Origin of the sequence: Grimontia marina, from assembly GCF_900060185.1 — a bacterium.
Taxonomy (GTDB): Bacteria; Pseudomonadota; Gammaproteobacteria; order Enterobacterales; family Vibrionaceae; genus Enterovibrio; species Enterovibrio marinus.
The window spans coordinates 1-55,188 of the sequence record NZ_FIZY01000020.1 but is presented as its reverse complement, the minus strand read 5'-3'; the positions used below and the strand labels follow the sequence as shown (position 1 = coordinate 55,188).

The following is a 55,188-nucleotide window of genomic DNA, read 5'->3' as shown; positions in this document are numbered from 1 at the left end:
AACTTCATTTCTGTGCACAAACAGCAGGGCGGTCAGGCGTTTCGCGATTTAATGGCGAAACCACTAGGGAACCTGCTTACGGTTCTTGCTCTCGCGTTTTCACTGGCACTGCCAGCCACGCTGTTTATGCTGGCGAAAAACGTCGTTGCAGTGACGCAGGAGTGGCAGGCTCCCAACCAATTAACAGTCTATCTTAACCCTGTGTCGGAAAGCCGCGCTGAGGCCTTTGGCGAAGAACTTGCAGCCTGGTCTGAAGTGGCGACTGCTGAATTTATTTCGCCGGAGCAGGGATTAACTGAGCTTCGACAGATCCAAGGGTTTGAAGAAGCCGTAAGCCTTTTGGATGATAATCCGCTGCCAGCAGTGGTGGTGTTGACGCCCTCTACTGATGACGCTGCAGCGGTAACGGCCCTTGCGGCCAAACTGCGCGCGACATCTGAAGTGGAAGAAGTGCGTCTCGACAGCGATTGGCTGCAACGCCTATCTGCCATTGAATCACTGGTGCTGACATTAACCTGGGTGTTTTCCGGTCTATTGCTGATGGCAGTATTCCTGATCATCGGCAATACCCTGCGCCTGCAGGTACAAAGCCAGAAAGAAGAGATTCAGGTTATGAAGCTGGTGGGTGCGACTGACAGCTACATCCTACGTCCTTATTTATACACTGGCGTTTGGCTGGCTTTGGCGGGAGCTATTGTTGCTTGGCTGGTGACCATGGTGAATAGCCTGCTGATGGATGCAGCCGTAGCAAAATTGGCTACATTATATAACAGCGGTTTCAGGCTCTCTGCTCTGAGCTTGGAAGAAGGTTTGATTTTGCTGATGGTATCTGGGCTGATTGGACTTCTGGCTGCCAGGTTGGCTGCAGCAAAACATATGAGAGAGATAGAACCTGTCTGATATTTGAACCTATCAATTAAAAGCAGGTCACAAAATGGTGCCTACTTGCAGTTTTTTTGAACTCGAGTAGAGTATCTCATTCGCTTCGAAAGCGAAGAATGGTTCGATAAAGTCGAAAAGAGGTGAAAATGACAACAGAGATGTATGCACTGGCCCCCATCTCCCAAGATAGCCTTGATAGCTATTTACAGCAGGTAAACGGCTATCCAATGCTGTCTGCGGACGAGGAGCGTGAGCTGGCAGAACGTCTTCACTATGAGGAAGATCTGGATGCGGCGAAAGGCCTGATCCTGTCTCACCTGCGATTTGTTGTTCATATCGCCCGTGGTTATTCCGGTTATGGATTACCCGTGTCCGATTTGGTGCAGGAAGGTAACATTGGCCTGATGAAGGCAGTAAAGCGCTTTAACCCAGAAGTGGGTGTGCGTCTAGTTTCCTTCGCTGTTCACTGGATCAAAGCTGAAATTCACGAGTACGTTCTGCGTAACTGGCGTATTGTGAAAGTTGCGACCACCAAGGCGCAACGTAAGTTATTCTTCAATCTGCGAAAGTCTAAGAAGCGTCTGGGTTGGTTCAACGCCGAAGAAGTGAATATGGTCGCAGAACAACTGGGCGTTGATGCGGCAGAAGTGCGCGAGATGGAATCCCGTCTTGCCGCACAGGATGCTGGATTTGACGCTGGTGCAGATGATGATGAGCGTGAAGGCGGTGCAATTGCTCCTGTCTTCTATCTGGAAGATAAAGGCTCGGATGTCGCTACTAATCTGGAATCACAAAACTGGGAAGACCACGCGAATCGTCGTCTGGCGCAAGCTATGTCCGGACTTGACGAGCGTAGCCAGCACATTATCCGTTCACGCTGGCTGGATGATGACAACAAAGCTACCTTGCAGGAATTGGCTGATCACTATCAGGTATCTGCAGAACGTATCCGTCAGCTTGAAAAGAACGCGATGCGTAAACTGAAAGAATCGGTTGGCGACGCCTTGTGATTGCCAGAACAATAAGCTGAAGAAAACCGGCAACTTGCCGGTTTTTTTGTGCATGAAATTCCCCCCCAAATACCCTGCAAGAAATGTTTTCCACAGTTTTATTACGATCAACACTACATATAGTGGATCCGGCTTTCAGAACATACTTTATCAACGCAATCCACAGTCTTTTCCACAGGTGGCGAAAAAGCATACAAAGCCCCTGCATTCTCCATGGCATGGAGAAGAAAAAAGTCATGTACAATGCAGTTTTACGTGCCCAGAAGCTAGGCTAAGCTGGGATACGTATGTTGATCTGGTTAGACGGGAGTGGAATAACCCATGGAACAATTTGCGCATATCTCTGTAACGGACGCTTTGGCGATGCTGAAAAGTGATGATCATCACGCTGTGATGGTGGATATCCGGGATCCTCAGTCATTTCAGTTATCTCATCCACAGGGCGCATTCCACCTTACCAACGATTCTATTGTGCAGTTTATGAATGACGTGGATTACGAACAACCTGTACTGGTGATGTGTTACCACGGCGTGAGTAGTCAGGGAGCGGCGCAATATTTGATTAACCAAGGCTTTGAGCAGGTGTACAGTGTAGACGGTGGATTTGAAGCTTGGCATCGACAGTCCTTGCCGGTGGAATCGGGCATCTGATTGCAAACAACAAAGAGGCACTATGATAAGGCTGACTGCACTTTCCAACCCCCGAGCCGCGCAGGCTTTTATCGACTATATGGCATCAAGGAATATCTCAATTCAGATGATGCCGGAAGGGGAAGGGCTGTTTGCCTTGTGGCTGGTTGATAGCCAATACCAGATTGAAGCTGAAGCCGAACTCGCTACTTTCCTTCAAAACCCGGACGACGAGGAATATCAGGCTGCGTCCTGGAACATGGCCGAAAGCCGCACTGCTAAGTTTTTCTACCCACGCCAGGGTCTGCTTACTTCACTCAAACAAAATGCGGGGCCTTTCACGCTCTCCATCATGGTGGTGTGTATTGTGGTGTATGCTGGACTGACTTTGGGTTTCGGCAATGATGTGTTCTCTCTACTTCACTTCCCGGCGACGGACGATCAGCAATGGCAGCTTTGGCGATTGTTCTCCCACGCTTTGCTGCATTTCTCCGCGACTCACATTGTTTTCAATCTGCTGTGGTGGTGGGTGCTCGGCGGCAAAATCGAAAAACACAGTGGTAGCGCCAAGCTAATGCAGCTTTTTCTGCTGACAGCACTTTTCTCCGGCCTTGGTCAGTACGCCTTTGAAGGCCCCGCTTTCGGTGGAATGACCGGTGTAGTTTATGCGCTTTTGGGATACTTGTGGTTGATGGGCACATTAGCCCCAGAACGTGGGCTTTCCATTGAACCTGCCTATGTTGGCTTTATGCTGCTTTGGCTTGCCGTGGGCTTTTTCGAACCCTTTGGTATGGCCATTGCCAATATGGCACACCTTTTTGGTCTGGTGTCAGGGTGTGCGCTTGGATTCATAGACGCCAAACTGCGAAAAGCGAGGTAATGTGAGCTCTGCTCATCCTTGAACTGGCCTGATTGGCATTCCCACTGCAGCCACGTAAACTGTGGGTGGTTTTTACTTTTTCGCAGGGGATGCCGTGAAACAGACATTACGCCACCAGGAAATACTCGATCTTGTTCGAAGCAAAGGATACGTCAGCACTGACGATCTGGTGGCTCACTTTGATGTCAGCCCCCAAACCATCCGCCGTGACCTGAATGAACTTGCGGCCGAGAACAAAATTCGTCGCCAGCATGGCGGCGCAACCATCCCTTCCAGCTCTGTTAACACCGCCTATGACGCCCGCAAGGCTATGCAGCACGAAGCCAAGAATAAGTTGGCGCAGGCGCTTGTGGCGCATATTCCAGATGGTGCGACCCTGTTTATCGACATCGGTACCACGCCGGAAGCGGTCGCGCGTGCGCTGCTGAACCACGAAGATCTGCGCATTGTGACCAATAACCTCAATGCAGCCAGTATTCTGATGGCCAAAGAAGACTTTCGCATCATCATGGCGGGCGGAGAAGTGCGCAACCGTGATGGTGGCATTATGGGGGAGGCGACGCTGGACTTCATTTCCCAGTTCCGTTTGGATTTCGGTATTCTGGGGATCAGTGGTATCGACCTCGACGGCAGCCTTTTAGATTTTGATTATCACGAAGTGCGTGTGAAGCAAGCTATTATGGAGAACAGCCGCTCAGTCATGCTGGCCGTTGACCACACCAAGTTTGGCCGAAGCGCCATGGTCAACGTCGGGGACATTGCGCAAGTCGATATGCTTTTCACCAATGCGCCTTTACCGGAAACGCTGCAAGCGCGGTTGCAAGATACTGAAACTCAAATAGAAATGGTCGAGTGATTTTCTTTTTCGATGATGAAACCGCCTGATGGCGGTTTTTTTATGCCCGTAATGCGCGATTTTTCTTCATTTTGTCGTTGGGAATGGCGCTTTTTTGTACTAGAATGCTCGAAAACGAAAGTTAAAATGTTCGTATGAGCGTGAGGGTGTAATGGAACAGGCAAAAGAAAATCAAAATAACGACGTGTTGGATGTGATTGTTGTCGGTGGCGGCATTAATGGCGCAGGTATTGCTGCGGATGCTGCTGGTCGTGGCTTGAGTGTTGGCCTTTATGAAGCGGCCGACTTTGCTTCTGCGACGTCTTCAGCCAGCTCCAAACTTATTCACGGCGGCCTTCGTTACCTCGAGCATTATGAATTTCGTTTGGTCAGTGAAGCCTTGGCCGAGCGTGAAGTGCTTTTGAAAAAAGCCCCGTTCCTTGCCTGGCCGATGCGTTTTCGTTTACCGCATCGCCCACACCTGCGCCCTGCCTGGATGATCCGTATTGGTCTGTTTATGTATGACCATCTTGGAAAGCGCACCACTTTGCCAGCAAGCAAAGGACTTCGTTTTGGTGCTGATTCTGTTCTGAAGCCTGAAATGACAAAGGGTTTCGAATACTCAGATTGCTGGGTCGATGATGCGCGATTGGTGATCCTGAATGTCATGGACGCAGCCGAGCGTGGCGCGGAAGTGCGTAACCGCTGTAAGGTCGTGCGCTCAGAGAGAAACGGTGAGGTTTGGGGCGTGGATATCCTTGATACTGTGACTCAAGAAGTCTTCAGCCGCCGATGCAAAGTGTTAGTGAATGCGGCCGGCCCTTGGGTGAAATCCTTCTATGACGATAGCACCTCGCTCAAATCACCTCGCGGCATTCGCCTTATCAAAGGCAGCCACGTGGTTGTGCCACGCGTTCACAACGAAGAATCAGCGTACATCCTGCAAAACGAAGATGGCCGCATTGTATTTGTACTGCCGTATCTCGACCGCTTCTCCATCATTGGTACGACAGATGTGGAATACAAAGGCGACCCACGTGAAGTGGCGATTGAACAGAAAGAAGTCGATTATGTGCTGAATGTTTATAACCAGCACTTTAAACGTCAGTTGAGTACGGATGATGTGGTGTGGAGATACAGTGGCGTGCGCCCGCTTTGTGATGATGAATCTGACTCTCCACAAGCCATCACCCGTGACTATACCCTCGACCTGGATGAAAACGGCGGTGATGCGCCAATGCTGACGATTTTTGGTGGCAAACTGACGACCTACCGGAAACTGGCGCGTGCAGCGGTGAATAAACTGGAGCCTTTCTTCCCTGAGATGGGTAAAGACTGGACGGCAGATCAGGTATTGCCTGGCGGTGAGGATATTTCAGGCTTCGACGATGTGCAGCAGCGTTTGAAACAAGAATGCCCGTGGATGGATGATTTTACCGCTCACCGGCTGGCGACCACCTATGGTAGCCGGGTCTGGGTGTGGCTGAATGGCGTGAAGACGGCTGCTGATTTGGGTTTCGACTTCGGTGAAGGCCTGTCACAGCGCGAAGTAGAATATCTGATGGCGTCTGAATATGTGCAGGATGCTGAAGATTTGCTGTGGCGGCGGACCAAACTGGGTTTGTACCTTTCTAAGGAACAGCAACAACAGGTTGCTGATTACATTAGCCGAAGCTTATCCGCGCCATTGGTGGATGAAGCGGCGAGCGTTTGAGTTTAGAGAAAGAATTACGAGAGGGCGGCTAACAAGCCGCCTTTTTGCTGATAGCAATTACTGATATAGGTATTTAGTAAATAGCAGATCAGAAAGCATTTTTTGATTGGTTTCCGCTAGAAGTACCTCATTCACGCGCTCCATACACTCTTTGCGGATGGATTCGCGACCGGAAAGAGACTTCACTCTTACTTCATTTTCCTGACTCAGCACTTCAATAATGGTGTCGCGGATCAACGGCTGGTGATACTCCAACATCTGGAGCAGTGAAGGGTCGTCCACCATCAGGTCAACGCGGACATTGATAAATCCAAGTTTGCGTCCTTCCGTAATAAAGTTGGTAGTAATCTCTGGCTCAAGCGTAAAATAGCTGAACTGCGGGGCATTCTCTTCCTCTTTCGCCAGCGTCGGAAGGGAACACAACAGAGACACAATTAAGGCGAAAACAGCAGTGATATTTTTTTTCATGGTTTTTGCCAAACCCCGGATTTCATCAATCTCTTATGGTAGTTTAGCTGCGCGTTTCGAGGCACAGCTTGTACAATAGCGCAATATACGTAAGCCACTTAAAGTCTGAGTCTCTTAGTGGTTTACGTATATTAATACTAAACACTATTGGCCGATTCGGCGAAAGTTTTGTGGTTTTTTTGCTCTTCGGCTCAGGATAACATGTCAGAATTCAAGGAATTACACTTACAAGCTCTCATGAATGCAAGGTGGGAGGAACCAGACTGGCAAACGCTGGAAACAACCCGCGAAGGGGCGTGGCTATTGGAACGCCACTCGATGACTGAGAGGTTGAAAGCGCGCTGTCTTACGCTGGCAGTAGAGCTACTGGGCTTACACGAAATAGAACAATCAGCCCTGGCTGAAAATGAACTTAGCCTGTTAGGTGAAGAGCCTTGCATGGTGCGTGAAGTGGTGCTGTCAGGAGATGGGGATGCTTGGTTGTGTGCCCGTACTTTGGTGCCTAAATCAACCCTGACAGAAAAAGAGCAGGACATTGCAGATCTTGGCGCGGTGCCTTTAGGGCAGCGCGTGTTCAACCAGGCAAATGCCCGCCGCGATGCGATTGAAGTTGCTACCGTGGTGGTGGAAGGACGGTCCCTACTGGCGCGTCGTTCGCGTTTGTGGGTCAACGAAAAGCCGATGCTGGTTTCTGAGCTGTTTTTACCGGATGCACCGGTGTATCAGGAGGAAGGCTGAATGGATGTAGCCAAGGCGAGAGCATATTGGCAATTAACGCGAATGGACAGGCCAATTGGCAGCTTGTTGCTATTGTGGCCAACGCTGTGGGCATTGTTTCTGGCAGCAGATGGAATGCCAAACCTACATGTTCTGGTAGTCTTTGTGCTCGGCGTTATCATGATGCGCGCAGCGGGATGTGTAATTAACGACTTCGCTGACCGCAACTTTGATGGTCATGTGAAACGTACCCAAGCTCGTCCACTACCTTCAGGGTTGGTGACCGCTAAAGAGGCGCTAGCGCTGTTTGGTTTGCTGATTTTAGGGGCATTCCTGCTGGTGCTGACGCTGGATTCACTAACCATTAAGTTGTCAGTGGTCGCCGCACTTTTAGCATCTGTCTATCCTTTCATGAAACGCTATACCCACATGCCGCAGTTGGTACTTGGCATGGCGTTCAGTTGGGCAATCCCAATGGCCTACGCAGCACAGTCTGGCGAATTGCCGCCTGTGGCGTGGATGTTATTTCTTGCCAATGTGTTATGGACCGTGGCCTATGACACCCTGTATGCCATGGTTGATCGCGATGATGATCTGAAAGTTGGCATCAAATCTTCTGCCATTATCTTTGGGCGCTTCGACAAGATCGCCGTTGGTATCCTGCAACTGGTGACGATCTTGCTGTTGGTGCTAGTGGGTTTCCTCTGCGGGCTCTCACAGGTTTACTACTGGTTCTTGCTCGCCGCTTCGGCTCTGTTTGTTTATCAACAGTGGCTGGCGCGCGGCCGCGAGCGGGAGCTTTGTTTCAAGGCATTTTTAAACAATAACTATGTCGGGATGCTGGTATTTATTGGCTTAGCGCTTGCTGTGTTAATCAAGTAATACAAAGCATAGCGGAAACAAAAAACTCGCCATTTGGGCGAGCTTTTTGTTTCGGCGAACTAATTATCAGCTTTCCGATGGCTGATTCAGGATAGCCTGGATGGTCAGTTGTACTTCCGGTGAAATCAAGCCAAACACACATTCACGGAGTGCTTCTACGCGGTCTGCACGTGCGTGGTCATCGTCATTCAGATAGCCCTGCTCACGCAGAGAGTTCAGCAGGGTCGCGAAGACACCCTTGTCGAAGAACTCTGGGGCGTTGATGCCGTGTAGACGACTTAGGCGCTGTGCCATCATCTGGCTTTGTTGCTCCAGATCGGACTTCGAAGTATCCGGCTCATGGCTGAACAGGGTCAGAGTGATCGCATAGCGCTGCAGGGTCTCAGCGATGGTACGACCCAGTAACTGAAGCTGGTTGAGCTTGCAGTTGTTTCGGCTGATGGTGTTATCGTCAATGGTAATAAGCGACTGACGCTCAAGTTCTATCAGGGTTGCATCGATGTAGCTTTGTAGCGCAGCATCATCAAAGTTCATGAATAACTCAGCTTTCAGCAATGGGTACAGCTGGCGAATCGAGTCCATCAGGTTTTCACGTGAAACACTGGTCTTGAATACCAGCATCTGCGCGATCAGCGATGGTACTGCGAACAGATGAATGATGTTGTTGCGGTAGAAGGTCATCAGGATGGCCTGTTGACGGTCCAGTGAAATCACTTCACCCAACGAGTCTTTTTCAACCACGAACTTATTCAGACTCAGCGCGTGTTCAACCAGTTCCTGCGCGGAATCTGCTGGTACTGTACTGGTCGATGAATACGGTACCTGGCGAAGCAGTTCGAGATAAATGGTGATTTGTTCTTCTAGCGCTTCACGGCTTAGAGCACTCTGACGGGAAGCCAGAAGCGCCGTAGCAGACAGGGTCAGAGCGTTGGCAGCAGCTGCATCGTTGATTTTTGTCATCATACGCTCAGCGAGGCCGTTAACAGCTGGAAGCAGCCAGTCAGGGCGCTGAGGTTCAATAGGATCGATATCCTTTTGCCAATCCGGTGCTTTTTCATTCAGAAAGTGGTTCACCGAAATAGGTTCGCCGAAGTTCACGTATCCCTTACCATAGTTACGCAGCTTTCGAAGAATACCCAGTACCTGGCCGAAGCTTTCTTTCTCTTTGCGCTTACCCTGTAGCTCTTTAGCGTAAGTACTGACTTCCATCACGTGCTCGTAACCGATGTAGACTGGCACCAGTGTCACTGGGCGCTTGAGACCTCGCAGCATGGCTTGAATGGTCATTGCCAGCATGCCGGTTTTTGCCGGAAGCAAGCGACCGGTTCGCGAACGGCCACCTTCAGAGAAGTATTCTACCGAGTAACCTTTAGCGAAAAGCTCTGCCAGGTATTCTCGGAATACGGTGGAGTAAAGGCGATTGCCTTTAAAGGTACGACGTAGAAAGAACGCTCCACCACGGCGGAAAATCGGGCCTGCTGGGAAGAAGTTCAGATTAACGCCCGCAGCGATGTGCGGGGGTACCAGCCCTTCTTTGTAAAGCACGTAAGAAAGCAGCAGATAGTCCATGTGTGAGCGATGACAAGGCACGTACACAATCTCATGACCATCCTGTGCGAGCTTTCGCACACGCTCGGAGTTATTGATATTAAGGCCTTGATACAGTTTATTCCAAAGCCACGTCAGCAGGCGGTCAGCATAACGGATAAGGCTCGGCGAGAAGTCCGCTGCGATTTCTTCCATCATGTCGATGGCTTCTTTGCGCACTTTCTCAACCGGCACATCACGGCTTGCTGCCTCATCCTGTACCGCTTTATCAATGGCTTTGGATGCCAGCAAGCGCTTGAATAGCAATTGGCGGTCGGGTAGGCCAGGCCCGGATGCCGCCATTTTCTGGCGTGAGAAATGAATTTTCGCCACACGCGCCAGTTTGTTCGCGATTGTAGTGTCCGTGCCGTGCTTGTCTGCCATATAACGCAGTGAAACCGCGTTACTCAGGCGAACCATGCTGTCGCGACCCAGTGTCAAAATGGTGTAGCACTTTTGCAGGCCGTTCATCGCTTGAAGAGCAGGCGCTGCGGGGCGGGACTCATTACCCGGATCGCGGTTCCAGACCACAGACGCTGGCACCATCTGGATGTCGAGTTCAGTGTCACGCTTGTGGAGTTCGAGCCACTCGGTGAACAGTTCAATAGAATCTGCCGGGATAGGGTCGCTGTCTTTGAACATGCGCTTGCCCTGAGAGATGAATACATAACGCGGCAGGCTTTTTCCACCTAGCTCAAGCGGCTCAAGGGGATCGGGCAGACCCAGCTGCAGACAACTGCTGCGAAGTGTCAGCAGATCAGTATGAGAGCGGAATGGCAACACATAAACCATAGGACGGGACAAATCCAGGTCCAGTTGGTTTATGGGGTCAGACGGTATACTGATAGTTTTCACCAGCACCGACAGCGGTAAATTCAATAACTTCTGGTAGATTGATTGGCAAGCAGACATCTGAATCGCGGCCTCTTAAGTTTAGTGCGTGGCAAGTCTAGCAGAAAACATCTCCGAACTTGCAGGGAAATGACACCAATACGAAGGCTTATGTCATGGATGAGCCAAGTTCTGGCGACCTGGGCAGTCAGAAAAATGTGAGCCAAATAGGGCCTTTATTACAGATTGGTGCAAAATCCGCCTTTTCAAGCGGTTAAACACTGGATATACTCACAGTTAACTGTATAAAAAGACAGGTCATGATATGAAGCCGTTAACCGCAAGACAACAGCAAGTCTTTGATTTGATCAAAGCAAAGATCGAGGACACCGGCATGCCACCAACGCGTGCCGAGATCGCGAGAGAACTGGGGTTCCGCTCCGCCAATGCTGCTGAAGAACATCTGAAAGCGCTGGCGCGTAAAGGCGTGCTTGAAATCGTGCCTGGTGCATCGCGTGGCATCCGCTTACTGGTGGAAACTGAATCAGCAAACGACGACGACGGTCTTCCTTTGATTGGTCGCGTCGCTGCCGGTGAGCCTATCCTCGCGCAAGAGCATGTAGAAATGCACTACCAGGTGGACCCAAACCTGTTCAAACCAAATGCTGACTTTCTGCTACGTGTTAGTGGTATGAGTATGAAAAACATCGGTATTATGGACGGTGACCTGCTAGCAGTTCATAAAACACAGGATGTGCGAAACGGTCAGGTGGTAGTTGCCCGTGTTGAAGATGATGTGACGGTGAAGCGCCTTGAGCGCAAAGGTAATCAGGTGCTGCTTCATGCTGAGAATGAAGAGTTTGCGCCTATCGTGGTCGACCTTTCCCAACAGCATCTCACCATCGAAGGTATCGCTGTTGGTGTGATTCGCAACACAGACTGGATGTAACCCACCGACTTCGCGTTACAAGAGTTAAAGAAACAGGCAGCTTCGGATGAAAAGTCCGTGGCTGCCTTTCTTTTTACGGATCTTTCGTGCTACAAGCCGCTTCTCCTCTGCATTTTTGCACACCCGCAATTCTTTGTTCCGGGTGGTCACTTTCCACAAAACTTTTAGTAACTCTTCTTAATATAAAGATATTTCTGCCTTGAATTTCAGTAGTTTTTTAAGAAAAGCGGCACAAAATCGTTGCGGGTGAAACAGTTGTCTTTATCTCGTAAATTCGTGGCTGGCATCATGTTTCGGCGCATTTTGCTACTCAAATTTTGTTCTTTCCACGTTCCTTGCCTAACTTTATTTGTAAATATAGTGTTAATCGAACTTTTATTTTTTATCCATTTACATTTTGCACTGCGAAGTGACTTTGAGGAGGGAACCGGTGAAGACTCGCCAGCTTCTATACGCGCTCGCAATTTTTTCTTCGTTTGCCGCTAATGCTGCAAACGAAGTGTCCTCGTTTAACTTGACCCCTGGCGTCACAGAGATCAGTGAAAAGGTGTATGGCCTTCATATGACGATTCTCTGGATCTGTGTGGCTATCGGTGTGGTTGTTTTCGGGGCAATGTTTTGGGCCATTATCCATCACCGTAAATCGAAAGGTGCAGTAGCAGCGAATTTCCACGAAAGCACCAAGGTGGAAATTCTCTGGACGCTGATTCCTTTTCTGATCCTGATAGCTATGGCTGTACCTGCAACCAATGTGCTTCTGGCAATGGAAGACCCTTCTGACTCTGAGCTGACCATTCAGGTGACTGGATCTCAGTGGAAATGGCATTACCGCTATTTTGACCATGACGTGGAATTCTTCTCTTTGCTGGCGACATCGGCTGCTCAAATCGATGGTGAAGCGACTAAGCGCGAAACTTACCTGCTGGAAGTTGATAGACCCTTAGTGGTACCAACTGGTAAGAAAGTGCGTTTTCTGATCACCTCTGAAGACGTTATCCACTCTTGGTGGGTGCCAGATTTTGCGGTGAAGAAAGACGCAAACCCTGGCTTCATCAATGAGGCTTGGACGCGTATCGACAAGCCGGGCATCTACCGCGGTCAATGCGCGGAGCTTTGCGGCAAAGACCATGGCTTTATGCCAATTGTGGTTATAGCCAAGCCAGTTGAAGAGTTTGACGCTTGGGTCACGGAAACTGCAGCCGCGCAAGCCAAGGTGAAGGAAGAAGAGCAGAAACTGCTTGCGATGAACATGAACATGGACGAGCTGATGGAACTGGGTGAGGAGGTTTACAACTCACGCTGTGCTGCTTGTCATCAGGTCAATGGCCTGGGTCTCCCAGGAGTCTTCCCTGCACTTGCTCAACAAGGCATCTCGGCTGACCCTGACAAGGTGCTCGACCACCTCAATATCGTCATTCACGGCAAGTCAGGGACTGCCATGCAGGCATTTGGCGCGCAGCTTGGCCTTAAGGAGCTGGCTGCGGTCATCACCTACGAGCGAAATGCTTGGGGCAACAACACGGGTGATGCCATTCAGGCATCTCAAATCAATGCTGTGCTCAACGGTGACGATCTTTAAGGAGAAATCGCAATGACGGATATGACGCCTGATCAGGTCGGTCACGATGATCACGACCATGATCATAAGCCCCGAGGGTTAATGCGTTGGCTGTTAACGACCAACCATAAAGACATCGGCTCAATGTATCTGATTTTCAGCTTCACCATGTTTTTGCTGGGTGGGGCAATGGCATTGGTTATCCGGGCGGAATTGTTTCAGCCTGGCTTGCAACTGGTCGACCCCAACTTCTTTAACCAGATGACCACAGTTCATGGTCTTATCATGGTGTTTGGTGCAGTGATGCCAGCCTTTACCGGATTGGCGAACTGGATGGTGCCGATGATGATTGGCGCGCCGGATATGGCGCTACCCAGAATGAACAACTGGAGCTTCTGGATTTTGCCGTTCGCATTTCTAATGCTCATCATGTCACTGTTTATGGAAGGAGGCGGTCCAAACTTTGGCTGGACCTTCTATGCGCCGCTCTCTACCACATACTCACCAGACAGCACAGCATTGTTTGTGTTTGCTGTGCACATCATGGGTATCAGTTCCATTATGGGCGCGATAAACGTGATTGTGACCATCATGAACCTACGTGCCCCTGGCATGACCTACATGAAAATGCCGCTGTTCGTCTGGACTTGGTTTATCACTGCGTTTCTATTGATTGCGGTGATGCCAGTGCTTGCTGGTGCGGTCACCATGGTGCTCACTGATAAGTATTTCGGCACATCGTTCTTCGATGCCGCCGGTGGTGGCGACCCGGTCATGTTCCAACACATCTTCTGGTTCTTCGGACATCCAGAGGTGTACATCATGATCCTGCCAAGCTTCGGGATTATCTCTGCTATCGTGCCAGCGTTTGCCCGCAAACCCCTGTTTGGTTATGCCTCCATGGTATACGCGACCGCATCGATTGCAGGCCTGAGCTTCGTCGTTTGGGCTCACCACATGTTTACAACCGGAATGCCGGTGTTTGCCGAACTCTTTTTCATGTATTGCACCATGCTGATATCGGTGCCCACAGGGGTGAAAGTGTTTAACTGGGTGGCCACGATGTGGCGGGGGTCTATGACCTTTGAAACGCCCATGTTGTTCGCGCTCGCCTTTATCGTGTTGTTTACGATAGGGGGCTTCTCTGGCTTGATGCTGGCAATAACGCCGGTGGACTTCCAGTATCATGATACCTACTTTGTGGTGGCTCACTTCCACTACGTTCTGGTGTCCGGTGCCATCTTCTCCATCATGGCAGCTGCCTACTATTGGCTGCCAAAATGGACAGGGCACATGTACAACCAGACTCTGGCCAACTGGCACTTCTGGTGCTCACTGATTTCCGTGAACATCCTGTTTTTCCCAATGCACTTCCTGGGACTTGCAGGCATGCCACGCCGTATTCCGGATTATGCCCTGCAGTTTGCTGATATCAACGCGATAGTGAGTGTAGGTGCATTCCTGTTCGGATTCTCCCAGCTCATCTTCCTTGTGCTGTTGGTGAAATGTATTCGTGGCGGTGAGCCTGCACCAGCGAAGCCGTGGGATGGTGCAGAAGGATTGGAGTGGACAGTACCATCTCCAGCGCCTTATCACACCTTCTCAACGCCACCGAAAATCGATTAAGGGATAGTGTATGGCAGAGCAAGAGCAACAGACACAAAACACAGGACGCTCAGCTGCGAAGCTGGCGGGCTTGGCTGTGCTGATGTTTGGCTTTGCCTTCGCATTGGTCCCGCTCTATGACGTTTTTTGCGATATCACTGGGATTAACGGTAAGACCAGTGATGTTGCTGCGACGGAAAGCAATCAGGTGGACTTTTCCCGCACTGTGACTGTTGAGTTTGTTGCCTACATTAATCCCGGCCTTGGCTGGGATTTTGTGCCTGAGGTGAAGAAGCTCACTGTGCATCCTGGGGAAACGCGAACCATTGCTTATCGCGCGACCAACAACACGAGCATTAATTCGATAGGACAGGCAGTGCCTTCGGTCACACCAGGTCTGGCAGCCCAGTACCTAAACAAAATTGAATGTTTCTGCTTCAACCGCCAGCCCCTTGAAGCAGGAAAAGACGCAGAGCTTCCTCTGGTGTTTTATGTCGACCCGGAGCTTCCGGAAGATATCAGCACCTTGACGCTGGCATATACCCTGTTTAGCGCTAAGACTGAGCCTGTGACTCAGTAAATGCAGTGAGGTCATCATGACAACAGATACCAGTACAGATGCCCAGTACGAAAACTACTACGTACCCGCGCAGAGCAAATGGCCGATTGTCGGTGCTATTGCGCTGTTCTTTATCGCGATGGGCGCAGGTTCAACAGTCGCCGGATTATTCGGTGGTAATGGTCCATGGATGCTGCTGATAGGCACCGGCATATTAATGTTTATGCTGTTTGGCTGGTTCCGGGATGTGATTCATGAATCTATGAGCGGGATGTATTCAGCACAAATGGACAGATCCTTCCGTCAGGGCATGAGTTGGTTCATCTTCTCGGAAGTGATGTTCTTTGCCGCTTTCTTTGGTGCATTGTTTTACGCCCGAATCATTGCTGTTCCATGGCTGGGAGGGGCAAGCAACAATGCCATGACGGCGGCGGTGCTGTGGCCTGACTTCATTCCAGGCTGGCCTTTGGTGAAAACACCAGATGGTACGGAAACCACGGCCATGGGAGCTTGGGGTTTACCGCTAATTAACACCGTTATTCTACTCACTTCATCTGTCACGCTGCACTTTGCGCATGTGGCGATGGAAGAGGGTAATCGCCAACGTGTCAAACAGTTTCTTGGCGTTACAGTACTTCTGGGGTGGATATTCCTCGGGCTTCAGGTAGAGGAATATGTCCACGCATACCAAGAGCTAAACCTACGACTAGATTCGGGGATCTACGGGAACACCTTCTTCCTGCTTACTGGTTTCCATGGCATGCACGTTTTCCTTGGGTCCATCATCCTTTTCATTGTTTGGCTTAGGGTACTGAAAGGTCACATGACCCCTCAGCACCATTTCGCCTTCCAGGCAGGTGCTTGGTATTGGCACTTCGTGGACGTGGTATGGCTGTGTCTGTTCGTGTTCGTCTACATCTTGTAGCGAAACGAATTAGTATGGGCGGCTGTTGGGTTCAATCACTCCGGTCGCCAAAGCAACCAGCAAGATGACAAACGCAATCACTGAGAACAACACGCGACGCCCCAGAAAACGGGACATGGGAACGTCGGATTGACCCTTAAGCATAATCGGCAACGCTCGAAACAAGTTAAAGACGATAAAGACCAACAGGCAGACGAGGATCCCTTTGAGCAGCATATTGCCTCCTGAGAGTCAAAAAGGTGACCGGATGTCTTCTTCCAACATACGGCAAATAAGACGGATTGGTTTTCTTGTATTCACTCTGGCGATGACAGCGCTATTGGTCAAGCTGGGGATGTGGCAAATGTCCCGCGGGGCAGAAAAAGAAGCTTTGTTGTCTCAACTTGCAGAGCGCTCCCAACAAGAAGTGACCGCCTTGGCATCTTTGCCACAGGAATTGAAAGGGACACGGGTCAAACTAGCTGGTCAGTTTGATACATCGAAGAGCATGCTACTCGATAACCAAACCTTTGAAGGCCGGGTGGGATACCGCTGGTTTTTACCTTTCAGAAGTGACAATCAGTGGGTATTGGTAGAGCTGGGTTGGGTGGCTGCTCCGGCAACAAGAGAAACACTACCTGCTCTTCCGACACTGGACGGGAGCTATTCGGTCAGCGGCACTATCGACTTCCCCTCTGAAAGGGTGGTGCTGGCACACGTGGAAACAGAAGTCGGTTGGCCCCAACGGGTTCAGTCGATTGATATCAAAAGTCTGGAACAGGCTTCCAGGCTTTCCCTCAAACCCTGGCTTATCCGCGGAGATGTGATAAGCGACAGTAACGGAGAGAGCTTCAGTACAGGTGCGAAACCCATCTGGGAGCCTGTCGTGATGAAGCCGGAAAAGCACTATGCCTACGCCATGCAGTGGTTTGGATTGGCGCTGGTAGTAGTGATTGGATTTGGGCTTTGGTGGAGGAAAGGACGCATATGAATGGGAAAAAAGCGCTGATACTGGTCACCGTGATTTTTGTTCTGCCGGTTCTGGCTGCCAAATTGGTGTTGGACTTCGGTTGGTACAACAAAGGTGTGACGAACAACGGCGAGCTTATCGCCGAAGAAGTGAGGGCTGACTGGCTGTCACACAATGGGCAATGGCGTTTGGTCTACTCTTACCCCAATGCCTGTGATGAGAAGTGCGAGAGTGCGCTGTTTCAACTTAATCAAATTCCGGTCGCGGTTGGCCGAGAGCGTGAACGGGTTGCCAGCATTCTGCTGACGCCGGAAAGCTCGGCAGTGGAAGAAGGCACCAATGTCACCCGCCAAAACATCGATGCGACGCAACAACAGACCATGTTGTCGCTGCCCTTTGCTGACAACGCGATTTATCTCGTCGACCCCCTAAATAATCTTATTCTTGCCTATCCGGTGCCAGCTGAAAAATCAGCACAGGTGGCACAAAGCAAAGGACTGCTGTCCGATCTTCGAAAACTCATGAAACTCTCTAAAGTCGGGTAAGGGAAGTCGCGATGGAAAAAGATAAACGCTATCTCGGACTGATTTACGGTGCACTGGCCTTGGCTTTGGTCGTGGTTGCCCTCGGTGCATTTACCCGCTTGACAGAAGCTGGCTTAGGGTGCCCAGATTGGCCAGGGTGCTATGGCTTTCTGACCGTACCGCAATCGGCGGAGAAAATTGCCCAAGCCACAGAAGCCTTCCCTCATGCCCCTGTTGAAATTCAAAAAGCCTGGAATGAAATGATCCATCGCTATGTGGCAGGCACCCTAGGTTTAGTGATTGCTGCCATAGCCTTCCTTTCGTGGTGCCGCCCTGAACGCAACCGCTTGTTGCCGAGCTTACTGCTGGCGGTGGTAACCTTCCAGGCGGCTCTAGGCATGTGGACAGTCACCATGAACCTGATGCCGATTGTCGTGATGGGGCATTTGCTCGGTGGTTTCACAACTGTCACCTTGCTGTTCATGTTGGCGCTGCTGGAAAGACGGCGTATTAAAGAGCCAACACAGCTAGAGGTGGGCCTTCAAAAGGCCTCTGTTGGCGGAAAGCTCAAGGCGTTGTCAGTCGCGGCGCTTCTGGCAGTGGTAATGCAAATTGCGCTCGGCGGCTGGACATCAGCCAACTATGCAGCTCTCGTTTGCACCCAATTGCCCGTTTGTGAAGTCGATTGGGCAGAGAAATACGACGCCTCGGCGTTTCACCCCATCAGCCCGAAAAACGAGACTTACCAATATGGTGTGCTGAACTTCGATCAGCGCGTCACGATTCATGCTACCCACCGAATCGGAGCCATGGTGGTCACTGCGCTCATTTTACTGCTGGCGTTTGCAGTCAGAAAACCGCTTGGTGCCAGCACATCGCTGCTTCTCCTAGGCGCGCTAGGTATTCAGATAACGCTTGGTGTTACTAATGTGGTTGCCTTGCTGCCGCTGTCTGTTGCGGTGGCACACAATGTTTGCGGATTGCTTTTACTTTTAGTGACTGTCAGGACGGTGGTAGGTGTGTTCGCACCTGTTTCATTGACCGCTGCACAGTCGTCTTTGGGAGATACAGGGAGGTTAAGCCATGGCTAAATTCAACACGCCTTCGCTGGCAAACAGCGCCCCGAATACTGAAACCGCTCAATGGCGGGATTATCTGGAGCTGACCAAGCCCAAAGTGGTGGCCATGCTATTGCTGACTGCCATGGTGGGAATGTGTTTGGCGGTGCCGTCCTTGCCTCCTGCCCACGCCGTGATCCTCGGGCTGTTAGGGATTGGTATGCAGTCGGCTGCCGCTGCGGTGTTCAACCATGTGATTGATCAGCGTATTGATCGGCAGATGCAGCGCACCATCCATCGCCCCGTTGCAAAAGGCCGGGTAGGTACGTCACAGGCGCTGGCCTTTGGTGGTTTGCTGATGGTCGCGGGCTTTGCGCTCCTTTGGGTATTGAATGCGCTGGTGGCATGGCTCACCTTTGCCAGTTTGATTGGCTATGCGGTGGTCTACACAGTATGGCTGAAGCACGCGACGCCGCAGAATATCGTGATTGGCGGTTTGGCCGGCGCGATGCCTCCGCTGCTCGGTTGGGTCGCGGTGACAGGAACGCTCGACCCACATGCGCTGCTGCTGGTGATTCTTATTTTTACTTGGACGCCTCCGCATTTCTGGGCGCTTGCGATTCATCGTGAGAAAGATTACGCCAAAGCTGGCGTACCTATGCTGCCGGTGACCCATGGCGTGGAATTCACCAAGACCATGATTTTGCTCTACACCCTGCTTTTGGTGGTGGTGGGTCTGTTGCCTTGGCTAGCGGGAATGAGTGGGCTGATTTACCTCTTCGGTAGTTTGGCGCTCAATCTCGGCTTTGCCTGGTACGCGTGGCAGTTGAAATTCCATGACCGCAAAGGGTTGGCTTGGCAGACGTTTAAATACTCCATTTGGCATGTGTTTGGTTTGTTTGTGGCTTTGCTCGCTGATCATGCGTGGCGTGCGATAGGATAGTTGCGAGCCCAAAGCAAACAGTGAGCAGGGATGATGCTTTCCTATCTTCAATTCTCAACGCCGCGGCTGGATGTCGCGGCGTTATCGTCTTTTTAGTCCAGACATTCTGATACACTTCTGCCACTTACTCTCTATCTGTCGATAACCACAGAGCCAATTTATGCTGTCAGCGCTGCAACAAAAAGCCCTTCACGTGCGTGTTTTTTCGCTCGCGTTCCCCATGGTGCTCTCCAACATTACCGTGCCTTTGCTGGGACTGGTGGATGCGGCCGTGATTGGCCACCTCGACCATGCCTGGTATCTCGGTGGTGTGGCGGTCGGCAGTACCATGATTGCGGTAACTTTCTGGCTACTTGGTTTTCTTCGCATGGCTACCACAGGGCTTACCGCGCAAGCTTATGGTGCGGACGATAAAGCGGGGCTGGCGAATGTGTTTCTCCAAGGCATCTCTCTTGCCTGGCTGCTGGCGCTCGCAATTATCGCCATGCATCCGTTGATTGCGGATTGGGTGTTTTCCTATAGTGACGCGAGCGAGGAAGTGAAGCGCTATGCCGACCAGTATTTCTCTGTGCGTATCTGGAGTGCGCCTGCTGCGTTGACCAATCTTGTGATCATGGGTTGGTTATTGGGAGCCCAGAACGCGAAAAAGCCAATGATGTTACTGATTGTTATCAATGTCATCAACATCGTGCTCGATGTGCTGTTTGTCGTGGGTTTTGACTGGAAAGTGCAGGGCGCTGCAGCAGCCAGTGTGATTGCCGATTACAGCGGCATGGCTCTGGGCTTGTACTTTGTGGCGCAGCGCTGGAAGCAAGAGATGTTGTCTTCCCCATTGGCGCAGTGGAAAAAAGCCTCTGCGGGCATGGGACGGCTTTTAAAGCTGAACCGGGACATCTTCCTTCGAAGTCTTTGCCTGCAACTGGCCTTCACCTTTATGACGTTTCAGGGTGCGACACTGGGCGATAACGTGGTGGCAGCCAATGCGGTGCTGATGAATTTCCTAATGTTGGTCTCTTTCGCAATGGACGGCTTTGCCTATGCCATGGAAGCCATGGTAGGGAAGGCAATTGGTGCCCGAAATAGAAACGAGCTGATGGACTCACTGACAGCCACCACCTTCTGGAGTCTGGTGATTTCGCTACTTATCACCGCCGCTTTCCTGCTTTGGGGCGAGCAGATTGTCGGAATCATTTCTGATATCTCAGAAGTTCGTGAACAGGCCTTTGTGTATCTGCCTTGGCTCATTGCTATGCCGCTGGTGGCCATGTGGTGCTTTCTGTTAGATGGCGTGTTTATCGGTGCGACGCGCGGGCGTGAAATGCGAAACACCATGTTTGTCGCGATGGCAGGTTTCTTTGTGATTTGGTGGCTATTAAGTGGCTGGGGCAACCATGCGCTTTGGGCGGCGATGCTCGGCTTTATGGCATTGCGTGGATTAACGCTGGGGGTACTTTTCGTCCACCAGTGGCGAAGGGATACCTTCTTAGCGGCAAACTAGCGAGACAAAAAAGGCGCAATCGAGCGCCTTTCTTCTCAGATAATAGCTCTTAGTAGTAAGAGTGATCACCATGTGCGTGCTCGGTGACATCACGAACACCGTTAAGCTCGCCGCTGAACTCTTCCAGCAATTGCTTCTCGATGCCGTCTTTCAGGGTAACATCAACCATTGAACAGCCGTTACAACCACCGCCAAATTGAATCACTGCCACTTTGTCTTCAGTGATTTCAATCAGATTGATGTGACCGCCGTGACCAGCCAGCTGAGGGTTAACCTGAGTCTGGATAACGTATTCAACGCGCTCCATCAAAGGTGCATCATCAGACACTTTACGCATTTTTGCGTTTGGTGCTTTCAGCGTCAGCTGTGAGCCCATTTTGTCAGTGACAAAATCAATCTCAGCATCTTCCAGAAATGGAAGGCTCAGTTCATCTACGTAGGCAGAAAAACCTTCGAATTTGAGTTCGGTGTCAGTCGCTTCCACTGCATCCTGAGGGCAGTAAGAAACGCCGCACTCTGCGTTTTGCGTGCCAGGATTAACCACGAATACGCGGATGTTTGTCCCTTCCGGCTGCTGCTCAAGCAGTTTACCGAAATGGCTCTGTGCACTTTCTGAAATAATAATTTGTGACACGGCTTCTTACCTGATTTATCCAGTATTTGTTTACATTGTACGCTTGTTTTTGTTCTCTATCACCCCTCAAGCTTCGAGGTTACTTTTCCCTAACTTTTCATTTAAGAAGCATCAGGTGGTGTGCGGCAAAGGCAATACACATCAATACGTTCAGCACCTTGGCGCCTGAGCAGACGGCATAGTTGGGCGATCGTTGCACCCGTGGTGACCACATCATCAACCAAGGCAATGTGTGGTGGCAGTTTCCCTTCGATAGAAAATGCATGCTTTAAGTTTGAAAGACGGGATTGTCGATCTAATCCCTGCTGTTGGCGAGTGGCACGAATGCGTTTTAAGACATTGGGCTCAGATTGAACCTTAAGTTGCTGTGCGAGTTCTGCGGCTAATACGCTACTGTGATTAAATCCCCGCCAAAGTCTTCGTTTCCAATGCATGGGTACGGGAAGCAGCAGAGGCGCAGGTGATTCAATCTCTGTCGCGAGCAGTTTAGCGAGTGCAGGGGCAAGCCAGTAATGTCCTTGATACTTGAAGCGGTGAAGCAGCTTGTCATAAGGAAAGGCATAGGCACCGACACAGACCAAACTGTCCCACGGCGGCGGCTTTTTCAAACATATGCCGCAGCTTTCAATTACGTAAGGCGTGGGCAAACCGCAATGCAGGCAGCGTGGCTGACGGGGCAAGCTGGCGTGACAGGCATGACACCAAGGATAGTCATGCTGCTCCAACCTGTGGTGGCAAAGCTGACAACGTAGCGGCAAGGCACGTAAGATAGTGCTTAACATAAAGGACATGCTTGTTGATAAACGAATTTAGGCAGTGTAAATGACGACTTCTCTGTACTGGCACACGGAAGGCCAGGGTTCCGATCTGATTCTCATTCATGGCTGGGGGATGAACAGCGCCGTATGGCAAAATATCCTGCCCGCTCTCACCCCGCATTACCGTGTTCATTGTGTTGATCTGCCGGGCTACGGTTTCAGCCAACCGACAGACGCCTTTTCTTTAGAGGAAATGGCACAGTGTTTGCTTGATAATTCACCGCAGGAATCTGTTTGGGCCGGTTGGTCTTTGGGGGGAATGGTTGCCACTCAGGCTGCACTGCTCGCACCGGAACGTGTGAAAGGTTTAGTCACGATTGCCAGCTCACCAAGATTTGCTGCAGAACATGGATGGCGAGGGATAAAACCCGAGGTGTTGCAAGCCTTTACGAAGCAATTAGCCGAAGACTTTCAGACGACGGTTGAGCGTTTCATGGCGCTTCAGGCAATGGGAAGCCCAACAGCAAGGCAGGATATTAAGTGGTTGAAACAGGCGGTCCTCTCTCACCCGTCTTCTCAACCAGAGGCGCTTTGCGCTGGCCTTGGTATCCTTGCTGACGCTGATCTGAGGCCAAACTTGCATGATATTTCAATGCCTTGGCTCAGAATGTACGGTCGGCTGGACGGCCTTGTGCCTGTAAAAGTGGCGCAGGAGTTGGATGTTCTGGCACCGCGTTCACAGCGGCAAATCTTTGCCAAAGCGTCGCATGCACCGTTCATTTCTGATCCCGGCCATTTTTCGCAAGAGCTTTTAAGGTTTTGCGGAGAATGTTTGCCGTCCTGTTGATGGAAAGTAGTGAGATTAAGTGAATTGGAGCTAAATTTAATACTAAAGCTGCCGATACTTTAATCAAGTTACTTGCTATGGCATCAGGAGAGACCATAATGAATATAGGTAACGTTGGGTATTCTCAGCACGCTTATGCTAAGCCGATGCAGCCAAATCAGGCAGCAAAAGGCAATGAAGCACAGGTGGCAGAGGGTGCCAAGCAGTCTTACGAGCAGGTCGCGAAGGAAGTGTCGGACGGTAAGGCTGTAAACAAAGCAACGGAAGCCGAAGGCATGCCAACTTCGTCTAAAGTTGAATCTTTCACCTACGGGGCGCTCGGTATGGATCACCCCGAAGAAGTGAAAAGCAACGACGATGCTGCGTATTCCGCCGGTCAGGTGCTTTCTGCACTGGGTACTATTGGTGGATTGATCGCTGTTTTGGTCTAGTTTCGCTATAGAGATATAGCACGCGCATTCGCGGGGAGCACCCCGCCTATGCTCGCAGGCGACGCGCCTTCGGTCGGTGTTGGGAGACAACATTGGCATGAACATTTCGCCCGCAAACGTCAGCATTCCAGCTGTCGTACCGTCAGTAAACCCGCCAACGGAGCAAGTTGCGCGGGAAAATCGCGTGCGCGAAAAAATCGTCCCACCCAGTCAGGCAAATGCCACTGCCGAAGAAAAACCAGTACTCGCCGAAGAGAAACAACTTAAGAGCCCATCTTGGGATCCTTCTGAACACCCCGATTACGCCGATCTGGAACAAAACCCAAGGCAGTTCAAAGGTGGGGGTTTCGCTGCACATGAAACCCTAAGTCAGTTGACTAACATGCTTTCCAGCGGTTCGTATGTGCCGCAAAACGAAAACGGCTATGCCATGCGCATTAAGCTGCCGAAAGAGATCTTAGATAAAATCGACGAGCTGAAAGCTTCTCAACGCACAGGCGCGGTGGTTGCCATGCGTTATCAGCAATCGTCTGCCGCGAATATCCCGTCAGAAGTGCTGATCGTGATTTGACGATAAGTGAAGTAAGCAGATACAAAAACAGCGCCAAAGGCGCTGTTTTTGGTTTATCGGCGATCAGTTACGCTTCGCTTTAGCAAAGGCATCGGCAAAGGCGCCACCGAAACCGGATTGCTGACCGCCACGGTTATCACGGCGGTTGTTCTCATTGCGGTTATTGCCGCTAAAGCTACGTTCCTGATGGCGAGGACGTGATTCGCGGGTAGGTTTGTTATCTGAACCCGGCTCATCGCTCAGGCGCATCGATAGACCAATACGCTTACGCTGCAGATCCACTTCCATCACCTTCACTTTCACCACATCACCGGCTTTGACGACTTCACGTGGGTCGGAAATGAACTTATCTGACAACGCAGAGATATGCACCAAACCGTCCTGATGCACGCCGACATCAACAAAAGCGCCGAAGTTAGTCACGTTTGTGATCACGCCTTCCAACACCATACCCGGGATCAGATCTTTCACTTCATTGACGCCATCGGCAAAGGTGGCGGTCTTAAACTCTGGGCGTGGGTCGCGGCCAGGTTTTGCCAGTTCTGCCAGAATGTCGGTCACGGTCGGGATACCAAAGGTATCGTCAGCGTAATCTGCTGCTTTCAGCGCACGCAGGAAGTCGTGGTTGCCAATCATGGCATCAACGCCTTTACCGGATTTCTCGGCAATACGTTTCACGACAGGATAAGCCTCAGGGTGAACGGAAGAACCATCCAGCGGGTTTTTCCCCTTCATGACACGAAGGAAGCCCGCACACTGTTCAAAGGCTTTCGGGCCAAGACGCGGCACTTTCAGCAGGGTTTTGCGATCTTCAAAGCGGCCATTTTCGTCGCGGAAGGCCACAATGTTGGCTGCCATGGTGGTAGAAAGGCCAGCGACGCGGGTCAGCAGTGCTGCAGAGGCACTGTTTACGTCCACACCGACGGCGTTTACACAGTCTTCCACGACGGCGTCCAGACGCTTAGCTAGCTGGCTTTGGCTAACATCATGCTGGTATTGGCCCACACCGATAGATTTTGGATCGATTTTCACCAGTTCAGCGAGTGGGTCTTGCAGACGACGGGCGATAGAAACAGCACCACGAAGTGACACATCAAGGCCCGGGAACTCGGTCGCGGCAAGCTCAGAGGCGGAGTAAACCGACGCACCTGCTTCACTGACCATTACGGTTTGGATTTTCTCACCCGCATCTTTCAGCATGCCAGCCACAAAGGCGTCGGTTTCACGGGAAGCTGTGCCGTTACCAATCGCAATCAAATCCACATCGTGCTTTTTCACCAGTGCCATCACCACGCGTGCAGATTCTGCAATTTTGTTTTGTGGCGGTGTTGGATAGATGGTGGCGGTATCCAAAAGCTTACCGGTGTTGTCGATCACCGCGACTTTACAACCGGTGCGAAGGCCAGGGTCGATACCCAAGGTGCAACGAGGGCCAGCAGGTGCGGCCATCAGCAAGTCTTTCAGGTTATCGGCGAAGACCTTAATCGCGTCGGTTTCTGCCATTTCGCGAAGGTTACCCATCAACTCGGTTTCCATGTGCATCAAAATCTTGATACGCCATGCAAAGCTCACGACCTGCTTACGCCAGCGGTCAGCGGCTGCAGCGCCAATGGTCACGCCATAGTGGTCACTGATGATGGTTTCACAATATGAGCCAGTGGATTTTTCATCCTGACCCGGATCGGCATTCAGTGACAGTTGCAAAATCCCTTCATTGCGGCCGCGGAACATGGCGAGCGCGCGGTGCGAAGGCACCTTGCTGAGCAATTCATCATGGGCGAAGTAGTCTTTAAACTTCGCGCCTTCTTCCTCTTTACCTGCCACCACGCGGGCTTGAATTTCCGCGCTTTGGTTCAGATGACGGCGGATTTTATCCAGCAGCGCGGCATCTTCGGCAAATTGCTCCATCAAAATCGCACGGGCGCCATCGAGTACAGCTTTGTTGTCAGCAAAGCCAGCGTCAGCGTTGAGATATTTTGCTGCTTCAGTTTCTGGGTCTTGGTCTGGTTGCTCCCACAGCAGGGTTGCCAGTGGCTCGATACCGGCTTCAATTGCGATTTGACCTTTAGTACGGCGCTTGGGTTTATAAGGCAGGTACAAATCTTCCAGGCGGTTTTTGCTGTCTGCATCCAGAATGTCTTTTCTTAGTGCGTCGGACAGTTTGCCTTGCTCATCTATCGATTTCAGGATCACCTGGCGGCGCTCTTCCAGCTCGCGCAGGTAACCCAAACGGGATTCAAGGTTACGCAACTGGGTGTCGTCGAGGCCGTTGGTCACTTCTTTACGGTAACGGGCAATAAAGGGGACGGTATTGCCGTCATCCAGCAGGTTCACTGCTGCGATAACCTGTGCATCGCGTACATTCAGTTCCGTCGCGATCTGTTGATAGATTGAAGTTGTCATGGTGTTCCTTTGATTCATTGTCACGCCGCTGCGTAACCTTACTGTTCGTCTTACTGGTAGCGGATGCTGTTGACGTACCAGACTTTCGGCCCTTCCGGCGTGGTCACGATGGCTTCATCATCCACTTCTTTTTTGATCAATGCGCGAGCCATGGGGCTGTCGATAGAAATGTAGTCCTTGCGGCCGTAAATTTCGTCGGGACCGACTATACGGAAGGAGAGGGTGTCGCCATTTTCGTTCTCTATATCGACCCAGGCACCAAAAAATACCTTGCCGTCCTGTTGGGGGCTATAATCGACCACACGCAGGATTTCGAGGCGTTTTCTGAGGTAACGGACACGACGATCTATTTCTCGCAGCATACGCTTGTTGTATGTGTAGTCTGCATTCTCAGAGCGGTCGCCAAGGCTGGCGGCCCAAGAGACAATCTTGGTGATTTCCGGGCGGCGCTCTTTCCAGAGATAATCTAGCTCTTGCTTGAGTTTGTTGTAGCCTTCCCGGGTGACCAAATCGGTTTTTTTCATTCTGTTTTCCGAGCGATTGTTTCGTTTCACGGCAAGAGTTATAACCGCTTTGAAGCCATGATTAAAGCGACGCAGTGCGGCAACGTTAAGCTGAGGCACGAATTTCGCGCTGAATTTTCTGGGACAGGGTTACAACTGGTAACAGTTTTTCTTCCCGTTGAGCCCTGCTCTGATGTTTTATAACCGTGTCAGACTTTATTATTGGTGGTATTTCCACCGTCCGGAGAGAAAGGTAAGTCATGCAAGATAATCATAAGATCCTGGTTGTTGACGATGATATGCGTCTACGCTCGTTGCTTGAGCGCTATTTGTCTGAGCAAGGTTTTCAGGTACGCAGCGTGGCGAATGCTGAGCAAATGGACCGTTTGCTTTCGCGTGAGAATTTCCACCTGATGGTGCTGGATTTGATGCTGCCGGGTGAAGATGGTCTGTCTATTTGTCGGCGCCTGCGCCAAGCAAATAATCAATTGCCAATTCTGATGTTGACGGCAAAAGGCGATGAAATTGACCGCATCGTGGGTTTAGAGGTAGGAGCGGATGATTACTTGCCCAAGCCTTTTAACCCGCGTGAATTGCTGGCCCGTATTCGTGCTGTGCTTCGTCGTCAAACGGTTGAAGCACCGGGCGCGCCATCAAGTGAAGAGAAAGTGGTAGAATTTGGCCAATTCCGCCTAAACCTCGGTACACGTGAAATGTTCCGTAATGATGAGCCATTAACACTCACATCAGGCGAATTTGCAGTACTGAAGGCGCTGGTGACTAATGCTCGCGAGCCGATGTCCCGTGACAAGCTGATGAACATGGCGCGCGGTCGAGAGTATTCTGCGATGGAGCGTTCTATTGATGTTCAAATCTCGCGACTTCGCCGCATGATTGAAGAAGATCCAAGCAAGCCACGTTATATCCAGACTGTTTGGGGTTTGGGATATGTGTTCGTACCGGACGGAGAAGCCTAATTAATGCGCTTCTCTCCACGCAGTAACTTTGCTCGTACGCTCGTGGTGCTGGCTGGCCTTCTTATTGCCAGCCAGATCTTCTCTTACCTCACTGTCCTCAATTACGCCCTGCTACCGAGCATCAAACAGTTCAACAAAATCCTCGCCCATGAGATTGAAGTCATGTTGGATGACGATTTGTTGTTGTCGAACGGTAAGGTTTATCACATGGATGAGCTGTTGCGCCGTCAGCTGCTTGAGAAGCTCGGTGTCACCATGCACGAAGCAGACGAGCAGACGATGATGGAGGAGTTCGACAATGCTGCTTCTGTGGATTACCTCAGTGTAGATATGTCGGAAAAGCTTGGCGCCCCAACAGAAGCGCGTATCAGCCTGGAGTCTAAGAACTATGTGCTCTGGCTGGAAAGCGAGGCTTTCCCTGGCTATGTGATGCGTATACCGCTGTCAGAGCTGCATCAGGATGATTTCCAACCTCTATTCTTCTACTCCATGTTTATCGCTTTACTCGTAATTAGTGGAGGGTGGTTATTTATCAAGGTGCAAAACCGGCCACTGGCGACGTTAGAGAAAGCGGCTCTCGAAGTCGGGCATGGAAAATTTCCTGAGCCCTTGCCTGAGCGTGGTGCGTCTGATATCCGCGCCGTGACCAAAGCATTCAATCAGATGAGCGAAGGCATTCGTAAACTGGAAGAAGACAGGGCGTTGCTGATGGCGGGTGTCAGTCATGATCTCCGTACACCGCTGACCCGAATTCGTCTGGCCACTGAAATGATGTCGCCCAAAGACAGCTATCTCGCCGAGAGCATGATTAAGGACACTGAAGAGTGCAATGAAATCATCAATCAGTTTATGGACTACTTGCGCTCCGTGCAGTTGCAGGACATGACGGAGGTTGATCTCAATATTGTGGCGGAAGATGTGTCTGTAGCTGATGGCGCGACGGGGCATGAGCTTGAAGTGTCTAAAGGTGAACTGGTCGGTAAGCTTGATGCCAATGAAGTGGCTATTCGCAGGGCGGTGACCAATCTTGTGGTTAATGCGGTGCGCTACGGTGGTGGCTGGGTAAAAATCAGTACCGGTACTTCGGCAGACCGCCGTCATCAGTGGATTGCAGTGGAAGACAATGGTCCGGGCATAGCAGCAGATCAGATTGAAACTGTGATGCAGCCATTTACCCGCGGTGACACCGCACGTGGCAGTGAAGGCACCGGGCTTGGACTTGCCATCGTCAAACGTATCGTTGAGCAGCACGACGGTGCGCTGAAACTCAGTCAGCGCTCGCAAGGTGGACTGCAGGCTCAGATAGTTTTGCCGGTGATCAAGCGCCAGTCCAGAAAGCGTCGCCAATGCTAAAACGAAAAAACGTGATTACCTCATCCATGTTTTTTGTTGTCTTTATATGAAATTAAACCCATAAAACTGTCTCATAATTGAATCATCTGCTAATACTGTAATAAAATGCCGATACAGCAGAGATGAAATATGAAGATAGTCATCGACCCTCAGGATCCGTCCCCTAAATTCAAACAATTGATGACGCAAATACAGCGTAAGATTGTTGCCGGGACACTGATACCCGGGGAAAAGCTGACTTCGGTCAGAAAGTTAGCCGTAGAGCTGAATATCAACCCGATGACCATTTCCCGTTGCTACCAGAGCATGGAAGAAGATGGCTGGCTGGAGCGCAAACGGGGTGTGGGTATGATTGTCGCGCGGCAAGGACTGCAAGGTAGGATGGAAAACCGCTTTGAGTTTATCGAACCCAGACTGAAAGCCCTGATTGATGACGCCCGTGAAGTGGGTTACAGCAAGTCAGAAGTGATGGCGTTGGTAATGCAGTATTGGGAAGACTGACTAACAACATTGGTTGAATGGAGAAAGGGCGGATATCCGCCCTTTTTTATGCGTTGCTGTACTTGTCGTTGTTACCAAGCCAGCGGGTGATAATGGCCTTGGCGTTGTCCGGATAGTTCTGGTATAGATACAACGCGAGCTTCTGCACTTCAGGGATGAGTTTTTGATCGCGAACCAAATCGGCAATCTTAAACTCTGCCATCCCAGTTTGTTTGGTGCCCAATAGCTCACCTGGGCCACGAATTTCCAAGTCGCGCTGAGCAATCACAAAACCATCACTGCTTTCACGCAATACACCTAAGCGTTGGGTTGCGGTCTTTGATAGCGGTGCGTGATACAAAAGTACACAGTGGCTGGCGACGGAACCACGCCCGACACGGCCACGAAGCTGGTGAAGTTGCGCCAGACCGAGACGCTCTGGGTTTTCAATAATCATCAGGCTGGCGTTTGGCACATCCACGCCGACTTCGATCACGGTAGTGGCAACCAAAAGATGAAGCTCACCGGACTTAAACGCCTGCATCACTTCCTGCTTTTCTGCCGCTTTCATCCTGCCATGTACCAGACCGATTTTTAGATCAGGCAGGGCGCGCGCCAAATCATCTGCCGTTTCTGCAGCAGCTTGTGCTTCTAACACCTCAGACTCATCAATTAGGGTACACACCCAATAAGCCTGGCGTCTTTCTTCCAAGCAGGACGCATGGACACGGTTAATGATGTCAATACGTCGGGTATCCGGCACGGCAACGGTTTGAATTGGTGTTCGTCCCGGCGGCAGTTCGTCGATGATGGAGGTGTCGAGATCGGCATAGGCAGTCATCGCCAGCGTACGTGGAATAGGTGTAGCAGTCATGATGAGCTGGTGAGGATGAATACCTTGCTTCATCCCTTTCTCGCGAAGCTCAAGGCGCTGGTGGACGCCAAAGCGATGCTGCTCATCGATGATCACGAGCGCAAGCTTGTCGAACTCGACATGCTTTTGGAAAAGGGCGTGGGTGCCCACCACCATTTTGGCTTCGCCGCTGGCGATTTTGGCAAGCTCTGCTTCTTTGGCTTTGCCTGTCAGTTTGCCTGCGAGCCAACCAACAGAAATGCCCAGAGGATCCAGCCAATTGGCAAAGTTAATCGAATGCTGCTCAGCAAGAAGTTCCGTCGGTGCCATCAAAGCAACCTGATAGCCTTGCTCAATCACCTGCAAAGCGGCGAGAGCGGCCACCAATGTTTTGCCTGAGCCCACGTCACCCTGTACCAGACGCATCATGGGCTTTTCCAGCCCCATGTCACGTTCAATATCGGCCACCACGCGGGACTGTGCGCCCGTTGGTGTAAATGGCAAGGATTCCAAGAGCTTTGGTTTTAACTCGGTTGAAGGCGGCAGCGAAAATGTCGGATCTTGCTGCAACTTGCTGCGAACCGCGAGCATCGAGAGATTTTGCGCTAACAGTTCTTCAAGGATGAGGCGCTTCTGGGCAGGATGTTCACCCGTCTCCAGCTGAGTCACCGAAATATCCGGCGTCGGGCGATGCAGGATTTTCAGGGCGTCACGCAGGGTGATTTGTCTGTCGTATAAGCCTTCCGGTAAGAGCTCCTGCACGGCAGCACTTTCGAGCAATTCAAGCGCCTGATCGGTCAGGTTTCTCAGTGTCAGCTGACGAAGGCCTTCTGTGGTCGGGTAAACCGGTGTCAGGGTTTCTTCCAGTGAAAGCTCAGTGGGTTCGGAGAAGACTTTGTATTCAGGGTGAATGATCTCTAGGCCACCCTGGCCGCGTTTGATTTCGCCATAAGCTTTGACGCGCTTGCCCTGTTCAAGGCTGTTTTTCATTGCGGCGTTGAAGTTGAAAAAACGCAGCGTGAGCGAGCCATTGCCATCAGTGATTTTCACCGTCAGCATGCGACGGCGACCAAATACCGTGTTGTTGCTAACCACTTCACCTTCAACGGTGGCATGCTGGCCCGGCATCAGACTCATGATAGGCCAGATACGGGTGCGGTCTTCATAGCGGTAGGGGAGATGAAACAGCAGATCCTGCACCGTGAAAAGCCCCAGCTTTTCCAGCTTCTCTGCCATCTTGCCGCCGACTCCAGTCAGCGAGGTAACGGGAACGGCATCCAACATTGACGCGCGCATGGTGTGTTTGTCTCTCCTAAATCAATACGGCTGCAGGGTTATTTCGCTGCCTGCATCTTCGCCCACCAGGCTTCATCGGCAACGATTTGGCCTTCTTCGTCCAAGTCTGGGTAAGGTAGGCCTTTACGTTTTGCGACTTTTGCCAACACCGGATGACCACGCTCGAAAATGATGCGGTCAACTTCCGCTTGTGGGATCAAAGTGCGTGTACGCTGGTACATGCCTGCGTTTTGGCGTTGGCGTTGCGCTTCATACAAGATCAATGCGCTGGCGACCGACACATTCAGTGACTGTACCATACCTATCATGGGAATGATGATGTCTTGATCAGCCAATTCAAGCGCTTGCTTACTGATTCCGGTCTTTTCCTGACCCATCACGATAGCGGTCGGTTTAGTGTAATCAATCTCGCGGAAGTCGACGGCGGTATCAGATAGGTTGGTCACCAGTATTTGCATCCCTTTGGCTTTCAGGGTTTCAAATGCATCCGGCGTGTTGTCATGGGTAACAACATCCACCCAGTTTCTTGCGCCTGCAGAAGTGCCTCCCAGTGCGCGCATTTTACTGACTTTCGGCCATACAGCATGAACTTGATGGACGCCCACGGCATCGGCTGTGCGGATGATGGCGGAGATGTTATTGGGTTTATGGACTTCCTCCATGCACACAGTAAGGTCTGGCTGGCGGGTGGCCAACACTTCATGGATGCGTGCAAAGCGTTCTGGTGTCATGGTGTTTTTTCTCGTTTATAAAAACGCCCGCAAAGGGCGGGCGTTTGTGTTTGGTGCCTGGGTTTTAAATCAGTTTTTCTGACGGCTGACTTTTACCACATTCGGCATGATGCGGATGCGGCGCATGATATTGGCCAGATGCACACGGTTATGGGTCGTGAGTTTCACGTAAATCGTGTACAGACGGCCATCGCGCTCTTCCGTCGTCAAACCCTGAATGTTAGAGCCTGTTGCAGCAATGGTATTGGTCAAATCTGCCAGTGCGCCCTGGTGGTTGAGCATGTCAACGCGAAGTGCAGTCGCAAAGTCCTGATCAATGTCATCACCCCATTCGACAGACATGTATTTGTCCGGCTCTTGGCTGTAACCGCGGATGTTGGCACATTCTTCACGGTGGATGACCAAACCTTTACCAGGGCTGACATGACCGACGATGTGATCGCCCGGAATAGGACGACAACAATTCGCATAGGTCAGAAGAATACCTTCAGCGCCACGGATTGGCAGGCTGCCGCCTTGCTCTTCCAAGCTGTCAGCATCTCCGAGCAGACGTTTGGCAATCACCACGCTCATCAGCTCACCGGCACCAATGTCTGCCAGCAGATCTTCTTTGCTTTCAAGCTTGAGGTCTTGCAGCACCTTGTCGATGTTTTCCTGCTCTATGTCCTGAACATTCATCTCGCCAAGGGCGTGGTTCAGAAGACGGCGACCCAAAATCACAGACTCTTCACGACGCTTGGTTTTCAGTACCTGACGAATCTTGGTACGCGCGCGGGACGTCACCACATAGTTGAGCCACGCAGCGTTTGGACGCGCGCCAGGGGCGGTGATGATCTCAATCGTCTGGCCGTTTCTCAGTGGTTGGCTAAGCGGGTAAGACTGACGGTTCACTCTCGCGCCGACACAAGAGTTACCGACGTCAGTATGAACGGCATAAGCGAAGTCGACTGCGGTCGCGCCAACAGGCAATTCAACGATACGGCCTTTCGGCGTAAACACGAACAGCTCGTCCGGGAACAAGTCTGATTTCACGCTTTCGATAAACTCAAACGAGCTACCGGCGCTTTGCTGAAGTTCCAACAGGCTTTGCATCCAACGCTGTGCTCGCACCTGTGCGGTTGTGCCACCGCCGCCCGCACGGTCTGCGCCGTCTTTGTATGCCCAATGTGCCGCCACACCTTTATCCGCCATCTGATCCATGTCTTCGGTACGGATTTGTACTTCAACAGGAACACCGTGAGGGCCAATCATGGAGGTATGCAGCGACTGGTAGCCGTTCGCTTTCGGTACCGCGATGTAGTCTTTCATGCGGCCCGGGCGTGGCTTATACAGATTGTGCATTTGCCCCAGCACGCGATAACAGGTATCCACTGAATCGACGATTACACGGAAAGCATAGAGGTCCATGATGGTGTGGAAGCGCTGCTCTTTGTTCTTCATCTTGTTGTAGATGGAGTAGAGGTTCTTCTCACGACCCAACACCTTGGCATTGATACCCGCATCCTGAAGGCGGCCTTCAATTTCGGCGTGGATTTTCTGGATCATCTCTTTGCGATTGCCGCGCGCATGTATCACCACTTCGCGCAATACGCGGTAGCGGGTTGGATAGAGGGCTTCAAAGCCAAGCTCTTCCAGTTCCACTTTGATGTTGTGAATACCCAGACGGTGCGCCAGTGGTGAGAAAATCTCGAGGGTTTCACGGGCAATGCGGCGACGTTTGTCCGGACGCAATGCTCCGAGCGTTCGCATATTGTGCGTGCGGTCAGCGAGTTTGATGAGGATAACGCGGATGTCATGGGCCATGGCCATGATCATTTTGCGGAAGTTCTCCGCCTGCGCTTCCTGACGGTCGCGGAATTTGAGCTTATCCAGCTTGGAGACACCATCTACCAGATCGGCGACGGTATCGCCAAAACGTTGTTGAAGGTCTTCTTTGGTGACGTCAGTATCTTCAATCACATCATGCAGCAGCGCTGCCATCAAGGTTTCGTGATCGAGGCGCATCTCCGCAAGAATACGGGCAACGGCGATAGGGTGGATGATGTATGGTTCCCCGCTTGAGCGGGTTTGCCCTTCGTGGGCATCTCGCGCGACCAAATACGCTTGCCGGAGTGCCTCTAAGTGCGACTCCGGCAAGTATTGTGCTGCGACTTCTTTCAGGCTATCGAAGAGATACAATCTGCCTGTTTCCCTGAAGTTAGATTAGCGAAGAGTACCTGTGATGGTGCTTACAGCAGCCATTTCTGCAGCTTCTTGTTCTTGCTGCTCTTGGCGCTCACGTGCATCCAGGATCTCTTTAGTGATCAGGCCTTCCTCAATTTCACGCAGAGCGATAACAGTTTGCTTATCGTTCTCTTCCTGAACCAGTGAGTCTTTACCACCAGTTTGCATTTGGCGTGCGCGACGAGCTGCTACCAATACTAGATCGAAGCGGTTGCCAATTTTTTCAACAGCGTCTTGAACGGTTACGCGTGCCATGAAGAACTCCAGTAAGTAATAAAATCAAAATGACCGAAAATTATACAAAAGCGAACTGACCTAAACAACAAACATCTTTCGTTGTCAGAGTGCTTATTAGTCCAACAGCCTGTCAATCATGTCGTGGTGACGGCTGTATTGCTTGTCTAGCTTCATTCGCTCGGCGCGAAGGATGGCTTTGATATCCATCAGAGCCACATCGAAATCATCGTTCACGATAACGTAATCATACTCGTTATGGTGAGAGATCTCAGAACGGGCCTCTTCCATGCGTTTTGCGATGACCTCATCAGAGTCCTGACCGCGCGCATTCAGGCGGCGCTCAAGCTCTTCACGGCTTGGCGGCAGAATGAAGATGCTTTTTGCGTTCGGCATTTTCTCGCGAATTTGCTGAGCGCCCTGCCAGTCGATGTCGAGGAAAATATCGACGCCTTTTGACAGCATTTCTTCAATCCACAGGCGTGATGTGCCATAGAAATTACCGAATACTTCGGCGTATTCCAGGAAGGCTTTTTGTTCGATCAGCGCTTTAAAGTCCTCAACTGACACGAAATGATAGTGAACACCGTTCTCTTCGCCCGGACGAGATGCACGGGTGGTGTGAGAAACAGACACTTTCATGTCATAACGAGGATTGTCTTTAAGTAATGCGGCAATCAGGCTTGATTTACCGGCACCACTTGGCGCTGAAACGATGTAAAGCGTACCTTGGCTCATGGTCTTGATCACTGTGAGGTTAAAGGTCGCAAAGGGTACCATGACCCGCGTAAAATTTGAATTCCACTTTTAGGATAACCCATTAATGGCAGCAACCTAAAGCAGGAACAAAAAGCCCGGCACAAAGACCGGGCTCTTCAGCTTTTCGTATTGATTACTCTATGTTCTGGATCTGCTCGCGCATTTGCTCGATCAGCACTTTTAGCTCAACGCCAGAAGCGGTAATATCCGTACTGATGGATTTTGAAGCCAGCGTGTTCGACTCGCGGTTGAATTCCTGCATCATGAAGTCCAGGCGACGACCACAAGCGCCACCTTTTTTCAGGATCTTCTTGGTTTCTGATACGTGGGAGTCAAGGCGGTCCAACTCTTCCGCGACATCAGATTTCTGAGCCACCAAGATGATTTCCTGCTCTACGCGGTTGGCGTCCAGTTCGACTTTTGCTTCTTCCAGCTTGGTCAGCAGTCGCTCACGTTGCCACTGCAGGATTGCCGGCATTTTCGCACGTACTTTCGCCGCTTCAGCAGCAATGCCTTCCAGACGCTGTTCAATCAGCGCTTTCATGTTGTCGCCTTCGCTGGCGCGGGCAGCGATAAAGTCATCAACGGTTTTGTCGAAACCTTCCAGCAAGGCTTTGTTGATCACATCCATGTCCTGCTCTGGGGTTTCCATCACACCCGGCCACTGCAGTACCTGAAAAGGACCAATATTGCCCTCGCCGGACATTTCTTTGATCCACTTAGCCGCGTGAATCACTTGTTTTGCCAGTTCTTCATTGATTTTGAGCTCAGTGTTAGCTGATTTATTGGCTTCAAAGCGCAGGTTACATTCCACCTTGCCGCGTGCAAGGCGGGAGCGGAATCGCTCACGAATAATAGGTTCAAGGCCACGGAACTGCTCTGGCATGCGGATATAGGTTTCGAGGTAACGTTGGTTAACCGAGCGGATTTCCCAAACGGCTGTGCCCCATGTGCCCTTGATTTCCCGACGGGCGTAGGCAGTCATACTGTGGATCATTGAAGTTCACTCATTGCTGAAAGTTGCGATGATTATACGCAGTCGCTGCCTTTTATGTCAGCAGCATGACGGGAAACAGAAGAAAAAAGCTGACAAGATCGCATTGTATTAGCGTGTAAAAGGTGAAGCCGTTATAATCGCCGGTTAACGAAATTCAGCATTTATAAACAAGGTGAATCCTATGCGTCCTAGCGGCAGAGAAGTTGGTCAAATTCGTCCAGTCACAATTACCCGTCATTTTACCGCCCATGCGGAAGGTTCTGTGCTGGTGGTATTTGGTGATACCAAAGTTATCTGTACCGCAAGTGTTGAAGAAGGCGTGCCGCGTTTTCTGAAAGGGAAAGGACAAGGTTGGGTCACCGCTGAGTACGGCATGCTACCACGTGCGACCCACACTCGTAACCGTCGTGAAGCGGCAAATGGTAAGCAAGGTGGCCGCACCATGGAAATCCAGCGCCTGATCGCCCGCAGCCTGCGCGCTGCCGTGAACCTTGAAAAGCTGGGCGATTTCACCATCACCGTTGACTGTGATGTTATTCAGGCTGACGGCGGTACCCGCACAGCATCCATTACTGGCGCAAGTGTGGCGATGGCCGATGCGCTGAACAAGCTGGTTAGCGAAGGCAAACTGGCAGAGAACCCAATGAAAGGTCATGTTGCCGCTGTTTCTGTGGGTATCTTTGAAGGTACGCCAATCTGCGATTTGGAATACGTAGAAGACTCGGCAGCAGACACGGATATGAACGTGGTGATGCTGGAAGATGGCCGCATGATTGAAGTGCAGGGTACTGCAGAAGCAGAACCGTTTACTGCCGATGAGCTTAATGCCATGTTGTCTTTGGCAACCCAAGGCATTCAGGACATTGTAGCGATTCAGAAAGCAACGTTAATTGATTGATGAGAAAGCGGCTTCTATTGGAGCCGCTTTTTTTAACCTAATTTTGAGTGAGGCGGATGCGCCTCGGGTAAAACCGGCAAGCTAGCCGACTTTTGTTCGACAGGAGAGAAAATGAAAGCCTATCAGCGTCAGTTCATCGAATTCGCATTGGAAAAAGAAGTCTTGAAGTTCGGTGAATTCACTTTGAAGTCGGGTCGTAAGAGCCCTTACTTCTTTAATGCCGGTCTGTTCAACACAGGCAGGGATTTGGCGCGTCTAGGCCGTTTCTATGCCGAAGCGCTGGTTGAGGCAGGTATTGAATACGATCTGCTGTTTGGTCCCGCGTACAAAGGCATTCCCATTGCGACCACCACAGCGGTTGCGCTGGCTGAACACCACGATGTGGACACGCCATACTGTTTTAACCGTAAAGAAGCCAAAGATCACGGTGAAGGTGGCAATCTGGTCGGTAGTGCGCTGGAAGGCCGTGTGATGCTGGTAGATGATGTGATCACTGCAGGTACGGCGATTCGCGAGTCGATGGAAATCATTCAGGCGAACGGTGCTGATTTGGCCGGTGTGTTGGTGGCGATTGACCGTCAAGAGCGCGGTAAAGGTGAGCTTTCTGCTATTCAGGAAGTCGAGCGAGACTTTGGCTGTCAGGTGGTTTCCATTATCAGCCTTGGCGATTTGGTGACGTATCTGGAAGAGCAGGGCGGTAACCCAGAACAATTGGGTGCAGTAAAAGCATATCGCGCGGAATACGGTATCTAACCTGTTCCACAAAAACCTAAAGGCTGCATAATGCAGCCTTTAGGTTTTTAGCGGCTCAATCAGTTCAGTTGAGCACTCAACAGTTGCCAGTATTGATCAAATTCATCGGTTGGCGCGTATTTGAAGTTTGAACGCACGAATCGGTTCAGACTACCTTCCACTTGTCCAAGGAGTTGCGCAGCCAACACGGTCTCATCAACCGTGAAGCCTTTACCCTCACGTAGACGGCGTTCACGAAGTACCTGACGCAGTTGGCTCTCGATTTTTTCGAACAGTTGGTTGATGCGACCTTGCAGTCTGTCCTGCTCAAACATCAAGGCATGTCCAGTCATGATCCGCGTCAGTCCTGGATTGCGCTCACCGAAAACTAACAGTAATTGAAGGATCAAGCGTAGACGTGTCATCGTATCTTTTTCATCGCTTTGGATACGGTTGATGCGGGTGATCAGTGACTCTTCGATAAACTCAATCAAACCTTCAAACATACGCGCTTTGCTTGGGAAGTGGCGGTATAACGCGGCTTCAGAAACGCCTACCTGCGCAGCAAGTTTAGCGGTGGTAATGCGTTGACTGCCCTGATTGGACTCCAGCATTTGAGCCAGGGCCTGGAGGATTTCCTCTCTGCGATTCTGCTTTTTTTGGCCAGCCATGAATAGATGGTTCCTTTATTGTTCTTGGGGTCACTGACCCGAAATCTAGGCTGAAGAGGCGCTATATTAACGATGGCCTCTCTGTATTAAAAGAATAATGCACCTTGATTGCAGGTGAAGCCTACAGTAATTCCCGAAACCGTGAATACGGCATAAAAAACGCCACACTCATGTGGCATTTTTCTGACTTTTCACCGCGTTATCGCTGTTATTTTGTACCTGAGTGTCCAAATCCTCCGGCACCACGTTCTGTGGCATCGAAGTCTTCAACGATATTGAAATCGGCCTGTACAACTGGCACAAAAACCAGTTGCGCAATACGCTCACCTGGTTCAATGGTAAAGGTTGTATTGCCTCTGTTCCAGCATGAAACCATGAGTTGGCCTTGATAATCTGAATCGATGAGGCCAACCAAGTTACCCAGCACGATGCCGTGTTTATGGCCTAGACCTGAGCGAGGGAGGATAGTGGCTGCGAGAGAAGGATCGGCAATGTGGATTGCGAGGCCAGTTGGCAGAAGCTCAGTTTGGCCTGGCTCCAGTGTCAGCGGAGCGTCCAGTGCGGCGCGAAGATCCAAACCTGCGGAGCCTTCTGTGGCGTAAGCTGGCAGTGGAAATTCGTTGCCGACGCGTGGGTCGAGGATTTTCAAATCGATTTTTTTCATAACCTAGTTCCGCTGTGTACTTATTTGATGTTGTAGAGTGCTGTAATTTCGCTGACAAGCTGGTTGCCAATGTCTGATTTGCTTGCCAGTGGGAGTGCTTTGTCGCCTTTCGACCAATAAAGGTGAAGTGCGTTCTGGTCGCTGTTAAAACCTTGTCCTTCCCTGGAGACATCGTTGGCGCAAATCAGATCCAGATTCTTCTTCTGTAGTTTAGCGCGTGCGTACTGCGCCACATCCTGGGTTTCAGCAGCAAAGCCGACGGTAAAAGGACGATTCTCTTTCATGGATGCAACGGAAGCGACGATATCAGGATTTTTGACCAGCGAGATTGTCATATCATCTTCACCGTCTTTCTTCTTCATCTTCTGGTCGGCCACATTGGCTGGTCTGAAATCGGCGACTGCCGCGCAGGCGATGAATATTTGATGGCTGGAAGCGTGGACATGGACAGCGTCATGCATTTCTTGGGCACTTTCCACGTTTACACGGTTAACGCCATCAGGAGTGGGTAGATTCACAGGGCCACTGACCAGAGTGACGTTCGCTCCTCGCTTTGCAGCAGCAGCAGCAATGGCATAACCCATTTTGCCTGAGCTGTGGTTGGTGAGGTAGCGAACCGGGTCGATGGCTTCGCGGGTTGGCCCTGCAGTAATAAGAAATGAAGTGCCTGTGAGTTCGTCCTCAGTGAAGTGGTCTTCAACCAAACCGACCAACTGCATAGGCTCCAGCATACGTCCTGGGCCAACATCGCCACAGGCTTGTTCACCGCTTGCTGGTCCCCAGATTGGGTAGCCGCGACGCTTGAGGGTCGCTAGGTTTTCCTGTGTGGCAACCGCGCGATACATTTGCTGGTTCATGGCTGGCGCAATCGCAACTGGCGCATCTGTCGCCAAACATAGTGTGGTGAGAAGATCGTTGCCCATACCCGCAGACACGCGAGCAATTAGGTCAGCAGTGGCGGGTGCTAGTAAAACTAAATCCGCCCATTTTGCGATTTCGATATGCCCCATTGAGGCTTCAGCGGCAGGGTCAAGCAGACTGTCAGACACAGGGTGGCCCGAAACCGCCTGCATAGTTAGCGGCGTGATAAACTCTTTTGCCGCGTGGGTCATTACGATACGAACTTCTGCGCCACGTTCAATCAGGCGGCGTGTCAGATCCGCACATTTATAAGCAGCAATACCGCCGCCGATACCTAACACAATCCGTTTGCCCGACAGGGTCTGAGTGATTTTCTGAACCATAACTTAACTAGCCGATGCATAATTAATCGAAAGATAACACAAAAGACTAGGTAAGCGCCTCTTACGCTCCGATGAATGTGAAAGTAGATGTATAACAAGTCGAAATGTAATTGTGCGTCCAAATACTGAAGGCGGAGAGATGCTTTGGTCGCATGTTGATATTCCTTCAGTTGACGATTTTTTAAGGGCAGCTGACGCTTGTGGCTTTTCCCAGAATAGAGAGTGTCATGTCTTTAAAAAATATGCCGGAAGAATGTCGGCCTCGGGAGAAGTTACTGGCGAGAGGTTCTGAATCTCTGACCAATGCTGAGCTTCTGGCTATCTTCCTTCGAACTGGTGTGAAGGGCATGAATGCGATTGAACTGGCCAGCTACCTTTTGGAAGACTTTGGCTCACTGCGGGGATTGATGCAGGCTGAATTAAAGCAGTTTAGCGAACGCAAAGGGTTAGGGTCTGCAAAATATGCACAGCTTCAGGCTGTTCTTGAACTCAGCAAGCGTCATCTTGGCGAGACACTGGCAAGGGAAGATGCACTTTCTAGCCCGGCACACACAGCAAGGTATCTCTCTGTTAAATTGCGCGATCGTCCGCGTGAAGCCTTTTTGGTGTTATACCTTGATAATCAAAACCGTCCGATAAAGGACGAAATTTTATTTGAAGGCACGATCAATGCGGCGGGTGTTTACCCAAGAGAAGTGGTAAGGCGGTGCCTGGATTTAGGCGCCAATGCAGTGATTCTGGCCCATAACCACCCGTCAGGGGTTGCTGAACCCAGTGCTGCGGACCGTCACATTACGAACAGAATCGGCGATGCATTAGCTTTAATGGACATTCGATTGCTCGACCATATGGTGATTGGGGACGGGGATGTGGTATCTTTCGCCGAGCGTGGTTGGATTTAAGAGTATTCACTTACTCTGGTCGTCTTTAACACCTTCTCTCTAAATCGGTAGAAAGCTGCTTACATGGCGTTTTTTCTGGGGACGAGTGAGGTTTACCTCAGGTCAACGCCACCTAGGTTGCTAAAAAACGATCAAAAACTGTCAAAAGGATCTGCTCGGGACTTGAGCAATGGAAAGACAGTTAGTATAATGCGCCACCTTTGATAGCCTTGACGTAGAGCCTGACCTTGTTTGCAGGACTGGCGGACAAGGTTGATATCGAGCTGAAACGATTTGGAGAGACATTCATGTCACGAGTATGCCAAGTAACTGGCAAGCGTCCTGTAGTTGGTAACAACCGCTCTCACGCTAATAACGCCACCAAGCGTCGTTTTCTGCCGAACCTGCAAACTCATCGTTTCTGGGTAGAAAGCGAAAACCGCTTCGTTAAACTGCGTCTTACCCCTAAAGGTATGCGCATCATCGACAAGAAAGGTATTGATTCTGTTCTGGCAGATATCCGTGCCCGTGGTGAGAACGTTTAAGAGGACTTAAAGAATGGCTAAAGGCATTCGTGAGAAGATCCGCCTGGTATCATCTGCTGGTACTGGTCACTTCTACACTACTGATAAAAACAAACGTAACATGCCGGGCAAGTTCGAGATCAAGAAATTTGATCCAGTTGTTCGTCAACACGTTATGTACAAAGAAGCAAAAATCAAGTAATTGGTTTTCGCCTCTGATAAAGAACCCGGCTTTGGCTGGGTTTTTTTATATCTGTAAATCAGTGGCTTCGACAGACATCCAAACAGCTTGATGACTTTTGAATGCGAGTATTTTTAGTCTGTTTAGGTGTACACTGAGAATGACGATTGAAGATACTAAGAGTGAGTGATGGCTACACCGTCCCGCAGAACATTCAACAACTTCCTTATCTTGGGGATTTTGGCGTTTATTACACTGATAAACCTGCCAACCTATCTCAGAAGCCAACTGGCAGAAAGTGAGGCTGAACAACCGGTTGAACAAGTCCTTCCTGATGGGATTATTGCTTTGATGCCATCCGATGTGGAAGTCAAAGCGCTGCGCTTTCCAAAATTTACCCTCACCAATGCCATGCCATGGCAAACCGATACAAAGCTCTCTATCTCAGCCACTGAGTTAGCAAACCGATGGATTAACCTGTCTGGCACAGAAATCGACACGGACACCTACGACAAGTTAAAACCTAGTCTTCGTGAGCCGGCGACTTTGGTGGTGGATAGAGGTGAAGCTGTTGAGCCCTTACGTCTGACCTATTATCAATTGCCTCAATTCTGGCTCATCCAAAACTGGGAAAACCGTTGGCTTGCGGTCTCAGTTGATCCAAACTACCTGTTCCCATTTGCCAACCAGAATTAGCAGGATGCCAGAATTACCGGAAGTTGAAGTGAGCCGTATGGGTATTAAGCCCCATGCGACGGATCAGGTGGTCACCAAATTGGAGGTCAGACAGCCCAAGTTGCGTTGGCCTGTTCCGGACACCTTATTTGACATCGAAGGTCAAACAATTCGTGCAGTGAAACGCCGCGCAAAGTACTTGCTACTGGAAACCGATATTGGCTATGCGCTGGTGCATTTGGGGATGTCCGGCAGTTTACGAGTATTGCCAAAGGCGACAGCGCCGGATAAGCACGATCATGTCGATTTACACCTCTCCAATGGAAAAGTGATTCGCTACAACGATCCGCGTCGATTTGGCGCGTGGCTTTGGCAGGAAAAGGGCGGTGATCATCCAGCTTTAGAGAAACTCGGTCCCGAGCCACTCACTGACGCGTTTACTGGTGAATATCTGTTTGAAAGGGCGCAGGGGAAACGTACGGCTATTAAGCAATTTATTATGGATAACGCCGTCGTCGTCGGGGTGGGGAACATCTACGCCAATGAATCTCTGTTCACCTCTAGAATCCACCCAAAGCGTCCAGCAGGACAGCTTAGCCTCGAAGAAGCCAATATGTTGGCGGCAGACATCAAAGGCGTTTTGGTGACTGCCATCAAACAAGGTGGCACGACGCTGAAAGATTTCACTCAAGCTGATGGCAAGCCTGGCTACTTTGCGCAAGAGTTGTTGGTGTATGGCAGGCAAGGTAAGCCGTGCCCAGAGTGTGGCACTGAGCTTGAGAGCGTGAAGATTGGGCAGCGAAATACGGTGTTTTGTCCCGAGTGCCAAAAATAACTAAGCCCGCTTGAGCGGGCTTTGTCGTTGTTATTTCTTCAGTTGAGATTTCAATGCTTTGAGCACTTTAGGATGAACAAAACCACTGGTGTCACCGCCATGAAGGGCTACCTCTTTCACCAGCGTGGAAGAGATAAACGAGTTTTCTTCAGACGGCGTGAGAAAGACGCTTTCAAGTTCCGGCATCAAACGGCGATTCATGTTCGCCAACTGGAACTCATACTCAAAATCGGAGACTGCACGAAGTCCGCGTACAAGGATATTTGCCTGATACTGTTTGGCAAAGTCCACCAAAAGGCCTGAAAAACCCACCACGCTGACATTGTCGAGATGTTCGGTTACCGCTTTTGCCAATTGGACACGCTCTTCAAGGTCAAACAAGGGCTTTTTGCTTGGGCTGGCAGCGATACCCACGACGACTTCATCAAACATCGAAGCCGCACGCTCAACCAAATCAACGTGGCCATTGGTAATCGGATCAAAAGTACCCGGATAGATCACGCGGGTAATGGCTTTCTTGCTCACAGTCGTATCCTGCAATTTTCTAAACTGGCGACATGCTATCAAAAACTCGTGGAATTTGATTCCCTACTACAACCCAAGATGATGAAAATACCAACAGATCCGACACTTTTTCTTTCCATCCAACGCTTAGCGACAAGCCGTTCATCAGGTATGATCGAGGGAGTCTTGGCGTTAGGTAGCGATAATGAAAAAAATCCTTGTCATCAGAAACGATAAAATTGGCGACTTTATGCTGGCATGGCCGGCATTTGCCATGTTGAAGCAATCTATGCCAGACGCAGAAATTACCGCTTTGGTGCCGTCCTACACCAAAGCGTTAGCTGAGCTTTGTCCTTCGATTGACAAGGTACTGGTAGATTGTGGCAAGAAAGCGGATAAGCTGAATAAGAAAGAGCTTGTCAGCCAAATTAAAGCCGAGCAGTTTGATGCTTCAATTTGTCTGTTTTCAGACAGCTACAACGCTTTGCTGGTCTGGAGAGCTGGCATTCCTTTCCGATTGGCACCAGCCACGAAAATCTCCCAGTTTCTCTACAATCACCGCGTGACGCAGCGTCGTTCACAATCGGCTAAGCCTGAGTTTGAATACAACCTCGATCTCGTGCGTGCTTTCCTCGCGAAGCTGGGCGTGGAGGCGAAAGAAGTTAGTGCGCCTTACCTGTCTTTTTCGCACGAAACACTGTTAACGCAAAAGCAGAAACTCTCAGCGGCATTAGGACTCAGCGCCGATAAACCTTGGCTTTATGTACATGCAGGGAGTGGCGGCTCAGCGAACAACCTGTCACTGACACAGTACACAGATTTGGTCGTTGGTATTGCCTCAGATAAAGAAATTGAAGTGGTACTTACCGCGGGTCCAGGGGAAGAAAAGAAAGCTGCGGAACTGCAATCCCTGCTAGCGGAAAAGTCGGTTCACGCTGTCGTCTATGACAAGAACGACGGCTTGCAGGATTTCACCCAATCCATCGCATGCGCAAATGCATTTATTGCAGGTTCCACAGGGCCTTTGCACATAGCAGCCACGGTTGATGTGCCAACCATCGGCTTTTTCCCTGCCAAACGCAGCGCCACACCACTTCGCTGGAAACCGATCAATAGTGAAGGGCGCCATATTGCGTTTGCGCCGCCAGCAGCGAAAGACAAGGAAGAGGCGGCAGACATGTCTAAGGTTGCAATCGAAGCCATTCTGCCAGACGTGAAGAATTTCCTGGGGCGCGTTATTTAGCGGCGCGACTGTCGTTAGCCCGGATCCATAAATCAGCGTATTTCACAAAAGTGGAGTGCGCTGAAAGCACCGCAATTAAAAATCCCTGCTTGCCATCCAAGAAACCACGTTTCAGCAAATACATCTTAAGAAAACACCCCAATGCATGAAGAATTCCTTGGCTGATACTGCTTTTCTTTCCCCGAGCCTGACGTCCGTCTGCCCATGACTTGGCATAGAATGCAGACTTCACCAGATACTGGTGAAGATCCCGATAAGAATAATGCAGCATATCGCCATTAAGCGTTTGCTTGGTAGAGCCTTCCGGCTCAATGATTTTCTCGTGCACCAGTGCGTCGTTGTAGCCAGTTAGCTCGCGAGGATACAGGCGCACGATTTTGTCGTACCAACCCGAGTGTTTGAGGAATCGGCCAAAGACCCACGTCGTACGGCGAAGAATAAATAGCGTGTTTTGCGGAGGGTTAGCAAGTACGTCAAGAATACTTCTTTTAAGCTCGTCAGTGATCACTTCGTCCGCATCAATCGCCAGCACCCAATCTTTGGTGGCGTGGCTCTGTGCAAGCTGCTTTTGCTTACCAAATCCGGGCCATTCTGCGTTTACATGGACCTTAGCACCCGCGGCTTCAGCAATAGCTATGGTGTTATCTGTGCTGCCAGAATCGACAACAATGATTTCGTCTACCCAATCCAGAGAAGCGAAGCATTCAGGCAATATCTGCTCTTCATTTTTGGTGATGATAATCGCGCTGATGGTAGCGCGTTGAGCCTGACTCATAACAGTTCCTCTTTTTCGGTGACTTCATCGAATCGAGCTATAACCGACTCAAACGTAATGCGTTTCATGGCGTTTTCATCTTTCACTCTGGTGCGCCAAGAGACCTCTTCGACTGTTTTACCCGTCTCCGCTTTTATCGCTTCGGCATAAGCACTTACCACATAGTGTCGCCAGTTATAAGGGCCAGTTCGTGCTGGATTGTGATGAGCATAGAGTCCAATCACGGGTGTACCTACGGCATTGGCAAGGTGAGCCGGGCCGCTGTCGGGTGCCAGTACCAAAGAAGCGTGTTTTTCCAATGCCAATAATTGAAGAAGGGTGGTTTTGCCAATCAGGTTTTTAACGGGTTGCGATAGCTGGCGTTCAATCGTCTGGCCCAACTCGACCTCAATTTTTCCGGGACCACCTGCGAGGATAACGTCAAAACCTTTACGTAATGCATGCTCGATGACCCCCGCGTAGCCTTCTGCGGTCCAGTTTTTAAATGCTTTGCTGGCTGCTGGCGCAACCACAAGGGTAGGCTTCCCATTCATTTGGCCTTCTGCCCAAGTGAGGTTCTCATCCGCAATGGGTAATGACCATGTTGGCGTTTGGGGCTGGATCCCCAGTGCTTCAGTGAACGCCATAAAGCCGTCAAGAACATGAAGTGATTGGGGGGATGGCACTTTGACATTGGTAAATAAGGATTGAAGGTCGCTAGCTCTTACTTTGTCGAAACCGAGTCGGTATTTGGCTTTGATGCCGACTGAAAGCAAGCTGGCACGAATGGCGCTTTGCATGTGCAGAAGCGCATCAAATTTTTGCCCTTTCAGTGATTGCCACACCGCTTTCATTCCCTTGAATCCCTGCTTCTTATCAAAGGCAATGATAGTGACATTGGGTAAAAGAGGCGTCAGCAAAGCGGCCTCTCCTTTGCCAGCTATCCAGGTGATTTTGGTATAGGGCCATTGAGATTGAATGGCCTGAACGGCAGCCATTGCGTTGCATACATCACCAATCGCTGAAAGACGAAGGACACAAAGGGACTGAGGTGCGGTGGAAAAAAGGTCCATGATGCTGCTTATGTGGTTATCTTGCCTGAAATTATGCAGTTGCCGATCTGCAATGTAAAATGCCTTCGATGAGAATAGGCCGATTAATGGGAGTGCCTGTGGAATTGCTGGCTGATAACAATGTCCGTGTTTGGTTCGACGAGGCTTTGCTGCAAGAAGATGCATTGAAAAGTTTCGACATTGCTTTTTGGCAAGATAAAGGCGCGGTGATCGGGTCAGCTACAGGTCGTGGCACTACCTGGTTTGTGAAAACGGAAACCGTTCCTGCCGCCCTGCGTCATTATCGCCGAGGTGGATTATTTGGCAAATTGGTTAGCGACAGTTATTTCTTTACCGGGTGGGAAAGTACTCGCTCTGCCGCGGAATTTAACCTGCTCCATTACCTGCGTGAACAGGGCATTCCTGTGCCACGCCCTTTGGCAGCAAGAGCGATGAAAGACGGGCTGACCTATCAAGCCGATATTCTGGTCGAAAAGATTGATGGTGCGAAAGACTTGGTTGATGTGCTGAGTGCCTCTCCGCTCACTGAAGACAAGTATCGCGACATGGGAAAGCTGGTTCGAAAGCTCCATGATGCAGGCGTTTGTCACACTGATCTGAACATTCACAATATCCTGCACGACGACAAAGACGCTTTTTGGCTTATTGACTTTGATAAGTGCGACCGTCGCTCAGGTGAGGGTTGGAAAGCCGCAAACTTGAGCCGTTTGCAGCGATCGTTTCGTAAAGAGGTGGGCAAACGCCAAATCCAATGGCAGGAGTCAGACTGGCAGTTTTTGCTTCAAGGCTACGGCCATTAACTTTCAATCCACTGGCTAACAGTGTCGAGCGTTTTCGAGACAGCGCCTTTGTTCTTCTCCATCACTGATAATGCAGCTTTGCCGGCTTTTTCACGCTGTTCACTGTTATTTAGCAGCGAGACAATCTGAGCGGCTATCTCTGCTGAGTTTTCTTTTACCGTGCATGCACCGACATCGATAAGCTGCTCAGCAATCACTTGAAAGTTGAAGTAGCTTGGGCCAGTTACCAGTGGCTTGGACAGCGAAGCCGGTTCCAAAAGGTTATGTCCGCCAACTTTATCGCCAATAAGACTCCCCGCCATAAAGCTCATATCGCTTGCTGCAAAGAGGTTCATCATTTCGCCCATGGTATCGCCAAGGTAAACCTGAATATCTGGGCTGACTACCTGCCCTAAGCTACGTCTTGCCAGCGAAAACCCATGAGATTCGACGAGGGTCGATACATCACTAAAGCGCTCAGGATGCCTTGGAACCAATATCATCAGAGCGTCAGGCTGGCTTTCAAGCACTAACTTGTGCGCGTGCAGCAATATTTCATCCTCGCCGGGATGTGTACTCGCGGCTATCCAAACGGGTCTTTGGGCAAGCTGTGACTTCAGCTCAGTTACTGCAGGTGAGTGGATGTCAAAGTCTGGCAAATCGAATTTGACCGAACCGGAAACAGAAACATTATCTTTGCTGACACCAAGCTCGACAAAACGTCGGGCATCATCGTCGAATTGGCAGAGAATATGATTAATACTGTCAGAAAGTATTCTAAATAGCGCTTTGATTCGTTGGTAACCGCGTTTTGATTTTTCAGAAAGGCGCGCGTTCATCACAACAACGGGAATACCCGCCTTTTTTACTGTGGTCAGAGTATTAGGCCACAGCTCGGTTTCCATAATCAGCATGATTTTTGGGTCAACACACTTGATAAAGCCCTTAACCGCAATGCTAAAATCGATGGGCATGTACCTATGCTCTATACCTTCAATCTTCGAGGCAATTTCTGCACCTGTCGCAGTGGTAGTAGTCACCAGAATGGCTTCATTGGGATAGCGTTTTTGTAGTGCTTGAATGACGGGTTTAGCGGCAATCACTTCACCGACAGAGACAGCATGGATCCAAATGGGCTTCTCCCCGTTTAAAGGTGGCGTGCGTCCAAAATGCTCAACCCAACGTTTGCCAACTTTGGGTTTTCCATCTTTGGCGCGGTATAGGCCAAAGAGCAGAAACGGAGCGGCGATAAGCAATAAAAAAGTATAGAGAAAGCGCACGGCTGAGCCTTTTTTGAAAATTGAAAGGCTAGTGTACAAAGGGCTCTCTTAAGAGAGAACCCCTTCTCGAAAACTATCGTTGTCTTGTTAAACCTTCCTGGGTGAGAAGCACTTCGACCTGTTCGGCATAATCGACTTTGTGGGTGTACTTTTCGCTGTCGCATGCGGCCACAAGATTTACAACAATGAAAAAAGCAGCCAGCCAAAGAATCTCTTTGATGAGGCGATCTGGCATTTCAACGCGCCATTGCTTTGCTGCAACCAAGATCGGAATTAACGCGATTGTTTACTCCCCTTATGTTGAGACAGTCTGTCTAAACTGGAGTTTTCTGCCACATAAAAGCAAGAGCACCATGAAAAAATCACGCTTCACCGAATCTCAGATCGTCTCCATCCTCAAAGAGGCTGATGCAGGCGTGAAAGTGGATAATATTTGCCGCTGGCATGGCATCAGCAATGCGACCTATTGCAACTGGAAAGGCAAATATGGTGGCTTGGCTGCTTCAGAGCTCAAGCGCATTAAAGAGCTTGAAGCAGAGAATGCCAAGCTGAAGACGATGTCAGTCTCGAAAACCATGCCATGAAGGACTTGCGTGTTCACGATGTTGAAGTTACTGATGCAATTAATGCGGTATTGGAAAAAGCGCCCAATGCCAGATTTTGGAAATGTTTTTGGCTAATAAAGCGAAAGCACAAGCGGTTCAATCATAAATGCGTGTACCGTGTTTACTGTCGCATGGGTCTCAACCTACAACACCGTCAAAAGCGTGTGTTGCCTCGTTAAAGGGTAAGTGGACAGCAGTGAGCGCAGCTTCCTTTCCAAAGTTTCTGGAAAGGTTCAGCAATTTAACGCGCTTATCCAAGAGAGCCATATCTTTGAGTACGGCTAGTGTGTTGTCTTTACTGCCATGATTTACAAATACCAACTCATAGGTAAAGCTGGTCGGTTCTAGTATTTCAGTGATTTGCTTGTGAAAGGTTTATAGCAATTTCTGTTCGTTATAGCACGGGCAAATAATTGAGATATTGGGTTGGTCCATTTTAGCTCCAGTAGATGCACTCAAGGAAAGGAGGTTATGAAAAGTTACCAATATTGCGTGATTGGAACAGGCTCTTATTTCCAATGATTGCTGTCCCTGTGATCACGATATTGTATTCGGTGGAACGATATTCAATACTGTGCCAATTTGGTTGTTGAGCTGATGAATGCTAATGAGCACTAAGATCCAAGATGAAGACATTACCTTTGTTGTCCAAGGCCCAGTTCAAGGCAGTGATATCCGTTCTCAGATCCCGGGGATAACCCAGCGATGCTTGGAGAGTGTAAGACGTTATTTTCCAGGTGCGACGATTGTTTTATCAACTTGGAAAAATCAAAAGTTTGATAACCTCGATTACGATGTGTTGCTTGAACTTGACGACCCTGGGCAAAACACTGTTTTCAATAACGATGTGGAACAACGCCTCAACAACAACAGACAGTTGTACTGTACCCACCAAGGCTTGAAAGCCGTGAAAACTCGCTATGCGGTGAAACTGCGTAGCGATAACCTTCTTTCTGGGCGGCGGTTTGTGACGCTTTTTGAGCAATACCACAATGCTAATAGAAGAGCTGAAGATGCTTTGTTTAAATCTCGTGTTTTAACAAGCAGTGCCTTTTTCATCTCCCATCATCGCGGTGCACCGAATTACTTCTGCAAGAGTGATTTGTTCGACTTTGGCCTTACTTCCGATCTGTTAAAAATATGGTCAGGCAAGCTGTTGGATGACCAGTACTTTTACCCTGTGCCAGGTTATAAAAGTCGCCCTCCAGCGACAGAGCAATTTTTATGCTTGAAATGGATTTCTGAACTTAAGGGTTTAGATTTAAAAATTAATACCCGGGTGAATGATGATGCGGGATTGGGAAGCGATTTTTGGGGGCGTTGCATTGCTGCAAACTTGATTGTGGCAAAACCGGAAGAAATTGGACTGGATACAACGAAGCGTTTTTACAATCGCGGAAATCTGGTATTCGAATACGATTTGGCTGACTGGAAAGAGCTGGCAGGCATTGAACCTCAGCCGTTTAATGTAAAAAAAGCGGTAAGGTGTTTTCGAAACACTGTCGAAAACACATACCGCTTTTTTTATCAGACCTTTAAGCGTTAATCGTTTTAAACGCTTCATACTCATCGGGTACGCCACAGAAAATGACGTCCTCTCTAGGAATGAGATGATAATGGACTGACTTGCCCTGCTGAATGAGGTAATTGTATAGCGGGGCGACATACAGCTCACCTTTTTCCCAAAGGCCTTCTCTTTCTAAGTAGAAATTATACGCTTCAAGAAAATCTGCTGTTGATGCAAAGTGGTAAAGACCCGTACAGCAAAGATCTGAAATTGGACGCTTTTCTGCTGTTTCGGTAACTTCCGTTGAGGCGTTACATTTTGGAAGTACGAAAGACCAATTGTCACCGCTTCCTTGAAATACCTCAAGATAACTGTCTTTACTTGGTAGTAAAGCAGCAGGGAACTCGAACCCGGGGCGGAAGGTATCTATGTTAAAAATAGTGATTGGCTCTGCGGCATCGCTGCAGCCCTTCAATCCTTGGAAAACGGTTTCTGCTTGTCCGCGTGTCTCGCTTTCCAGTGCAACCACATGACATGTTTTGATACCCAACGACTTTGCCTTCTCTGAGACAAACTTAGGCGTGTCGAAAACATCTCTAACAATAAAGAGAAATGGCTCTGACTTGAAATAGCGCTCGAAACTTTTTACGGCATGTTCGAATACAGTAATGCCTTTCGCCTCGAGCATATATTTAGGCTCTTTATAACCTGCTTTAAAAAAGCGTGAGCTGAGGCCTGCCATTGGTATAACAATCACGATTGAGACTCCTCGAGTAGATTGGCTATTCTGAAAGCATTGGCAAACAACGCAAACTGCCTTGCTTCATCATCGCTGTGCAGCGGTAGCATTGATAAGAAAAGATGCAACTGCATGGCAAGTAACTCTGTATAACTGACACCATATTTTTGCTCGATCTTTTCCACAAACATGGCTTGAATTTCATGCAGTGTACCGCTTGAAGAAAGCTCGAAAGAAATGCTGTAATCTTCGCGGGTCAGTGTGTAGTAGCCTGCAATAATCCAATCATATTCACCAATAATTGAATGGCTCAACTTGGCGATGTCATACCGTATATCGCCATAAACTGAAAATTCACCATTGGACGTCAAGCCGCGAGGGTCGATGGTTTTAACATTCGATGTTCTAAAATCGAACAGAATATTGCTAAAACAAAAATCGCCGTGAATGACACTGATTGCCCCTGGAGCTTTTGGCAAGCGCTTATTCGCCAGAGCCAATAGACTATCGATAGAGTGTTTGGATTGCCCGTTTACGTGCCAAACCGCGTTGCTATCAATGGAAAAAGACTCACAAAATGAAGCCAGCCTTTCCTTGGTTTTATCTTTAAATAGGCGATCAAGTGTGTCAGAGGAGTCGTCAGTGTTTGTATAAAGCTGACACGTATCCAGAAAATCAAAGCACCCAGCAAGAATACGCTTCCATGTCATGACTGGCAGGCGACCAAAAACAAACAGCTCGTTCAGTGCAGTATGATGGAGGTACTCCAACTCGTACGACACATTTTCACTGCTCAGTTCAACGCCCAACAATTGAGGGAGAAATTTTCGTAGTTTTGGCGGCACATTCTGGAACCAAAGGGCTTCCGCTTGAATTTTGTTGTTATTACTGCTCGATTTTTTTACGCAATCAGCAGAGATTATAAGCTCATTGAAACTGCGTTGTGTGGTAAACGCAGCTTTGGAGTGAAAATAGGTGTGAATGTGACCGTAATCCAGCCAATCTTCAACATACAGTGGTTTCATGGGGTGCTTAGCATGGTAGTCATTCACACCTTCTAGAAAATGCCATCGTTTAGCTATGAGGGACTTAATAAGTGCTGAAGGGTTTTCAAACTGAAAGTAGCCGTTTACCACTGAATGGGTATTTTCAGTTTGGAGGTTTGAGCCCTCTTGCAGCCAAGGCTCATCACCACTATTGATGTATGCCCACTGATAGTTATCTTCTACATGGCTCACAGCAATGCAATTTTCTTGCTCGGGGTAATTGAGAAAAAGTGTGTCACCGTAAAGAAGACTCAGGCTTTCTTCTGTGCGATAGTCGATGAGATTAAGCGCTGCGACGATAGATTCACCCAAACTAAGATCTTCTGGCAAAAATAAAATGTTGACCTTGTTCGAAGCCAGCCAATTGAGATCGTGTTTATCGACGTTGAAACTCTCGGGCAGTGTCATATAGACACTTTTGCCTTTGGGGATGCGAGCAATTTGATGCTGAAAGAGACGCTTATTTCCGAGAGGTAAAAAGGCTGGCGGAAGCGCGCCAAACTCCGACTGGAGCTCAGCCGTGCAATATGCCCCTGATGCGATCAAGAACATAGCTTTTGGATCTCCACCTTTTCTTGCTCTAAAAGCGCTGTGATTTCGTCAAAGTTTTTAGAGGTAAACTCACTTGGACGAATTGCGCGATCGTCGATGTAGAAACCTTCTTTTCCACACCAAGGTTTACCGACTAATACTTCATCGTATGGGACATTATGCCTGTCCAGCCAAGCGGTGATGATTGGTAGGGTATGTATATTGATTTTACCCACATTACCTTCGTAGGTACGCATATTACGTGCTGTACTAATTACAATGCTAAACCCTTGGTTTTTGTAGTTGCGAAGTTGCTCAATAACAGGAAGATTTGGAGATACTCTCTCGTAGTCGTTTGTATCACCGAGTGTGATAGTATGATCTAGGTCCACAATTAACTTTTTCATTACAGGCTCAGGTAATTTGACATTTGAGTTCTACTCCGAAACCACTTTAGTTTCAGAAAAGCGTTTTTGCTGAACAGCTAGGGGCAGTGTAGCCCAAACCCAGTCTCTACTTCATATTGGATATAGCGAAGTGTCTCACACCACATTTGTCCGGAGTAGGCTTTTAAGATAGCGAAGAGTGGATAATTTATTTTGTGTCACTATTCTGAAGTTAGGAATAAACGAGCTAATTTCGTCGGCCCTGAAAAAGCCGTTTTTGCCATTAAGAAATCAAGCAAAAAATAGGGAAGCTGAAATACCAGCTTCCCTATTTTTTAGACAACTGCGCCTGCTTAGTCGCAATAGCATCCTTGTTCATTGT

Annotated in this window: 61 protein-coding genes and 1 pseudogene (2 of these 62 cut by a window edge); 37 read left to right on the top strand and 25 right to left on the bottom strand. The window is 49.9% G+C overall.

The genetic code is table 11. The annotated features are described in order from the left end of the window. Nucleotides 1-2 carry a 2-nt sliver of a cell division ATP-binding protein FtsE gene (ftsE, locus tag GMA8713_RS11985; RefSeq protein ID WP_046303392.1) on the top strand. Its footprint begins 664 nt before the window's first position, so a 2-nt sliver of its 666-nt coding sequence is all that appears in the window; its start codon lies off the left edge, out of view; its stop codon straddles the left edge of the window (only 2 of its three bases are visible, at nt 1-2). Then, a protein-coding gene (ftsX, locus tag GMA8713_RS11980; RefSeq protein WP_062709822.1) for a permease-like cell division protein FtsX crosses the window boundary here: on the top strand, nt 1-900 show its 3' portion. Its footprint begins 6 nt before the window's first position; 900 of the gene's 906 nt are visible here — the last part of the coding sequence; its start codon lies off the left edge, out of view; it ends in the stop codon at nt 898-900. The genes ftsE and ftsX overlap by 8 nt, the downstream gene beginning before the upstream one ends. Nucleotides 901-1,028: 128 nt before the next feature. After that, nucleotides 1,029-1,892 (top strand): RNA polymerase sigma factor RpoH, encoded by an 864-nt coding sequence (rpoH, locus tag GMA8713_RS11975; protein WP_062709819.1) that lies wholly within the window; start codon nt 1,029-1,031, stop codon nt 1,890-1,892. A 321-nt stretch (nt 1,893-2,213) separates the two neighbouring features. After that, nucleotides 2,214-2,543, top strand: coding sequence for a thiosulfate sulfurtransferase GlpE (gene glpE / locus GMA8713_RS11970; RefSeq protein WP_062709816.1), 330 nt, complete (start codon nt 2,214-2,216; stop codon nt 2,541-2,543). 22 nt (nt 2,544-2,565) lie between these two features. Further along, entirely contained in the window at nt 2,566-3,402 is an 837-nt protein-coding gene (gene glpG, locus GMA8713_RS11965) for a rhomboid family intramembrane serine protease GlpG (RefSeq protein ID WP_062709813.1), read from the top strand. Between the two features lie 94 nt (nt 3,403-3,496). Further along, entirely contained in the window at nt 3,497-4,258 is a 762-nt protein-coding gene (locus GMA8713_RS11960) for a DeoR/GlpR family transcriptional regulator (RefSeq protein WP_046303423.1), read from the top strand. A 151-nt stretch (nt 4,259-4,409) separates the two neighbouring features. Beyond that, nucleotides 4,410-5,951 carry a glycerol-3-phosphate dehydrogenase gene (gene glpD, locus GMA8713_RS11955; protein ID WP_062709810.1) on the top strand — a complete coding sequence of 514 codons (1,542 nt, stop codon included), beginning with the start codon at nt 4,410-4,412 and terminating at the stop codon, nt 5,949-5,951. A 57-nt stretch (nt 5,952-6,008) separates the two neighbouring features. Here the strand turns inward: glpD and GMA8713_RS11950 are convergent, their stop codons facing one another. Further along, entirely contained in the window at nt 6,009-6,419 is a 411-nt protein-coding gene (locus tag GMA8713_RS11950) for a flagellar basal body-associated protein FliL (RefSeq protein ID WP_062709807.1), read from the bottom strand. A 201-nt stretch (nt 6,420-6,620) separates the two neighbouring features. On the opposite strand from GMA8713_RS11950, the gene GMA8713_RS11945 reads away from it, so the two are divergent. Together GMA8713_RS11945 and ubiA are read left to right on the top strand one after the other, a co-directional pair. Then, nucleotides 6,621-7,157: a chorismate lyase gene (locus tag GMA8713_RS11945; RefSeq protein WP_062709804.1), complete on the top strand. Its 537-nt coding sequence runs from the start codon at nt 6,621-6,623 to the stop codon at nt 7,155-7,157. Continuing rightward, nucleotides 7,158-8,018, top strand: a complete 861-nt coding sequence (gene ubiA, locus GMA8713_RS11940) for a 4-hydroxybenzoate octaprenyltransferase (RefSeq protein ID WP_062709802.1) — start codon at nt 7,158-7,160, stop codon at nt 8,016-8,018. It abuts the gene before it with no gap. 66 nt (nt 8,019-8,084) lie between these two features. On the opposite strand, the gene plsB is transcribed toward ubiA, so the two are convergent. Then, nucleotides 8,085-10,517, bottom strand: a complete 2,433-nt coding sequence (gene plsB, locus GMA8713_RS11935; RefSeq protein WP_062709801.1) for a glycerol-3-phosphate 1-O-acyltransferase PlsB — start codon at nt 10,515-10,517, stop codon at nt 8,085-8,087. Between the two features lie 244 nt (nt 10,518-10,761). On the opposite strand from plsB, the gene lexA reads away from it, so the two are divergent. From lexA to GMA8713_RS11910, 5 genes are all read left to right on the top strand, one after another. Then, nucleotides 10,762-11,385 carry a transcriptional repressor LexA gene (lexA, locus tag GMA8713_RS11930; protein WP_062709799.1) on the top strand — a complete coding sequence of 208 codons (624 nt, stop codon included), beginning with the start codon at nt 10,762-10,764 and terminating at the stop codon, nt 11,383-11,385. A gap of 430 nt (nt 11,386-11,815) precedes the next feature. Next, the gene (gene coxB, locus GMA8713_RS11925; RefSeq protein WP_062709797.1) at nt 11,816-12,964 is read left to right on the top strand and encodes a cytochrome c oxidase subunit II; all 1,149 of its coding nucleotides are present in this window, start codon (nt 11,816-11,818) and stop codon (nt 12,962-12,964) included. Nucleotides 12,965-12,976: 12 nt separating this feature from the next. Beyond that, nucleotides 12,977-14,569 (top strand): cytochrome c oxidase subunit I, encoded by a 1,593-nt coding sequence (ctaD, locus tag GMA8713_RS11920; protein WP_062709795.1) that lies wholly within the window; start codon nt 12,977-12,979, stop codon nt 14,567-14,569. Between the two features lie 10 nt (nt 14,570-14,579). Further along, nucleotides 14,580-15,128, top strand: coding sequence for a cytochrome c oxidase assembly protein (locus GMA8713_RS11915; protein WP_062709793.1), 549 nt, complete (start codon nt 14,580-14,582; stop codon nt 15,126-15,128). 16 nt (nt 15,129-15,144) lie between these two features. Continuing rightward, nucleotides 15,145-16,032, top strand: a complete 888-nt coding sequence (locus GMA8713_RS11910; RefSeq protein WP_062709792.1) for a cytochrome c oxidase subunit 3 — start codon at nt 15,145-15,147, stop codon at nt 16,030-16,032. Nucleotides 16,033-16,041: 9 nt separating this feature from the next. On the opposite strand, the gene GMA8713_RS11905 is transcribed toward GMA8713_RS11910, so the two are convergent. Beyond that, complete coding sequence (locus GMA8713_RS11905; RefSeq protein ID WP_062709776.1) at nt 16,042-16,248, bottom strand: DUF2909 domain-containing protein; 207 nt, start codon at nt 16,246-16,248, stop codon at nt 16,042-16,044. A gap of 31 nt (nt 16,249-16,279) precedes the next feature. Here GMA8713_RS11905 and GMA8713_RS11900 point away from each other — a divergent pair, with 31 nt between their 5' ends. The 5 genes from GMA8713_RS11900 to dinF all read left to right on the top strand — a co-directional run bounded on the left by GMA8713_RS11900 (nt 16,280) and on the right by dinF (nt 21,004). After that, a complete protein-coding gene (locus GMA8713_RS11900) occupies nt 16,280-17,002 on the top strand; it encodes an SURF1 family protein (RefSeq protein WP_084387718.1) in 723 nt (240 codons plus the stop codon). After that, nucleotides 16,999-17,526, top strand: coding sequence for a redox-active disulfide-containing membrane protein (locus GMA8713_RS11895; RefSeq protein ID WP_062709774.1), 528 nt, complete (start codon nt 16,999-17,001; stop codon nt 17,524-17,526). The genes GMA8713_RS11900 and GMA8713_RS11895 overlap by 4 nt, the downstream gene beginning before the upstream one ends. 11 nt (nt 17,527-17,537) lie before the next feature. Next, on the top strand, nt 17,538-18,596 hold the full coding sequence (locus GMA8713_RS11890; protein WP_062709772.1) for a COX15/CtaA family protein: 1,059 nt from the start codon (nt 17,538-17,540) through the stop codon (nt 18,594-18,596). Continuing rightward, nucleotides 18,589-19,506, top strand: a complete 918-nt coding sequence (cyoE, locus tag GMA8713_RS11885; RefSeq protein ID WP_062709769.1) for a heme o synthase — start codon at nt 18,589-18,591, stop codon at nt 19,504-19,506. Before GMA8713_RS11890 ends, cyoE begins: the two co-directional genes overlap by 8 nt. 160 nt (nt 19,507-19,666) lie before the next feature. After that, nucleotides 19,667-21,004, top strand: a complete 1,338-nt coding sequence (gene dinF, locus GMA8713_RS11880; protein WP_062709766.1) for an MATE family efflux transporter DinF — start codon at nt 19,667-19,669, stop codon at nt 21,002-21,004. Between the two features lie 49 nt (nt 21,005-21,053). Here dinF and nfuA read toward each other — a convergent pair whose 3' ends face one another. Next, nucleotides 21,054-21,638, bottom strand: coding sequence for a Fe-S biogenesis protein NfuA (gene nfuA / locus GMA8713_RS11875; RefSeq protein WP_002535379.1), 585 nt, complete (start codon nt 21,636-21,638; stop codon nt 21,054-21,056). A 101-nt stretch (nt 21,639-21,739) separates the two neighbouring features. Continuing rightward, nucleotides 21,740-22,420, bottom strand: a complete 681-nt coding sequence (locus GMA8713_RS11870) for a ComF family protein (protein WP_232314425.1) — start codon at nt 22,418-22,420, stop codon at nt 21,740-21,742. Between the two features lie 40 nt (nt 22,421-22,460). Between GMA8713_RS11870 and bioH the strand changes: the two genes are divergently transcribed. The 3 genes from bioH (at nt 22,461) to GMA8713_RS11855 (ending at nt 24,245) form a co-directional block, all read left to right on the top strand. Continuing rightward, on the top strand, nt 22,461-23,243 hold the full coding sequence (bioH, locus tag GMA8713_RS11865) for a pimeloyl-ACP methyl ester esterase BioH (RefSeq protein ID WP_062709763.1): 783 nt from the start codon (nt 22,461-22,463) through the stop codon (nt 23,241-23,243). Nucleotides 23,244-23,341: 98 nt separating this feature from the next. Further along, the gene (locus tag GMA8713_RS11860) at nt 23,342-23,674 is read left to right on the top strand and encodes a hypothetical protein (protein WP_062709760.1); all 333 of its coding nucleotides are present in this window, start codon (nt 23,342-23,344) and stop codon (nt 23,672-23,674) included. A gap of 97 nt (nt 23,675-23,771) precedes the next feature. Continuing rightward, nucleotides 23,772-24,245, top strand: coding sequence for an ATP-dependent Lon protease (locus tag GMA8713_RS11855; RefSeq protein ID WP_232314424.1), 474 nt, complete (start codon nt 23,772-23,774; stop codon nt 24,243-24,245). Between the two features lie 63 nt (nt 24,246-24,308). Here the strand turns inward: GMA8713_RS11855 and GMA8713_RS11850 are convergent, their stop codons facing one another. Together GMA8713_RS11850 and greB are read right to left on the bottom strand one after the other, a co-directional pair. Further along, the gene (locus tag GMA8713_RS11850; protein WP_062709755.1) at nt 24,309-26,648 is read right to left on the bottom strand and encodes a Tex family protein; all 2,340 of its coding nucleotides are present in this window, start codon (nt 26,646-26,648) and stop codon (nt 24,309-24,311) included. A 50-nt stretch (nt 26,649-26,698) separates the two neighbouring features. Next, nucleotides 26,699-27,172, bottom strand: coding sequence for a transcription elongation factor GreB (gene greB, locus GMA8713_RS11845; RefSeq protein WP_062709752.1), 474 nt, complete (start codon nt 27,170-27,172; stop codon nt 26,699-26,701). A gap of 239 nt (nt 27,173-27,411) precedes the next feature. Here greB and ompR point away from each other — a divergent pair, with 239 nt between their 5' ends. The 3 genes from ompR (at nt 27,412) to GMA8713_RS11830 (ending at nt 29,982) form a co-directional block, all read left to right on the top strand. Beyond that, nucleotides 27,412-28,128: an osmolarity response regulator transcription factor OmpR gene (ompR, locus tag GMA8713_RS11840; protein ID WP_062709750.1), complete on the top strand. Its 717-nt coding sequence runs from the start codon at nt 27,412-27,414 to the stop codon at nt 28,126-28,128. A gap of 3 nt (nt 28,129-28,131) precedes the next feature. After that, nucleotides 28,132-29,481, top strand: coding sequence for a two-component system sensor histidine kinase EnvZ (gene envZ / locus GMA8713_RS11835; RefSeq protein ID WP_062709747.1), 1,350 nt, complete (start codon nt 28,132-28,134; stop codon nt 29,479-29,481). Between the two features lie 129 nt (nt 29,482-29,610). Continuing rightward, nucleotides 29,611-29,982, top strand: coding sequence for a GntR family transcriptional regulator (locus tag GMA8713_RS11830; protein ID WP_062709744.1), 372 nt, complete (start codon nt 29,611-29,613; stop codon nt 29,980-29,982). A 46-nt stretch (nt 29,983-30,028) separates the two neighbouring features. Here the strand turns inward: GMA8713_RS11830 and recG are convergent, their stop codons facing one another. The 6 genes from recG to GMA8713_RS11800 all read right to left on the bottom strand — a co-directional run bounded on the left by recG (nt 30,029) and on the right by GMA8713_RS11800 (nt 37,054). Beyond that, nucleotides 30,029-32,110, bottom strand: coding sequence for an ATP-dependent DNA helicase RecG (recG, locus tag GMA8713_RS11825; RefSeq protein ID WP_062709741.1), 2,082 nt, complete (start codon nt 32,108-32,110; stop codon nt 30,029-30,031). 38 nt (nt 32,111-32,148) lie between these two features. Next, a complete protein-coding gene (trmH, locus tag GMA8713_RS11820) occupies nt 32,149-32,841 on the bottom strand; it encodes a tRNA (guanosine(18)-2'-O)-methyltransferase TrmH (RefSeq protein WP_062709739.1) in 693 nt (230 codons plus the stop codon). 69 nt (nt 32,842-32,910) lie between these two features. Beyond that, nucleotides 32,911-35,019 carry a bifunctional GTP diphosphokinase/guanosine-3',5'-bis pyrophosphate 3'-pyrophosphohydrolase gene (spoT, locus tag GMA8713_RS11815; RefSeq protein ID WP_062709734.1) on the bottom strand — a complete coding sequence of 703 codons (2,109 nt, stop codon included), beginning with the start codon at nt 35,017-35,019 and terminating at the stop codon, nt 32,911-32,913. A gap of 24 nt (nt 35,020-35,043) precedes the next feature. After that, a complete protein-coding gene (gene rpoZ / locus GMA8713_RS11810) occupies nt 35,044-35,319 on the bottom strand; it encodes a DNA-directed RNA polymerase subunit omega (RefSeq protein ID WP_002535357.1) in 276 nt (91 codons plus the stop codon). 96 nt (nt 35,320-35,415) lie between these two features. Continuing rightward, nucleotides 35,416-36,036: a guanylate kinase gene (gene gmk / locus GMA8713_RS11805; RefSeq protein ID WP_062709892.1), complete on the bottom strand. Its 621-nt coding sequence runs from the start codon at nt 36,034-36,036 to the stop codon at nt 35,416-35,418. A 154-nt stretch (nt 36,037-36,190) separates the two neighbouring features. Then, complete coding sequence (locus tag GMA8713_RS11800; protein WP_062709730.1) at nt 36,191-37,054, bottom strand: YicC/YloC family endoribonuclease; 864 nt, start codon at nt 37,052-37,054, stop codon at nt 36,191-36,193. A 181-nt stretch (nt 37,055-37,235) separates the two neighbouring features. On the opposite strand from GMA8713_RS11800, the gene rph reads away from it, so the two are divergent. Both rph and pyrE read left to right on the top strand, forming a co-directional pair. Further along, nucleotides 37,236-37,952, top strand: coding sequence for a ribonuclease PH (gene rph, locus GMA8713_RS11795; protein WP_062709727.1), 717 nt, complete (start codon nt 37,236-37,238; stop codon nt 37,950-37,952). Nucleotides 37,953-38,063: 111 nt separating this feature from the next. Continuing rightward, nucleotides 38,064-38,705, top strand: coding sequence for an orotate phosphoribosyltransferase (gene pyrE / locus GMA8713_RS11790; RefSeq protein WP_062709724.1), 642 nt, complete (start codon nt 38,064-38,066; stop codon nt 38,703-38,705). Nucleotides 38,706-38,764: 59 nt separating this feature from the next. On the opposite strand, the gene slmA is transcribed toward pyrE, so the two are convergent. The 3 genes from slmA to coaBC form a co-directional block, all read right to left on the bottom strand. After that, on the bottom strand, nt 38,765-39,355 hold the full coding sequence (gene slmA, locus GMA8713_RS11785) for a nucleoid occlusion factor SlmA (protein ID WP_062709721.1): 591 nt from the start codon (nt 39,353-39,355) through the stop codon (nt 38,765-38,767). A gap of 208 nt (nt 39,356-39,563) precedes the next feature. After that, entirely contained in the window at nt 39,564-40,019 is a 456-nt protein-coding gene (dut, locus tag GMA8713_RS11780; RefSeq protein WP_062709718.1) for a dUTP diphosphatase, read from the bottom strand. A gap of 20 nt (nt 40,020-40,039) precedes the next feature. Beyond that, nucleotides 40,040-41,263: a bifunctional phosphopantothenoylcysteine decarboxylase/phosphopantothenate--cysteine ligase CoaBC gene (coaBC, locus tag GMA8713_RS11775; protein ID WP_062709714.1), complete on the bottom strand. Its 1,224-nt coding sequence runs from the start codon at nt 41,261-41,263 to the stop codon at nt 40,040-40,042. Nucleotides 41,264-41,490: 227 nt separating this feature from the next. Between coaBC and radC the strand changes: the two genes are divergently transcribed. The 5 genes from radC to mutM all read left to right on the top strand — a co-directional run bounded on the left by radC (nt 41,491) and on the right by mutM (nt 44,359). Beyond that, nucleotides 41,491-42,165 (top strand): RadC family protein, encoded by a 675-nt coding sequence (radC, locus tag GMA8713_RS11770; protein ID WP_062709710.1) that lies wholly within the window; start codon nt 41,491-41,493, stop codon nt 42,163-42,165. 287 nt (nt 42,166-42,452) lie between these two features. After that, on the top strand, nt 42,453-42,689 hold the full coding sequence (gene rpmB, locus GMA8713_RS11765) for a 50S ribosomal protein L28 (RefSeq protein ID WP_046307935.1): 237 nt from the start codon (nt 42,453-42,455) through the stop codon (nt 42,687-42,689). Between the two features lie 13 nt (nt 42,690-42,702). After that, a complete protein-coding gene (rpmG, locus tag GMA8713_RS11760) occupies nt 42,703-42,870 on the top strand; it encodes a 50S ribosomal protein L33 (RefSeq protein ID WP_002535344.1) in 168 nt (55 codons plus the stop codon). A gap of 168 nt (nt 42,871-43,038) precedes the next feature. Further along, complete coding sequence (locus GMA8713_RS11755; RefSeq protein WP_062709707.1) at nt 43,039-43,545, top strand: hypothetical protein; 507 nt, start codon at nt 43,039-43,041, stop codon at nt 43,543-43,545. 4 nt (nt 43,546-43,549) lie between these two features. Then, a complete protein-coding gene (gene mutM, locus GMA8713_RS11750) occupies nt 43,550-44,359 on the top strand; it encodes a bifunctional DNA-formamidopyrimidine glycosylase/DNA-(apurinic or apyrimidinic site) lyase (RefSeq protein ID WP_062709704.1) in 810 nt (269 codons plus the stop codon). Between the two features lie 30 nt (nt 44,360-44,389). Here the strand turns inward: mutM and coaD are convergent, their stop codons facing one another. After that, complete coding sequence (coaD, locus tag GMA8713_RS11745) at nt 44,390-44,884, bottom strand: pantetheine-phosphate adenylyltransferase (protein ID WP_062709702.1); 495 nt, start codon at nt 44,882-44,884, stop codon at nt 44,390-44,392. A gap of 184 nt (nt 44,885-45,068) precedes the next feature. Between coaD and GMA8713_RS11740 the strand changes: the two genes are divergently transcribed. Continuing rightward, nucleotides 45,069-46,106 (top strand): glycosyltransferase family 9 protein, encoded by a 1,038-nt coding sequence (locus tag GMA8713_RS11740; RefSeq protein WP_062709699.1) that lies wholly within the window; start codon nt 45,069-45,071, stop codon nt 46,104-46,106. On the opposite strand, the gene GMA8713_RS11735 is transcribed toward GMA8713_RS11740, so the two are convergent. Together GMA8713_RS11735 and GMA8713_RS11730 are read right to left on the bottom strand one after the other, a co-directional pair. Beyond that, nucleotides 46,099-46,881: a glycosyltransferase family 2 protein gene (locus GMA8713_RS11735; protein WP_062709697.1), complete on the bottom strand. Its 783-nt coding sequence runs from the start codon at nt 46,879-46,881 to the stop codon at nt 46,099-46,101. The two genes, GMA8713_RS11740 and GMA8713_RS11735, sit on opposite strands and share 8 nt — an antisense overlap. Then, nucleotides 46,878-47,933 carry a glycosyltransferase family 9 protein gene (locus tag GMA8713_RS11730; protein ID WP_062709694.1) on the bottom strand — a complete coding sequence of 352 codons (1,056 nt, stop codon included), beginning with the start codon at nt 47,931-47,933 and terminating at the stop codon, nt 46,878-46,880. Before GMA8713_RS11730 ends, GMA8713_RS11735 begins: the two co-directional genes overlap by 4 nt. 98 nt (nt 47,934-48,031) lie before the next feature. Here GMA8713_RS11730 and GMA8713_RS11725 point away from each other — a divergent pair, with 98 nt between their 5' ends. Further along, entirely contained in the window at nt 48,032-48,733 is a 702-nt protein-coding gene (locus GMA8713_RS11725; protein ID WP_062709691.1) for a 3-deoxy-D-manno-octulosonic acid kinase, read from the top strand. On the opposite strand, the gene waaA is transcribed toward GMA8713_RS11725, so the two are convergent. Together waaA and GMA8713_RS27700 are read right to left on the bottom strand one after the other, a co-directional pair. Continuing rightward, nucleotides 48,730-49,992 carry a lipid IV(A) 3-deoxy-D-manno-octulosonic acid transferase gene (waaA, locus tag GMA8713_RS11720; protein WP_062709889.1) on the bottom strand — a complete coding sequence of 421 codons (1,263 nt, stop codon included), beginning with the start codon at nt 49,990-49,992 and terminating at the stop codon, nt 48,730-48,732. The two genes, GMA8713_RS11725 and waaA, sit on opposite strands and share 4 nt — an antisense overlap. 73 nt (nt 49,993-50,065) lie before the next feature. Continuing rightward, on the bottom strand, nt 50,066-50,227 hold the full coding sequence (locus GMA8713_RS27700) for a hypothetical protein (protein ID WP_198159491.1): 162 nt from the start codon (nt 50,225-50,227) through the stop codon (nt 50,066-50,068). Between the two features lie 118 nt (nt 50,228-50,345). Between GMA8713_RS27700 and GMA8713_RS28100 the strand changes: the two are divergent. Then, nucleotides 50,346-50,773: pseudogene (locus tag GMA8713_RS28100) on the top strand (transposase); the annotation flags it as partial. On the opposite strand, the gene GMA8713_RS28095 reads toward GMA8713_RS28100, so the two are convergent. Continuing rightward, a complete protein-coding gene (locus GMA8713_RS28095; protein WP_084387716.1) occupies nt 50,736-50,948 on the bottom strand; it encodes a glycosyltransferase in 213 nt (70 codons plus the stop codon). The pseudogene GMA8713_RS28100 and the gene GMA8713_RS28095 overlap by 38 nt on opposite strands. A 256-nt stretch (nt 50,949-51,204) precedes the next feature. Between GMA8713_RS28095 and GMA8713_RS11710 the strand changes: the two genes are divergently transcribed. Further along, a complete protein-coding gene (locus GMA8713_RS11710; protein WP_062709688.1) occupies nt 51,205-52,143 on the top strand; it encodes a WavE lipopolysaccharide synthesis family protein in 939 nt (312 codons plus the stop codon). Here the strand turns inward: GMA8713_RS11710 and GMA8713_RS11705 are convergent. The 3 genes from GMA8713_RS11705 to GMA8713_RS11695 are packed head-to-tail and all read right to left on the bottom strand — an operon-like array spanning nt 52,133 to nt 54,827. Beyond that, nucleotides 52,133-52,861 carry a glycosyltransferase family 2 protein gene (locus tag GMA8713_RS11705; RefSeq protein ID WP_062709685.1) on the bottom strand — a complete coding sequence of 243 codons (729 nt, stop codon included), beginning with the start codon at nt 52,859-52,861 and terminating at the stop codon, nt 52,133-52,135. The genes GMA8713_RS11710 and GMA8713_RS11705 overlap by 11 nt on opposite strands. After that, the gene (locus GMA8713_RS11700) at nt 52,858-54,441 is read right to left on the bottom strand and encodes an aminoglycoside phosphotransferase family protein (protein WP_062709682.1); all 1,584 of its coding nucleotides are present in this window, start codon (nt 54,439-54,441) and stop codon (nt 52,858-52,860) included. Before GMA8713_RS11700 ends, GMA8713_RS11705 begins: the two co-directional genes overlap by 4 nt. Further along, nucleotides 54,432-54,827, bottom strand: a complete 396-nt coding sequence (locus tag GMA8713_RS11695; protein ID WP_062709678.1) for an HAD family hydrolase — start codon at nt 54,825-54,827, stop codon at nt 54,432-54,434. Before GMA8713_RS11695 ends, GMA8713_RS11700 begins: the two co-directional genes overlap by 10 nt. Nucleotides 54,828-55,005: 178 nt before the next feature. Here GMA8713_RS11695 and GMA8713_RS28090 point away from each other — a divergent pair. Further along, the coding region (locus GMA8713_RS28090) for a hypothetical protein (RefSeq protein ID WP_232314422.1) at nt 55,006-55,188 on the top strand (183 nt) is incomplete at its 3' end.

Bases quoted from the DNA above. Each gene is read 5' to 3' on its own strand.
- GMA8713_RS11895 (WP_062709774.1), top strand. From the start codon at position 16,999: ATGAATGGGAAAAAAGCGCTGATACTGGTCACCGTGATTTTTGTTCTG.
- glpG (WP_062709813.1), top strand. From the start codon at position 2,566: ATGATAAGGCTGACTGCACTTTCCAACCCCCGAGCCGCGCAGGCTTTT.
- cyoE (WP_062709769.1), top strand. From the start codon at position 18,589: ATGGCTAAATTCAACACGCCTTCGCTGGCAAACAGCGCCCCGAATACT.
- rpoZ (WP_002535357.1), bottom strand. From the start codon at position 35,319: ATGGCACGCGTAACCGTTCAAGACGCTGTTGAAAAAATTGGCAACCGC.
- recG (WP_062709741.1), bottom strand. From the start codon at position 32,110: ATGCGCGCGTCAATGTTGGATGCCGTTCCCGTTACCTCGCTGACTGGA.
- GMA8713_RS11800 (WP_062709730.1), bottom strand. From the start codon at position 37,054: ATGATCCACAGTATGACTGCCTACGCCCGTCGGGAAATCAAGGGCACA.
- GMA8713_RS27700 (WP_198159491.1), bottom strand. From the start codon at position 50,227: ATGCCAGATCGCCTCATCAAAGAGATTCTTTGGCTGGCTGCTTTTTTC.
- GMA8713_RS11870 (WP_232314425.1), bottom strand. From the start codon at position 22,420: ATGTTAAGCACTATCTTACGTGCCTTGCCGCTACGTTGTCAGCTTTGC.
- GMA8713_RS11945 (WP_062709804.1), top strand. From the start codon at position 6,621: ATGTCAGAATTCAAGGAATTACACTTACAAGCTCTCATGAATGCAAGG.
- rpmB (WP_046307935.1), top strand. From the start codon at position 42,453: ATGTCACGAGTATGCCAAGTAACTGGCAAGCGTCCTGTAGTTGGTAAC.
- GMA8713_RS11905 (WP_062709776.1), bottom strand. From the start codon at position 16,248: ATGCTGCTCAAAGGGATCCTCGTCTGCCTGTTGGTCTTTATCGTCTTT.
- coaBC (WP_062709714.1), bottom strand. From the start codon at position 41,263: ATGGTTCAGAAAATCACTCAGACCCTGTCGGGCAAACGGATTGTGTTA.
- GMA8713_RS11735 (WP_062709697.1), bottom strand. From the start codon at position 46,881: ATGAGTCAGGCTCAACGCGCTACCATCAGCGCGATTATCATCACCAAA.
- radC (WP_062709710.1), top strand. From the start codon at position 41,491: ATGTCTTTAAAAAATATGCCGGAAGAATGTCGGCCTCGGGAGAAGTTA.
- mutM (WP_062709704.1), top strand. From the start codon at position 43,550: ATGCCAGAATTACCGGAAGTTGAAGTGAGCCGTATGGGTATTAAGCCC.
- GMA8713_RS11900 (WP_084387718.1), top strand. From the start codon at position 16,280: ATGTCTTCTTCCAACATACGGCAAATAAGACGGATTGGTTTTCTTGTA.
- glpE (WP_062709816.1), top strand. From the start codon at position 2,214: ATGGAACAATTTGCGCATATCTCTGTAACGGACGCTTTGGCGATGCTG.
- GMA8713_RS11740 (WP_062709699.1), top strand. From the start codon at position 45,069: ATGAAAAAAATCCTTGTCATCAGAAACGATAAAATTGGCGACTTTATG.
- GMA8713_RS11700 (WP_062709682.1), bottom strand. From the start codon at position 54,441: ATGTTCTTGATCGCATCAGGGGCATATTGCACGGCTGAGCTCCAGTCG.
- GMA8713_RS11830 (WP_062709744.1), top strand. From the start codon at position 29,611: ATGAAGATAGTCATCGACCCTCAGGATCCGTCCCCTAAATTCAAACAA.
- trmH (WP_062709739.1), bottom strand. From the start codon at position 32,841: ATGACACCAGAACGCTTTGCACGCATCCATGAAGTGTTGGCCACCCGC.
- ubiA (WP_062709802.1), top strand. From the start codon at position 7,158: ATGGATGTAGCCAAGGCGAGAGCATATTGGCAATTAACGCGAATGGAC.
- plsB (WP_062709801.1), bottom strand. From the start codon at position 10,517: ATGTCTGCTTGCCAATCAATCTACCAGAAGTTATTGAATTTACCGCTG.
- slmA (WP_062709721.1), bottom strand. From the start codon at position 39,355: ATGGCTGGCCAAAAAAAGCAGAATCGCAGAGAGGAAATCCTCCAGGCC.
- greB (WP_062709752.1), bottom strand. From the start codon at position 27,172: ATGAAAAAAACCGATTTGGTCACCCGGGAAGGCTACAACAAACTCAAG.
- rpmG (WP_002535344.1), top strand. From the start codon at position 42,703: ATGGCTAAAGGCATTCGTGAGAAGATCCGCCTGGTATCATCTGCTGGT.
- ompR (WP_062709750.1), top strand. From the start codon at position 27,412: ATGCAAGATAATCATAAGATCCTGGTTGTTGACGATGATATGCGTCTA.
- dut (WP_062709718.1), bottom strand. From the start codon at position 40,019: ATGAAAAAAATCGATTTGAAAATCCTCGACCCACGCGTCGGCAACGAA.
- GMA8713_RS11910 (WP_062709792.1), top strand. From the start codon at position 15,145: ATGACAACAGATACCAGTACAGATGCCCAGTACGAAAACTACTACGTA.
- pyrE (WP_062709724.1), top strand. From the start codon at position 38,064: ATGAAAGCCTATCAGCGTCAGTTCATCGAATTCGCATTGGAAAAAGAA.
- lexA (WP_062709799.1), top strand. From the start codon at position 10,762: ATGAAGCCGTTAACCGCAAGACAACAGCAAGTCTTTGATTTGATCAAA.
- bioH (WP_062709763.1), top strand. From the start codon at position 22,461: ATGACGACTTCTCTGTACTGGCACACGGAAGGCCAGGGTTCCGATCTG.
- GMA8713_RS11950 (WP_062709807.1), bottom strand. From the start codon at position 6,419: ATGAAAAAAAATATCACTGCTGTTTTCGCCTTAATTGTGTCTCTGTTG.
- rpoH (WP_062709819.1), top strand. From the start codon at position 1,029: ATGACAACAGAGATGTATGCACTGGCCCCCATCTCCCAAGATAGCCTT.
- glpD (WP_062709810.1), top strand. From the start codon at position 4,410: ATGGAACAGGCAAAAGAAAATCAAAATAACGACGTGTTGGATGTGATT.
- GMA8713_RS11890 (WP_062709772.1), top strand. From the start codon at position 17,538: ATGGAAAAAGATAAACGCTATCTCGGACTGATTTACGGTGCACTGGCC.
- gmk (WP_062709892.1), bottom strand. From the start codon at position 36,036: ATGAGCCAAGGTACGCTTTACATCGTTTCAGCGCCAAGTGGTGCCGGT.
- dinF (WP_062709766.1), top strand. From the start codon at position 19,667: ATGCTGTCAGCGCTGCAACAAAAAGCCCTTCACGTGCGTGTTTTTTCG.
- GMA8713_RS11855 (WP_232314424.1), top strand. From the start codon at position 23,772: ATGAACATTTCGCCCGCAAACGTCAGCATTCCAGCTGTCGTACCGTCA.
- GMA8713_RS11695 (WP_062709678.1), bottom strand. From the start codon at position 54,827: ATGAAAAAGTTAATTGTGGACCTAGATCATACTATCACACTCGGTGAT.
- GMA8713_RS11860 (WP_062709760.1), top strand. From the start codon at position 23,342: ATGAATATAGGTAACGTTGGGTATTCTCAGCACGCTTATGCTAAGCCG.
- envZ (WP_062709747.1), top strand. From the start codon at position 28,132: ATGCGCTTCTCTCCACGCAGTAACTTTGCTCGTACGCTCGTGGTGCTG.
- rph (WP_062709727.1), top strand. From the start codon at position 37,236: ATGCGTCCTAGCGGCAGAGAAGTTGGTCAAATTCGTCCAGTCACAATT.
- GMA8713_RS11755 (WP_062709707.1), top strand. From the start codon at position 43,039: ATGGCTACACCGTCCCGCAGAACATTCAACAACTTCCTTATCTTGGGG.
- GMA8713_RS11850 (WP_062709755.1), bottom strand. From the start codon at position 26,648: ATGACAACTTCAATCTATCAACAGATCGCGACGGAACTGAATGTACGC.
- GMA8713_RS11915 (WP_062709793.1), top strand. From the start codon at position 14,580: ATGGCAGAGCAAGAGCAACAGACACAAAACACAGGACGCTCAGCTGCG.
- ctaD (WP_062709795.1), top strand. From the start codon at position 12,977: ATGACGGATATGACGCCTGATCAGGTCGGTCACGATGATCACGACCAT.
- GMA8713_RS11710 (WP_062709688.1), top strand. From the start codon at position 51,205: ATGAGCACTAAGATCCAAGATGAAGACATTACCTTTGTTGTCCAAGGC.
- GMA8713_RS11730 (WP_062709694.1), bottom strand. From the start codon at position 47,933: ATGGACCTTTTTTCCACCGCACCTCAGTCCCTTTGTGTCCTTCGTCTT.